We start from the raw sequence: 57,671 nt of genomic DNA on the forward strand, positions 1-57,671 counted from the left end.
GGGCCCGGCCCGCTCCTGGACCGCGTCCTCGCCGACGCCGCTGCAGCCGGCTGGCCGCCGGAGCGGCTGCACCTCGAGCGGTTCGTGCCCGCCGCGCTGGACCCGGGCCGCGAGTTCGTGGCCCGGCTCGCCCGGTCCGGCCGCGACGTCCGCGTCCCCTCCGGCCGGAGCCTGCTCGACGCCCTCCACGAGGCCGGGGTGGCGGTGCCGAACATGTGCCGGCAGGGCGTCTGCGGCGAGTGCAAGGTCCCCGTCCTGGCCGGCACGCCGCTGCACCGCGACGAGTTCCTCGCCGACGACGAGCGCGGCGCGGCGGTGATGTGCTGCGTGTCCCGCAGCAAGACCGAGACCCTGGAGATCGACCTGTGACCCTGTCCGTCAGCCCACGGCTCGCGACCTTCCCGTTCCCCTTCCGCGCCGACAGCTACCGGTACTCGACCAACGTCGAGCCCGCCCGGGTCCCGGTGGAGACCGAGGCCGGGAGCTGGGGCGCGGGAATCCTGCACCTCGACGACGACTACGCCGCCGAACTGGCCGAACGACGGCGGATCCTGGCGGCGGACCCGTCCCGCCTGCAGGTCCTGCCGCACATGCGCCCGGCGGCCTGGGACGCGCTCCTGACCGTGCTGCGCGAACTGCACGCGCAGCACCCCGGATCGATGTCGCTCGAGCAGGACGGCCCGACCTTCGTCTGGCGCAACTCCCTGCTCGGCGTCGAACAACGCTTCACCGAGGGCGCGGACGACAGCCTGCCCGGCGGCCCGCTCGGCTTCCTCGGCAGCCAGATCCAGGACGACGTCGTGCTGCTCGACCAGCGCGAGGGGTCGCTGTGGGCCGACGCGGGCGTCGTCACCTTCGCCGCCGACTGGTCGCTGGGCTTCGACGTCGGCATGCGCTTCCTCGAGGTCCACGGCCCCGTTCCCCGCATCCACGAGGAAGGCATCATCTCGCGGGCCGAGCGCTTCCTCATGCGCCTGCAGCCCGGCGAGGAGTGCCGCCGCACGAACTGGAGCATGTCCGTCGACCGCCGGCTCGACCAGTCGACCGAGGTCTACCCCGAGTGGGGACCGGACCGGCGGGCGATCGTCGACGCCGGGCCCGCCGAGCTCGCGCGGCGCCTGCACCTGCGCGTGGAGGTGCAGCACCTGATCCGGCTCGGCGCCTCCGGCGCGATCATGTTCCTGATCCGCACCTACCTCGTCGCGCTCGACGAGCTCGCCTCGGTACCCGCGTGGCGGGAGCGGCTCGGTCGCGTCCTGGCCGAGCTGCCCGAGGACATGGCCGACTACAAGGGCCTCGTCCGCTACCGCGACGCCGCCGCCCACTGGCTGCTCGACACCTGACGGCGCGTCGCGCCCGCCACATCGGCGGGAGCGTTCGCAGGTCTTCCAAGTTTCCCCAACAGAGACTATGTTTCTCACTGCGACACGACGAAGGGACCACCACGATGGCCTCCGACACCTCCACCCTCCCCCGCACCGAGCCCGCGCCGGCGACGCCGGCGGCCGCAGTGACGACGCCGTCGCTGGCCGAGCGCGCCCAGGCCGACGGGGTGCGGTTCCTGCTGGCGCTGTTCGTCGACCTGACCGGCAAGCCGTGCGCCAAGCTGGTGCCGGTCGAGGCCGCCGACGAGCTGCAGCACGAGGGCGTCGGGTTCGCCGGGTACGCGGTCGGCGCGATCGGGCAGCAGCCCTGCGACCCGGACCTGATCGCGATCCCCGACCTGGACAGCTACACCCCGCTGCCCTGGGTGCGCGAGGGCCTGGCGCTGGTGCACTGCGACCCGCACGTCGAGGGCCGGCCGTGGCACTTCGCCCCGCGGGTCATCCTCAAGAAGCTCCTGGCCGAGGCGAAGGCGCAGGACCTGGAGCTGTTCGCCGGGGCCGAGGTCGAGTACTTCCTCGTCCGTCGCGACGCCGACGGCACCCTCGCCCCCGCCGACAGCAAGGACGTCGAGGCCCGGCCCTGTTACGACGCCCGCGGCCTGACCCGCATGTACGACCACCTCACCGGCATCTCCGCCGCGATGAACGCGCTGGGCTGGGGCAACTACGCCAACGACCACGAGGACGCCAACGGCCAGTTCGAGCAGAACTTCGCCTACGCCGACGCCCTCACCACCGCCGACCGCGTCATCACCGCCCGCTACCTGATCTCGGTGCTGGCCGAGCAGCGCGGGATGACCGCGACGTTCATGCCCAAGCCCTTCGCCGACCGCACCGGCTCCGGCATGCACCTGCACCTGTCGCTGTGGCGCGACGGCGAGCCCCGGTTCCCGGACGCCGACGACGCCCGCGGCTTCGGGCTCTCCGAGCTCGCCTACCGCTTCCTCGGCGGCATCCTCGACCACGCGCCCGGGATGCAGGCGGTGCTCGCGCCCACGGTGAACTCCTACAAGCGCACCGGCGCCACCTCGACCCGCTCCGGCGCGACCTGGTCCCCGCGCCGGGCCACCTACGGCGGCAACGACCGCACCCACTTCGTGCGGATCCCCGACCACCACCGCATCGAGCTGCGTGGCGGCGACGGATCGGCCAACCCCTACCTCGCCCTCGCCGCCGCCCTCGCCGCCGGGCTCGACGGCATCGCGCGGGACGTCGACCCCGGCGCACCGGGTACCGACGGGGTCGTGCGACCCGAGCTGCCGCCGACGCTGCTGCACGCCGTCGAGGCCCTGGGCGCCGACCCGGTCGTCACCGCCGGGCTCGACGCCGCCGGACCCGGGGTCGCGGAGTACTTCGCCGCCCTCAAGCGCGAGGAGTTCTTCGACTGGCACGGCACGGTCGGCTCCTGGGAGCACGACCGCTACCTCACCGCTTTCTGACCCTTCACCCACGAGAGAGGAGACGGCCCGTGTGCGGGATCGTCGGACTCCACCTGCGCGACCCCGAGCTGTACCCGCAGCTCGGCCGCCTGCTGGAGACCATGCTGTGCCAGGTCGTCGAGCGCGGCCCCGACTCGGCCGGCGTCGCCGTCTACGGTGACCGCCGCCGCTGCCCCGAGGGCCACGCCGCGGTGTCGGTCCTGGTCCCCGCAGGCACCGACTTCGGTGTGCTGGGTCTTCCCGAACTGCTCGTCACCGAGGCCGGCGACACCACCGTCCTCGCCGCCCCGGTCTCCCCCGACGCGCTGGTCGCCGCGGTGCGCACCGCGTTGCCGGACGCGACCGTGGTCGGCTCGGGCACCGACCTGACCGTCTACAAAGGGACCGGCCACCCGCGCGCCCTCGCCGAGACCTACGACCTCGCCGCCGCGCAGGGATGGCAGGGCCTGGCGCACACCCGGATGGCCACCGAGTCCGCGGTGACCCCCGAGGGCTGCCACCCGTTCTCGGTCGGCCCGGACCAGTGCCTGGTGCACAACGGGTCCTTCGCCAACCACGCCACGATCCGCCGCGAGCTGATCGCGGCCGGGCACGTGTTCGACTCGGAGAACGACTCCGAGGTCGGCGCCCGGTTCGTCGCCGACCGGCTGGCCCAGGGCGAGGACCTGGACAAGGCGCTGCGCCTGGTCTGCGAGCGGTTCGACGGCTTCTACACCCTGCTCGTGACCAGCGCGGACGGGTTCGCCGTGGTCCGCGACGCCATCGCCTGCAAGCCGGCGATCATCGCCGAGACCGACCGCTGGGTGGCCATGGCCTCGGAGTTCCGGGCACTGGCCGACCTGCCCGGGATCTCCGACGCCCGGATCTACGAGCCCGAGCCCGAGCGCGTCTACCACTGGCAGCGCTCGATTCCACTGCAGGGTCAAGGAGTGACCGCGTGACCAGCACGCTCGAGACGACCGTCGTCGACCTCGCCACCACCTCGGTCCGCGAGCTCAACGCCGAACTGCACGCTCCCAAGGCGACCCACTACGCCGTCGAGCACCCGCAGGGCGCGCACGCCATCGCCGCCGGTGTGGCCACCCCGATCACCGTCGACGTCCGCGGGCACGCCGGCTACTACGCCGCCGGCATGAACGACGGCGGCACGATCACCGTGCACGGCAACGCCGGCACCGGCGTCGCCGAGAACATGATGTCCGGCACCGTGCGGGTCACCGGCGACGCCTCGCAGTCCGCGGGCGCGACCGCCCACGGTGGCCTGCTGGTCGTCGAGGGCTCGGCGTCGATGCGGTGCGGGATCTCGATGAAGGGCGTGGACATCGTCGTCGGCGGTGACATCGGCCCGATGTCGGCGTTCATGGCCCAGGCCGGAAGGCTCGTCGTCTGCGGGAACGCCGGCGCCGACCTCGGCGACTCGATCTACGAGGCCCGCCTCTACGTCCGCGGCACCGTCGGCTCCCTCGGCGCGGACTGCGTCGAGAAGGAGATGCGCGCGGAGCACCTCGCCGAGCTCGCCGAGCTGCTCACCGCCGCCGGGATGGCGCACGACCCGGCCGAGTTCCGCCGCTACGGCTCCGCCCGCCGGCTCTACCACTTCGCCGCGCACAACACGTACTGAGGAAGACGACGCGATGATCGACCCTGCCCAGCCGAACCCGGCACTGCGTGAGTCGGCCACCTTCGACCGCGCCACCATCGCCGGCATCCAGCGCGCCGCCGCGACCGGCGTCTACGACATCCGCGGCTGGGGCGCCAAGCGCGCCCTGCCGCACTTCGACGACCTGCTGTTCCTCGGCGCCTCGATGTCCCGCTACCCGCTGGAGGGCTACCGGGAGCGCTGCGACACCGACGTGGTCCTCGGCGACCGCAACGCCAGGTACCCGCTGCACCTCGCGATCCCGGTGACCATCGCGGGCATGTCCTTCGGCGCCCTGTCTGCGCAGGCCAAGGAGGCGCTCGGGCGGGGCGCGTCGGAGGTCGGCACCTCCACCACCACCGGCGACGGCGGCATGACCCCCGAGGAGCGCGGCCAGTCCAAGCACCTCGTCTACCAGTACCTGCCCTCGCGGTACGGGATGAACCCGACCGACCTGCGCAAGGCCGACGCGATCGAGATCGTCCTCGGCCAGGGCGCCAAGCCCGGCGGCGGTGGGATGCTGCTGGGGCAGAAGATCTCCGACCGGGTCGCCGGGATGCGCACCCTGCCCGCGGGCATCGACCAGCGCTCCGCCTGCCGGCACCCCGACTGGACCGGCCCGGACGACCTCGCCATCAAGATCCTCGAGCTGCGCGAGATCACCGACTGGGAGAAGCCGGTCTACGTCAAGGTCGGCGCCTCCCGCACGTACTACGACGTGAAGCTCGCCGTCGCGGCCGGCGCGGACGTGGTCGTCGTCGACGGGATGCAGGGCGGCACCGCCGCCACCCAGGACGTGTTCATCGAGAACGTCGGCATCCCCACCCTGGCCGCGATCCCGCAGGCCGTGCAGGCCCTGCAGGAGCTGGGGCTGCACCGCAAGGTCCAGCTGATCGTCTCCGGCGGGATCCGCACCGGCGCCGACGTCGCCAAGGCCATGGCCCTCGGGGCCGACGCCGTCGCGATCGGCACCGCCGCCCTGATCGCGCTGGGCGACAACGACCCCAAGTACTCCGAGGAGTACCGCAAGCTCGGCTCGGAGGCCGGCTTCTACGACGACTTCCAGGACGGTCGCGACCCCGCCGGCATCTCCACCCAGGACCCCGAGCTCGCCGCCCGGCTCGACCCGGTCGAGGGCGGCAAGCGGCTCGCGAACTACCTGCGGGTGCTCACCATGGAGGCCCAGACCATCGCCCGCGCCTGCGGCAAGGCGCACCTGCAGCACCTCGAGCCGGAGGACCTCGTCGCGCTGACGATCGAGGCCGCCGCCATGGCCCGCGTCCCGCTGGCCGGGACGAGCTGGATCCCGGGGAGCACCCGTGCCTGAGGTCGTGATCGTCGGCGGCGGGCTGGAGGGCTGCGCGACCGCCTGGGCCCTGACCCAGCGCGGGGTCACCGACGTCGTCATCGTCGAGCGGGACACCGTCGGCTCCGGCGGCACCGGCAAGTCCTCCGGGGTCGTGCGCTGCCACTACGGCGTCTCCTCCCTCGCCGCCATGGCCACCCAGGCCCTGGAGGTGTTCGAGAACGCCGCCGAGCTCCTCGGCGAGGACGTCGGCTTCCACCAGACCGGCTACGTCGTCGGTGTCGGGCCGGAGAACGTCGACGCCCTGCACGCCTCGATGGCCGACCAACGCGCCGTCGGGGTGCACACGGAGGACATCGACAAGGCCGAGGTCCAGAAGCTCTGGCCGGTCGCCGACCTCGACCCGTTCGCCGCCTTCGCCTGGGAGGCGCGCGGCGGCTACGGCGACGCCTACCAGACGGCCCAGGCCTTCGCCGCCGCCGCTCGACGGGCCGGGGTGCAGCTGCGCCAAGGCACCACCGTCACGGAGATCCTCGCCTCCGGCGAGAAGGTCACCGGTGTCCGGCTCGCCGACGGCTCGACGATCGAGACCGGCGCCGTGGTCCTCGCGGCGGGGCCCTGGTCGGTGCCGCTGCTCGCCGCACACGGGATCGACCTCCCGATCACCGTGCACCGCGAGCAGATCGTGCTGATCGACCCGGGCCAGGACCTCGGGCGCGTGCCGGTCTTCTCGGACCTGGTGTCGCTGCAGTACGTCCGGCCCGAGAGCGGCGGGGAGATCCTGTTCGGCAACTCGGACCTCGCCGAGCTCGAGCCCGCCGACCCGGACCACTACTCGAACCAGGCGACCGAGGCCTTCCTCGACCTCACCGTCGACAAGGTCGGCACCCGGTTCCCCGGGCTGGACAACGCCTCGATCGCCTCGACCTATGCCGGCTGCTACGACGTCACCCCGGACTTCAACCCGGCCGTCTCGGAGACCCCGGTCGCCGGGCTGGTCGTCGCCGCCGGGTTCTCCGGGCACGGGTTCAAGATCTCGCCGTCGGTGGGCCGGCTGGTCGCCGACCTCGTCGTCGACGGCAAGAGCAGCCACCCCGACGTCCCCGAGTACGACTTCCGCCTCTCCCGGTTCGCCGAGGGTGCCCTGCTCCGCAGCCCCCACCCCTACGTCGGCGCCGGCGAGATGCGCTGACGACAGAAGGAAGAACGGATGTGCGTGCAGGTGCCGGCCGGGTCGACCGACGCGGTGTCGGTCGACCACGGGCCGGCGACCCGTGAGGTCGTCCGGCCCCGGCCGGTCGAGGGCCGGCTGGAACGCGCGATCGGGGCCGAGGTGCGGCGGATCCGCAGCGCCTCGGGCGCGACGCTGGCGGAGATGTCGATCAGGACCGGCATCTCGAAGCCCATGCTGTCGAAGATCGAGAACGCGCAGACCTCCTGCAGCCTCACCACGCTCGCCCGGCTGGCCGACGCCCTCGAGGTCCCGGTGACCTCGTTCTTCCGCCAGGCGGACACGCCCCGCGAGGCCGTGTTCACGCCGGCGGGTTCGGGCGCCCGGATCGTCGCCCGGGGCACCCGGGTCGGGCACGACTACACCCTGCTCGGGGCGTTGCGCGGCCCGCACAAGCGGATGGAGGCCCACCTCGTCACGCTGACCGAGCGCAGCGAGGAGTTCCCGCTGTTCCAGCACCCCGGCACCGAGCTGCTCTACCTGCTCGAGGGCGAGATGGTCTACGGGCACGGGGACTCCAGCTACACCATGCGCAGCGGCGACGCGCTGCAGCTCGACGGCGAGGGCGCCCACGGACCCCGTGAGCTCCTCGAACTCCCCATCCGGTTCCTGTCCGTGGTGGCCTACGGCGACCTGGGGCCGCAGGCCGACGACTGAGATCGCGCGACACCCGCGCTGTGCGAGGCTGTCGGCATGACCGAGGTGTCGGACGCGAGCCACTCCGGACTGGACGTCAGTGCCGTGTCCCTCACCGACGCGCGGTTGGGCGAGGTCGACGTGAACAGGGCGAGCCTCTGGCGCGTCCGGCTGCGGGGGGCGTGGATCCACGAGGTGGAGATCGACGGCTACGTCGGTGACCTGCGGATCAACGGCGTCGACGTCGGGCCGCTGATCGAGGCCGAGCTCGACCGCCGCCATCCCCACCGTGCCGCGATGCGCCCGGACGACGTCGCCGGTTTCCGCGAGGCCTGGGACATCCTCGAGTCCCTGTGGGCCGGCACGGTGGACCGCGCGCGGGCCCTCCCGCCCGAGCTCCTGCACGAGCAGGTCGACGGCGAGTGGTCCTTCGTCCAGACGCTCCGGCACCTGCTCTTCGCGACCGACATCTGGGTGCGCCGCGCGATCCTCGGCGACCCGGCGCCGTGGCATCCCCTCAGCCTGCCGTTCGACGAGATGGAGCCCGACCCCGGCGTCCCGTGGGACCGCGCGGCCCGGCCGGACCTGGACGAGGTGCTCGCCCTGCGCGCGGACCGCAGGGCCACCGTCCGCCGGGTGATCGAGGGGCTCACCGAGGAAGCCCTGGCAGGGCGGACCGAGCCGGTCGACGGGCCCGGCTACCCGCCGGCCGACAGCTACCCGGTCGCGGAATGCCTGGGCACGGTCCTCACCGAGGAGTGGCAGCACCGCCTCTACGCCGAGCGGGACCTCGACGTCCTCGAAGGACGGCTCACGCGGTAGCACCGCTCGGCCACGCTGCCTCCCCGGCTCTCCGCGACGTCCAGCCCCTGCCCGGACCGAGCCGCTCGTCCGGACAGCCGATTCCCCGGCGTGCAGCAGTCGCGGCAGGGTGGCGGTGGACGGATGCCTCGCCGAGGAGGGGACGCATGACGCTCTACACCGACATCCCGACCCGTGCCGAGATCGACGCGCTCTGGCAGGTCGACGCCCACGCCGCCGCGTCGATCTATCTCGAGACCGCGCCCGAGTCGTCGGGGGAGGCGGAGCGGATCGCCTACAAGAACGGGGTCCGGGAGGCGCTGACGCAGCTGGAGGGCGCGGACAAGGAAGATCTCGCGGGCCTCGCGGAACAGCTGGGCGTCCTGGAGGACGAGGACTCCGACGAGTTCTGGCGGCACCAGGCCCGCAGCCTCGCGGTGTTCGCCACGTCGACCTCGCTGCGCAGCTTCCGGCTGCCCAACCGGCTCACGCCGGTCGCCGTCGGCGGGACCCGGTTCTTCGTCAAGCCGCTGCTGCGCGCCGTGACCTTCCCGCAGACCGCGTTCGTGCTGGCACTCGCCCAGGGTTCGGTCCGGCTGCTCGAGACCGTGCCCGACGCCGCCCCGCGCGAGGTGCGCGTGCCGGACATGCCCACGGACGTGGCGAGCGCCGTCGGCAAGTCGTCGATCAAGGACCGGGCGCCGGTCCGCCGGGTGCAGGGCACGGAGGGGCAGAAGCTGCGGATGGCGCAGTTCTCCCGGCAGGTCGACGGCGCGCTGCGCGAGGTGTTGCCCGGGCACGGCGTGCCGCTGGTGCTCGCCGCCACCGAGCCGCTCGACAGCATCTTCCGCGCCCACTGCCGCTACCCGGACCTGGTGCCGCACAGCGTGGCGGGCAACCCCGAGGGCCGCGGCGACGGCGAGCTGGTCGCCGAGGCCCGCACGGTCCTCGACGGCTGGTACGCCGACCGGCTGGAGGAGGAGAAGCGGACCTTCGCCGACCGCGGCCGGCAGGGCCGCACCTCGACCGACGTCGCCGAGCTGGCCCGCTTCGCCACCCGCGGCGCCGTGGACACGCTGTTCGTCGACATCGACGCGCGCCTTCCCGGGGAGGTCGACGAGCTCGGCGAGGTGACCTTCGCGGACTCGGACTCGGACACGGGCTACTCGGGCGGCGTCGTCGGCGAGATCGCCCGGCGGGCCTGGCTCTCCGGTGCCCGGCTGCTGGCCGTCCGGCACGAGGACGTGCCCGGAGGCGGGGACGTCGCGGGGGTGCTCCGGTACGCCCCGACGTGAGATCGGCAACCCGGTCGCGGTCAGGCCGTCGCGAAGTCGACCAGCAGGAACAGGTTCAGCGCGATGATCAGCGCCGCGACGACGACGGCCGCGGCCGTGGTCAGCCGTCGGTTGACCAGCGGGCCCATGAGGTCGCGGTCGCGGGTGAACAGCACCAGCGGCACCAGCGCGAACGGGATCCCGAACGACAGCACGACCTGGGACCACACCAGGGCCTCGGTGGGCTGCACGCCGATCCCGAGGACCACCAGGGCCGGGGCCAGGGTCAGCGCGCGGCGCAGGAGCAGCGGGATGTGCCGGCGCAGGAAGCCCTGCATGATCACCTGCCCCGCGTAGGTGCCGACACCCGAGGAGGCGAAGCCGGAGGCCAGCAGCGCGATCGCGAAGGCGAGGGCCGCCCATCGGTCGACGGCGACCTCGAGCCCGGAGAAGACGCCGTCGAGGGTGTCCGTCCCGGTGAGCGTCGAGCCGGCGAACACGGCGGCGGCGATGAGCAGCATCGACGCGTTGATCAGCCCGGCGCTGCCCATGCCGATCAGGACGTCGAGCCTCGTGGTGCGCAGGACGAACCGCTGCTGGTCGGGCCCCTCCGTGCGGAGGCGGCGTTGGACGAGCGCCGAGTGCAGGTAGATCACGTGCGGCATCACGGTCGCGCCGAGGATCCCCGTCGCGAGCAGGAGGCTGTCGGTGCCGGCGAACTGCGGCACCAGCCCGTGCGCGGCGTCGGCGCCGTCGACGTCCACCCGGAACAGGGTCGCGAACAGGCCCACGAGCACGACCACGAACAGCACGACGATCGCGCGTTCGAACGGCCGGTGCCCGCGGCTCTGCAGGGCGAGCAGCGCGAACGCGGCCACCCCGGTGATCAGCCCGCCGGTGAACAGCGGGATCCCGAACAGCAGCTGCAGGGCGATCGCCCCGCCGAGCACCTCGGCCAGGTCCGTGGCGACGGCGACCGCCTCCGCCTGGACCCACATGCCCCGGCTCACCGGCCGCGGAAACCGCTCGCGGCAGAGCTCGGCCAGGTTGCGCCCGGTCGCCAACCCGAGCTTGGCCGACAACGTCTGCACGAGCATGGCCAGCAGGTTCGCCCCGACGATCACCCACAGCAGCAGGTAGCCGTACTGCGAGCCGGCCGCGAAGTTCGTCGCGAAGTTGCCGGGGTCGATGTAGGCGATCGCCGCGACGAACGCCGGGCCGGCGATCATCAACCGGGCCCGTGCACCGCCACCCCGCAGACGCTGCGCAGCCGGGTCGCCGGTCAGCCGGGGGACCGACGCGGCGGAGCGGCCGGGTGCAGAGCGCATGACGCGCACGGTAGACAAGGCTACCGACTGGCGGTAGCTGGTGTTCCATCCTGAGACGCCACCCGGCGCCCGGGCCCACCTCGCGCACCGCACTCCTCGCCCGTGGCAGTCTGCGGCCATGGCGATCGATCCCACCGGTGCGGACATGAAGGCGTTCCTCGGCGCGGCCCCGGACGAGCCGGTCACGATGCTCAACCTGCTGCGCTTCGTCGAGGGCGGCCGGGCCCGCTACGACGAGTACATCGCCCACTTCCGGCGCACGTCGGAGCGGTTCGGCGCACAGGTCGTCTACTACGGGTACGGCGGCGCGCCGGTCGTGGCCGAGCAGGGCCAGGACTGGGACGCGGTGCTGCTCGTGCACTACCCGAGCCGCCGCGCCTTCTCGGACATGGTCCGCGACCCCGAGTACCAGCAGGGCACCCACCTGCGCACGGAGGCGCTGGTCGAGGCGGTCCTGCAGCCGACGACCCCCGCCCCCTGACCGGTCCGGTCGCGGCCACCATACGGCCGCCGACTTCCCGGTTGTTCCGGGGACAGCGGGATACCCCGGGCGGGACCACTGGTCTATCGCCAGGAGGAACGCGGATGGGGAAGGGCTGGACGCCGCGGCTGGAGGTGCGGCAGCTGCTGGAGGCGGTCGAGGCGGCCGCGCCGATGGACGCCGTCGACGAGGTCGCCGACCAGCTGGCCGGGTTGTTCCGGGCCCGGCGGGTCGCCTTCCTCATCGCGGACATGAGCGGGCGCGCGGTCGTCCGGCTCACCCGCGACCGGGACGGGAGCGCCGGGACGGACGGCGACGACGCGGAGAAGATCCCGCTCGCGGGCACCGTCTACGACCACGTACTGCAGGCACAGGAGCCCGCGGTCGAGGAGGACGACGGGGACGTCCGCGTCGTCGTGCCGGTGACCGAGCGGGGCGACGCCGTCGGTGTCCTCGAGATGACCCTGCCCGACCGACCCACCCCGGAGATCCTCACCGAGCTCGCCTTCGCCGGCCACGTCCTCGCGTACATCGTCGTGGTCGGCCGGCGCTTCACCGACCTCTACACCTGGGGCCAGCGCACCACCCGCTTCTCCGTCGCCGCCGAGATCCAGCACCGGCTGCTGCCCGACGCCTACACCTGCGAGGCCAGCCAGTTCACCCTCGCCGGCTGGCTGGAGCCGTCGGCGCGGATGGCCGGTGACACCTTCGACTACGTCCTCGACCGGCACAGCCTGCAGCTGTCGATCACCGACGCCGTCGGCCACGGCCTGGAGGCGGCCATGCTCGCCACGCTGGCCGTGAACAGCCTGCGGAACAGCCGCCGTGCCGGCGCGTCGTTCGCCGAGCAGGCCCGCACCCTCAACCACGACCTGGTCCGGCACACCGCGACCGGCGAGCTGGTCACCGGCCAGAGCGTGCGGATCGACCTGGAGACCGAACGCGCGGAGATCATCAACGCCGGTCACCCGCTCCCGGTGCGGCTGCGGCACGGGAGCGCCGAGACCGTGCCGCTCGACGTCGACGTCCCGTTCGGGATCGACCCGAACTGGGAGTACCGCGTCCAGGAGCTCGACCTCGAGCCCGGGGACCGGCTCCTGTTCGTCACCGACGGAATGATCGAGCGCGACGCCGCGGACCTGGAGCTGGGCGACCTGCTGGCCAAGCTGGGCACCGCGCACCCGCGCGAGGTCGTGCAGGCGCTCGGTGCGGCCGTCCTCGCCGCCACGGACGGCGACCTGCGGGACGACGCGACCGTGCTGTGCCTGGACTGGCACGGCGGCCCGCCCCGGCGCCGCGACAGCACCGGCGGCGCCCGATCAGACCCGCCGTAGGCACCAGACGAGCCAGGACCATCCGCCGACGTGACACGCGTCTCCGGTCGTCAAGATCGCGTCAAGATCGGGCGGCGGGGCGTCAAGGTCCTGTTCGGGCCCCTGCCGGCGGCTCCCGCCGGTCCGAGACTCGCCGTCGGCGTCGCCGGAAGGACCGGCGGCCGTGGTGTCGAGGAGTTGTCCGGTGGCCGATGTGCTCTCCGCACTGCTGCTGGTCGGCGGGTTCGCCGTCCTGGTGCTGTGCCTGCGTGGTCTGGAGCGGCTGTGAGTACCGCCGACCTCGTGACGAACGTGGTGGGCGGGGTCGTGGCGCTCGCGCTGCTCGTCCACCTCGTCGTCGCCCTGCTCCGGCCGGAGAGGTTCTGACGTGGACGACACCCTCGCGGGCCTCCTCCAGGTGGCGCTCCTGCTGGTCCTGCTCGCGGCCTGCTACGCCCCGTTCGGGGACTACATGGCTCGGGTCTTCACGAGCGAGCGGGACTGGCGGGTCGAGTCGGCGCTCTACCGGCTGGTCCGGGTCGACGCGACGAGCGGCCAGCGCTGGCCGACCTACGCGGCCGGCGTGCTCGGCTTCTCGTTCGTCTCGATCGTGCTGGTCTACCTGCTGCAGCGGCTCCAGCCGCTGCTGCCGATGTCCTTCGGCCGCGGCGCCGTCGACCCGGCGACGGCGCTCAACACCGCGATCTCGTTCGTGACCAACACGAACTGGCAGTCCTACGTCCCCGAGCAGGTGCTCGGCAACACCGTGCAGATGGCCGGGCTGACCGTGCAGAACGTCGTGTCGGCCGCGGTCGGCCTGGCGGTGGCCGTCGCGCTGGTCCGGGGCCTGGTCCGATCCGGGACGGACCGGCTCGGCAACTTCTGGGTGGACCTGACCCGCGGCGTCGTCCGGATCCTGCTGCCCTTCGCCTTCGTCGCGGCGATCCTGCTGGTCGCCGCGGGCGTGACGATGTCGCTGCGGTCGGGCGTGGACCTCACCGGCGTCGACGGGGCCGCGCACACCGTGCCGATGGCGCCGACGGCCTCGCAGGAGGCGGTCAAGATGCTGGGCACGAACGGCGGCGGGATCTACAACGCCAACTCGGCGCACCCGTTCGAGAACCCCGACGGCCTCTCGAACCTGTTCGAGATATTCCTGATGCTCGTCATCCCCGTCTGCCTGACCCGCACCTTCGGCACGATGGTCGGCAACCGCCGGCAGGGCACCGTGCTGCTCTCGGTGATGGGCGTCCTGTGGGCCGCCGTGCTCGCCGTGGCGTGGTTCGCCGAGACCCACCCGAACGGCCCCGCCGCGCTGGCCGCGGGTGGCGCGCTCGAGGGCAAGGAGGTGCGGTTCGGCATCCCGTCGAGCGTGCTGTTCGGGGTGTCCACGACCGGCACCTCGACCGGTGCGGTGAACTCGCTGCACGACAGCTACACCGGCGGTGGCGGCGGAGTGGTCCTGCTGAACATGCTGTTCGGCGAGGTCGCGCCGGGCGGGGTCGGCGCCGGGCTCTACGGGATCCTGGTGCTGGCGATCGTCGCCGTGTTCCTCGCGGGCCTGATGGTCGGCCGCACCCCGGAGTACCTGGGCAAGAAGCTCGGCCGCCGCGAGGTGACCGCGGCCGTGGTCGCCATCCTGACCATGCCGACGCTCGTGCTCGTCGGCGCCGGTCTGGCGATCGCCCTGCCCGGCACCCTCGACGCCCTGAACAACGACGGCGCGCACGGCTTCTCCGAGGTCCTCTACGCCTACGCCAGCGCCGCCAACAACAACGGCTCCGCGTTCGCCGGTCTGACCGTGACCGGCGACTTCTTCCAGACGACGCTGGGCCTGGCGATGCTGTTCGGCCGGTTCGTGCCGATCCTCGCGGTGCTCGCGCTGGCCGGCTCGCTCGCCCAGCAGCGCCGCGTCGAGGCGGGCGCCGGCACGCTCGCCACGGACGAGCCGCTCTTCGGCGTCCTCGTCGGCGGCACGATCGTGCTGGTCGCCGCCCTCACCTTCTTCCCCGCGCTCGCGTTGGGGCCCCTCGCGGAGGCACTCGCATGACCACCCCCATCCTCGAACGCACCCCGGCGCGGGCCGTCGCCCCCGGCGGACCGGTCAGGGCCGGCGCGTTCAGTCCCGCACAGCTGTGGGCCTCCCTGCCCGACGCGTTGCGCAAGCTCCATCCCCGCGCCCAGCTGCGCAATTCCGTCATGTTCGTCGTCTGGGTCGGCTCCGTGCTGGTCACCGTGGACGCGCTCTGGCAGCCGACGCTGTTCGGCTGGCTGATCGCCGTCTGGCTGTGGTTCACGGTCCTGTTCGCCGGCCTCGCCGAGGCCGTCGCGGAGGGCCGCGGCAAGGCGCAGGCCGCGACGCTGCGGAGGACCAGGCGGGACACCACGGCCCGCCTCGTCGACGGCCGGGTGGTCGCCGCGACCGAGCTCTCGATCGGCGACCGGGTCGTCGTCGGGGCCGGCGAGACGATCCCCGGCGACGGGGACGTCGTCGAGGGCATCGCGACCGTCGACGAGTCGGCGATCACCGGCGAGTCCGCCCCCGTCGTCCGCGAGGCGGGCGGGGACCGGTCCAGCGTCACCGGCGGCACGACGGTGCTGTCCGACCGGATCGTCGTGGAGATCACGACGATGCCGGGCGAGTCCTTCGTCGACCGGATGATCGCGCTGGTCGAGGGCGCCTCCCGACAGAAGACGCCCAACGAGATCGCCCTGACGATCCTGCTGGCCGCCCTGACGATCATCTTCCTCCTCGCCGTCGTGGCCCTGCAGCCGATGAGCGCGTACGCCGGTGGCCCGCAGCCGGTCGTGGTGCTGGTCGCGCTCCTGGTCTGCCTCATCCCGACGACGATCGGGGCCCTGCTCTCGGCGATCGGCATCGCGGGCATGGACCGGCTGGTGCAGCGCAACGTGCTGGCCAGGTCCGGACGGGCCGTCGAGGCCGCGGGCGACATCGACACCCTGCTGCTGGACAAGACCGGCACCATCACCTTCGGCAACCGGCAGGCCACCGAGCTGATCCCGGTCGACAGGGCGTCGACGCAGGAACTGGCGGAGGCGGCGCGGCTCTCCAGCCTCGCCGACCAGACCCCGGAGGGGCGCAGCGTCGTCGACCTGTGCACCCGGGAGTACGGCCTCCCCGGCGAGGCCTCGGCCGACGAGGCACGCGCCGAGTTCGTGCCGTTCACCGCGCAGACCCGGATGTCCGGGCTGGACATCGGCGGACGGCGGATCCGGAAGGGTGCCGCGGCGAGCATGCCCGGGGCCGGCGAGGTGCGGGAGATCGTGGACCGCATCTCGGACGAGGGCGGCACCCCGCTCGTCGTCGCCGACGGAGACCGGGTGCTCGGCGTGATCCGGCTGTCCGACGTGGTCAAGCCCGGCATCGCGGCCCGCTTCGCCGAGCTGCGGGCGATGGGCATCCGGACGGTCATGGTCACGGGTGACAACCCGCGGACGGCCCGCGCGATCGCGGCCGAGGCGGGCGTCGACGATCACATCGCCGAGGCCACGCCCGAGGACAAGATGGCCTACATCCGCACGGAGCAGGAGGGCGGGCGGCTCGTCGCCATGACCGGCGACGGCACCAACGACGCCCCCGCGCTCGCGCAGGCGGACGTCGGTGTCGCGATGAACACGGGGACGGCCGCGGCCAAGGAGGCCGGCAACATGGTCGACCTCGACTCCGACCCGACGAAGCTCCTCGAGATCGTGGAGATCGGCAAGCAGCTGCTGATCACCCGTGGGGCGCTGACCACCTTCTCCGTGGCCAACGACCTGGCGAAGTACTTCGCGATCCTGCCCGCGATGTTCGCCGCGCTGTACCCGTCGCTCGGGCTGCTGAACGTGATGGGGCTGCACTCGCCGCAGTCGGCGATCCTGTCCGCGGTGATCTTCAACGCGCTGGTCATCATCGTGCTGATCCCGCTGGCCCTGCGCGGCGTGCGGTACCGGCCGAGCTCGGCGTCGACCCTGCTGCGCCGCAACCTGCTGATCTACGGTCTCGGCGGCGTCGTCACGCCGTTCGTCGGCATCTTCCTCATCGACCTCGTCGTCCGACTCGTCCCGGGGATGTGACGTGCTCTCCACCCTGCGCAGGCAGACCGGCACCGGACTGCGCCTGCTGATCGTCCTCACCGTCCTGTGCGGGATCGCGTACCCGCTCGCCGTCTGGGGGGTCTCGCGGCTGCCCGGGCTGTCCGGCCATGCCGAGGGCTCCCTGGTCACCCAGGGCGGCACCGTCGCCGGGTCCTCGCTGGTCGGCGTCGACCCCGTGCCGGCGGATCCCGCCGCCGACCCGTACTTCCACACGCGGCCGTCGGCCTCGGCGGAGGGCGTCCTCGGCCCGGCGGACCCCACGACCTCCGGCGGCTCGAACAAGGCCGGGGACTCCGCCGAGCTCCTCGACACGGTGGCGCAGCGCCGTGCGCTGATCGCCGGGCGGGAGGGCGTCGCGACCGAGGCCGTGCCGACCGACGCCGTGACCGCCTCGGCATCCGGGCTCGATCCTGACATCAGCCCGGCCTACGCCGCGCTGCAGGTGGACCGCGTCGCCCGGGTGACCGGCCTGCCGGCCGACCGGGTCCGGGACCTGGTCGCGCGGGCCACGGACGGGCGCATACTCGGGTTCCTGGGCGAGCCGACCGTCAACGTCACCGAGCTCAACCTGGCGGTCGCCGCGCAGCGGTCCGGCGGGTGAGCAGGGTGGGCGGGTCTCGCGAGAACGGGGTGGGGTCATGACCGGCGGGCCGGCGGCAGGAGGAACGGTGCAGCACCGTGGTGAGCTGCGGATCCACCTGGGCGCGGCACCCGGCGTCGGCAAGACCTACGCGATGCTCTGCGAGGCCCACCGCCGCGCCGGACGGGGTACGGACGTCGTCGTCGGGCTCGTGGAGACCCACGGCCGCGCGAGGACCGCCGAGCTCCTCGACGGCCTGGAGGTCCTCCCCCGGCGGCCCACGCGGTTCGGCGGCGAGCTCGACGTGGAGGCGGTGCTCGCCCGCCGGCCGGAGGTCGTGCTGGTCGACGAGCTGGCCCACACCGACGCCCCGGGCTCGCGCAACGGGAAGCGCTGGCAGGACATCGAGGAGATCCTCGCCGCCGGGATCGACGTGCTGTCCACGGTCAACGTCCAGCACCTCGAGTCCCTCAACGACGTCGTCGAGAAGATCACCGGGGTCCGGCAGCGGGAGACCGTGCCCGACGAGTTCGTGCGCCGGGCCGACCAGATCGAGCTGGTCGACATCACCCCCGAGGCGCTGCGTCGGCGGCTCGCCCACGGCAACGTCTACGCCGCCGAGAAGGTCGACGCCGCGCTGGCCAACTACTTCCAGGTCGGCAACCTGATCGCGCTGCGCGAGCTGGCCCTGCTCTGGGTGGCCGACGAGGTCGACACCGCACTGCAGCGCTACCGCACCGAGCAGCGGATCTCCGAGACCTGGGAGACCCGCGAGCGCGTGGTCGTGGCCCTGACCGGCGGGCCGGAGTCGGAGACCGTGCTGCGCCGGGCCACCCGGATCGCCAAACGGGCCGGCCAGGCCGACCTGCTCGCCGTGCACGTCCTCCGCGGCGACGGCCTCTCCGGGGCACCCGTGGGCGCGACGAACGCGCTGCGGACGCTGGCCGACGACGTCGGCGCCAGCTTCCACACCGTGGTCGGCGACAGCGGGGCCGGGGGCGTCACCGACGCCCTCCTCGAGTTCGCCCGCGGGGTGAACGCCACCCAGCTCGTGCTGGGCACCTCGCGGCGCTCGCGCGTGGCCCGGCTGTTCGACGCCGGGATCGGCGCCCGCGTGATCCAGGAGTCGGGCTCGATCGACGTCCACATGGTCACCCATGCCTCCGCCGGAGGCTCGGTGCTGCACGTGCCCCGGCTGCACAGCGCGGTTCCGCTTGACCGGCGCGTCCTCGGCTGGGTGGTGGCGGTGCTCGGGCCGGCTGCCGCGACGCTCGTCGGCGCTTCCCTGTACGAGATCGTCGGGCTGTCGACGGACGTGGTGCTGTTCTTCCTGGCCACCGTCGTCGCCGCACTGATCGGCGGGCTCGGGCCCGCGCTGCTCGCCGCCCTGCTCGGCGGCCTGCTGCTGAACTTCTTCCTCACCCCGCCGCTGTACTCGCTGACCATCTCCGAGCCGGAGAACGCGATCACCGTGGTGGCGATGCTGATCGTCGCGGTGCTGGTCGCGCTGGTCGTGGACCGGGCGGCGCGGCGCGGCGAGCAGGCCGCGCGCGCCCGGACCGAGGCGGCGCTGCTGGCGTCCTTCGCCCGAACCGTGCTGACCCGCGCCGATCCGCTGCCCCGGCTGCTGGAGAAGGTCCGGGAGGCGTTCGGGCTGCGCTGTGTCGCCCTCCTCGAGCACGACGGCGGCGAGTGGCGGCGGGTCGCGACGTCCGGTCCGCCGGAGTGCGGCCGGCCCGAGGACGCCGACGTGGACGTCGCCGTCGAGCCCGGGCTGCACCTGATCGGCACCGGCCGGTCGCTGCCCGCCCACGACCGGCGACTCCTGGAGACCGTCGGCGGGCAGGCCCTGCTCGCGCTGCGCAGCCAGCGCGCCGGGGAGGAGGCGCTGCGGGCGCAGCGGCGCGCCGAGGTCAACGAGACCCGCGGCGCCCTGCTCTCCGCGGTCGGTCACGACCTGCGCAGCCCCCTGACCTCCATCAAGGCCGCGGTGGGCAGCCTGCGCGACCCGCTGCTCCGGCTGTCCGGCACGGACCGGGCCGAGCTGCTCGAGACGGTCGAGGAGTCGGCGGACCGGCTGACCGGCCTCGTCGACAACCTCCTCGACTCCTCCCGGCTCGCCTCCGGTAGGGTCGAACCACTGCTGGAACGCATCGGCTACGACGAGGCCGCGGCCCGGGCCCTGCTCGGCGTGCCCGACGCGGCCCGGGTCCGCCTCGAGATCCCGGGCGACCTGCCCGACGTGACCGCCGACGTCGGGCTGCTGGAACGGGTGGTCGCGAACCTGGTCGACAACGCGCTGCGCCACGGTGGCGGCGCCCCGGTCGTCCTGCGGGCCAGCGCCCACGAGGGCCGCGCGGAGCTGCGGGTGGTCGACTCCGGGCCGGGGGTGCCGAAGAAGCAGCAGGAGAAGCTGTTCGCGCCCTTCCAGCGGCTCGGCGACCGGCGGGCGGCGAACGGGGTGGGGCTCGGGCTGTCCGTGGCGCGCGGGCTGACCGAGGTCATGGGCGGCACCCTCACCGCAGAGGACACCCCCGGCGGCGGGCTCACCGTCGTCGTGTCGCTGCCCGTCGCGGTGCTCGGCCGGGGGCGGCCGGAGCGCCTCTACACCAGGTCCCGGTAGGCCTCGGCGAGCGCCCGCGCCTCCGCGCGCAGGTCGTCCCGGTCCAGGCCCGCGTACTCCGCCACCGCCTCGGCGTACGCAGGCCCCGCCGCGGCCGTGACCACCGCCCGGGTGGCCGCGCCGGACATCGTCGGCTGGTACTCGCGCAGGTAGTGGAACCGCTCGGCGATCGCGACGAGCCACACCCCGCGCACGGTCCGGCCCCGCTCCACCTCGACGAGCCCCAGCGCGAGCAGCAGCGTCCCGCAGATCGGGTCCGGGATGCCGCTCGCGAGCAGCGCGTCGAGCGCGCCGGGCAGGCTCCCGGCGATCTCCCCGACGTCGTCGAGGCGGTGGTGGCGCACGTGCGCGACCACGGCCGTGGCCCGCAACGACCACGCGTAGGGCAGCAGCCAGGACGCGCAGGTGTGCACGTCGAGCACCTCGGTCGCCCGGCGCCACATCGCCAGTCCGGTGTCCGTCTCCCCCTTGGCCAGGGCGAGCTCGGCCCGCGCGGCCAGGTCGAACACCACCGCGTCGGGGGTATCGGCCGGTGGGCCGGCGGCGGCGAGGGCCCGTTCGGCGTCGCCGGTCGCCCCCAGGCCGAGCTGTGCGACGACCATGCCCAGCCGCAGGCCCATCGGGTCCCCCTCGACCCCGAGCGCCGCAAGCGCCTCCCCCACCGCGGCCAGCTCCGCCAGCGCCTCACCGTGCCGCTCCAGCTGCAGGCACAGCTCGGCGAGCCGGCCGTGGACGAACGTGTGCAGCCACGGCATCCGGGCGGGCAGGCGGGCGAACATCTCCCGCGCGGCCGCATACGCGGCCGCCATGTCGCCCTGGGCCTCGCGGACGTAGCCGGCCACCCCGAGCGCGACGAGGGCGACGAGCGGGCGGCGGTCCCGGCACAGGGCGCCCAGCGCGGCCGCGTCGGGCAGCACGGTCAGAACCTCGTGGAGCGCGCCGATCGCGGTGTCCGCCGGACCCGGCGGCAGTCGCCGCAGGATCGCCAGCGGGCGGACCGCGGCCGCCGGATCGAGGAGCAGGCACACCGCCAGGTGCTGCACCACGGCCTGCCGCAGGGCGGCGCGGCCGGCGTCGTCGGTGGGCCGGTACCGCGACAGCGCCGGCAGGGTCTCCTCCCCCGTCGCCAGCAGGCGTTGCGTCCCGGACTCCACCGTCCACAACGCCCCGAGCGCCGCGACGACCGCGGCGAGCGCGGCCCGGTCGTCGTGCTCCCGGGCGAGGCGCAGCACGTGCAGCAGGTTCTCCTGCTCCGCCCGGATCGCGGCGCGCGCGGGCCGCGGATCCGCGCCGAACGGGGCCTCGTGCACGGACTTCGCGAGGCACCGGCCCCAGCCGAGGACCCGGGCGGTGACCAGCGCGTCCTCCCCGGCCTCGGCCCGCCGGACGGCGCAGAACTCGCGGACGGTCTCGAGCATCCGGTAGCGGCCCGCCGCGTCGGGCGGCCGCACCAGGGACTGCCCGACGAGCGCCTCCAGCAGGTCCATCCGGTCGCCGCCGAGCAGGCCCGCGGCGGTGTCGCCCGTGAACCCGCCCGGCAGCGCGGACAGCGTGCGCAACGCGGCCCGGGCCTCGTCGTCGAGCAGGTTCCAGCTCCAGCCGACCACCGCCTCCAGGGTGCGGTGCCGCGGCGGCCGGTCCCGGCCGGTGCCGCGCAGGAGCGCGAACCGGTCGTCGAGCCTGCGGTGGATCTCCTTCACCGGCAGGGCGCGGACGCGCGCCGCCGCCAGCTCCACGGCCAACGGCAGCCCCTCGAGCCGGGCGCACAGCGCCTCCACCTCGGCGGCCGGGAGGTCGACGTCCGGCCGCGCCGCGCGGGCGCGCCGGGTGAACAGCGCGACGGTGACCGCCGGATCGAGCTGTGGCAGCGGGTGGACCGACTCCGAGGACAGGTCCAGCGGCGCCCGGCTCGTGGCCAGCACCCGCAGGTCCCGGGTCCGCGCCACCACCGCGTGCACCAGGTCCGCGGCCGCGTCGAGCACGTGCTCGCAGTTGTCCAGCACCAGCAGGGCCGGCCCCGACCCCAGCGCCTCCGCCACCGCACTCGCCGCGTCCGGGGCCGCCCCGGCCAGCGGTCCGTCGGCCCGGACGGCGGTGGCCACCTCGGCGGCGACGTCGGTCCCCGCCCGGACGCCGGCCAGCGACACCACCTGCACCGTGCGCTGCTCGGCCCGGGCCGCCACCGCGTGCGCGAGCCGGGTCTTCCCGAGACCGCCGGGGCCGAGCACCGTCACCACGCGGGAGGTGCGCAGCAGGGCGAGGACCGCCTCGACGTCACCGTCGCGGCCGAGCAGGGCGTTGGGTTCGGCGAGGATCCCGCGACGCCGGGCCGGCGCCGACTCGGCCAGCAACGCCGCGTGCTGCGCCCGCAGCGCGGCACCCGGGTCGGCGCCGAGCTCCTCGGCGAGGTCACGGCGGTAGTCCTCGTACCGCGCCAGCGCCGCGGCCGGGCCGCGCACCCGCGCCTCGCTGCGCAGCAGCTCCACCAGCAGTTCCTCGTCGCGCGCAGCGCCGGCCGCCAGCTCCTCGAGCGGGCCGAGCGCCTCCGCGGCCCGCCCCAGCCGCGACAACGCCAGTGCTCGGCCCCGCCGCAGCGCCGCGAGGGTCGTCCGGCGCGCGGCCCGCAGCGCGGCGAGCGGGCCCGCCCCCGTCGGGTCCCCGGGGTTCGGCCAGAGCGCCAGCCCGGCCTCCGCCGCGGCGAGCGCGGTCACCGGATCCGTGCCGCGCCCGACCTGGTCGGCGTACCGCAGCAACGCCGACGCGTCCACGTCGGCGGGGTCCACCGCCAGGCGGTAGCCGGTCGGCGTCGTCGCGATCAGGTCCGGCCCGATCCGGGCGCGCACCCGCGAGACGACGACCTGCAGGGCCTTCGCCGGGTCCGCCGGCGGATCGTCCGGCCACAGCTCGGCGACCAGCCGTCCGGTCGAGCACCCGGCGGCGAGGTCCGCGGCCAGCGCGGCGAGCAGGGCGGCGGGCCGCTCGCCCGGCAGCACCGCACCGTCCACGGCGACCTGCGGGAGCAGGGTCAGCCAGGGCACCGCCCCACCGTAGCGACCGGCGCCGGCGGAGCCCCACGGTGCTGCTCCGCAGGGCCGACGACCACCGTCGACGGCTGACCTGGGGAGACACCCTTCGAGGCGGATTGAAGGGCGTTTGGAGCCGGCCCGGGCATCGTGGCACTGCGAGAGCGAGCCGCAGCGCCCGGACGACAGGAGATGACCATGGACACGACCGACGTGGTGCTGGTGGTCGGCGCCGGCCCGGTGGGCCTCACGACCGCCTGCCAGCTGGCCCGCCAGGGCGTGCCGGTCCGCATCGTCGACGCCCTCGAGCAGCCGACCACGGAGTCGCGCGCGGTGGGCGTGCACGCCCGCAGCATGGAGATGCTCGCCGCGCTGGGCGTCCTGCCCCGGCTGGAGGCCCGCGGCCGGCGGATCGACGCCCTCGAGATCCTCGACGGCCGTACCGGCGCGACCCGCACGCGCCTCGACGTCACCGGCGTCCCCAGCCGCCACCCGTACGTCCTCGACGTCCCCCAGCCCGACACCGAGGCCGTCCTGGCCGACCGGGCCGCCGAGCTCGGCGTCGTCGTCGAGCGCGGCGTCACGCTCACCGCCCTGACCCAGGACGCCGACGGGGTCGACGTCACCCTGCGCACCCGCGACGGGGAGGAGACCGTCCGCGTCGGCTGGGTGGTCGGCGCCGACGGCGGCCACAGCTCCACCCGCACCCTCGCCGGCACGAAGCTGGAGGGCGGCTTCCACGGACAGCACTTCGCCATGGCCGACGTCGACGTGGACACCGCGTGGGCCCCCGACACCATCCGCATGTTCGAGCACCCCGACGGCATGGGGATCCTGTTCCCGCTGGCCGGGACGCGCGCCCGGATCATGTTCTTCGTCGACGACCCGGGGTCCGGTGCCCCCGACCCCACGCTGGCCCAGATCCAGGCCCTGGCCGACGCGCGCATGGGCGGCAAGGTGACGGTGCGCGACCCGCGCTGGCTCACCTATTTCGAGGTCCACCACGCCCAGGTCCCCCGGTACCGGCTCGGGCGCGTGCTGCTCGCCGGCGACGCCGCGCACATCCACAGCCCCGCCGGCGCGCAGGGCATGAACACCGGCATCCAGGACGCCGCCAACCTGGCCTGGAAGCTCGCCCTCGTCGCCCGGCACCGGGCGGACGCCGCGCTGCTCGACAGCTACCACGACGAGCGCCACCCGGTCGGCGCCATGGTCGTCCGGACCACCACCACGCTGACGAACGTCGGCACCGCCTCGGGCCCGGAGGCCGCCGTCCGCGACGTCGCGATGGTCGTCGTCGGCCACCTCCCCCGGATCGCCGGCACCGGCGCCGCGACGCTGGCCGAGACGACGATCGGCTACCGCGACAGCGCCCTCGCGGTGCACCGCGGCCACCACCGCCACGGGGCCGCGCGGGCGGGTGAGCACGCCCCGGACCCCGACGGCCTGCTCCGACCCGACGGCACCCCGGTGACCGTCGAGGACCTGCTCGGCCGGCCCGGCATGGTGCTGCTGGTCCGCACCGAGGACACGGCCACGGTCGACGAGCTGCGCGGCGTCCTCGGCGACCTCGGCACGGTGGTCCGCGTCGTGTCCGACGCGGGGGCGTCCGGGGAGTGCGTCGTCGACCCGGACGACGTGCTCGGCAGGGAGTACGGCCTGGGATCCGAGGGCCTCGCCCTGATCCGCCCCGACGGCTACCTCGGCCTCGTCGCGGACCCGGCCGACACCACTGCGTTGCGCGCCTACCTCGCCGACACGCTGCGCATCGGACAGCCGTCGACCGTCTGACGCGGGCTCAGCGCGGTCCGCCCTCCTCGTCGAGGTCGGCCGTGACGACCTCGATCAACGACGGGCCGTCCGCGCTCAGTGCATCCTTCAGGGCCAGGACGAACGCGGCGCCGTCGGACACCGAGCGGGCCGGGACGCCGTAGCCCCGGGCGAGGGCGGTGAAGTCGATGCCCGGCACGTCCATGCCGGGGGTCTCGCCGGTGCCCAGCACCTCGCCGAACCAGCGCAACGCCCCGTACGTGCCGTTCTTCAGCACGAGGATCACCACTGGGATCCGGTGGCGCGCCGCGGTCCAGAGGGCGGTGATGCCGTAGTTCGCCGAGCCGTCGCCGATGACGCCGACGACCTGCCGGTCGGGCCGCCCGAGCTGGGCTCCGACCGCCGCGGGCAGCCCGAAGCCGAGCCCGCCGGACGCGGGGAACAGGTAGCTGCCCGGCTCGCGCAGGTCCATCTGGGACCAGAACGAGGCGGCGGTCGAGGTCGACTCGACCACGTAGAGCGCGTCGTCGGGGGCGTGCTCGCGCAGCAGGGCGAAGAGCTCGTCGGGGTGCACCGAGTGCGGCGACGTGCGGGGCGCGGGGAACGGGGGCAGGGCCGGCAGCGGCGGGCGCGCGGCGACCGAGACCCCGTCGGCGAGCGCGGCCAGTGCCGGCCCGACCGGGGCGACGACGGCGTCGCCGAACGGCGCGCGGGCCGCCTCCTTCGGGTCCTCGGTGATCTGCACCAGCCGCGTGCCCTCCGGCAGGTACCGCCCGGGCAGGTACTGGTGGTAGCGGAACACCGGCGCACCCACGACCAGCACCAGGTCGTGGCCCTCGAAGGCCGTCGAGACCTCGCGGACGGCGGCCGGCAGCACACCCCGGAACGCCGGGTGGCGCGTCGGGAACGGGCAGCGCGGCGCCGACGGGGCGATCCACACCGGGGCGCGCAACGCCTCGGCCAGCCGCACCGCGTCGGCGTTGGCGCCGGCCGCGTCGACCTGCGGGCCGAGGACCAGCAGCGGGTTCTGCGCCCGGTCGAGCAGCGCGACGAGCTCGGTGACCTGCTCCTGGCTCAGCGACGCGCCCCCGCGCACGGTCCGGCCGGGCAGGAGCTCGCTGTCGGGGTCGGCGTCGGCGGCCCAGTCGTCGTAGGGCACCGAGACATAGACCGGGCCGCGGGCCGGCAGCAGGGCGGTGTGCACCGCCTGGTCGATGGTGCGCGGGACGTCCGCGGCGCAGGCGGGCTCGCTGCTCCATTTCACCAGCGGCTGGGGCAGGGCCGTGGCGTCGACGTTGGCCAGCATGACCTCCTGCCCGATCGTCGAGCGGACCTGCTGGCCGGCGGTCAGCACGAGCGGGCTGTGCGAGTAGACCGCGTTGGTCAGCCCGCCCATCGCGTTGCCGGAGCCGGAGGCGGCGTGCAGGTTCACGAACGCGGGGCCGCCCGTGGCGAGGGCGAACCCGTCGGCCATCGACACCACGGCGCCCTCGTGCAGCCCGAGCACGTAGGTGAAGTCCTCGGGCATGTGCGCCAGGAAGGGGAGCTCGTTGGAGCCGGGGTTGCCGAAGATCGTCGTCAGTCCCCGGGCCCGCAGGATCCGGTAGGTCACCTCGGCGACCGTGGCCATGTTCCGCCTGCCTCTCCGCCACCTCCGCCGGTGACGCGACCACGGTAGGAAGACGGCCTCCATGAGGCCAATGAGTCCTGGTGATGGTGACATAGGTCTGGTCTATGCGCGCAGGTCGCGGCGTGGTCGACCTGTCGTTGCTGCGCACCTTCGTCCTGCTCTTCGAGTGCGTGCCGCTGGAGGTCGGGTCGGCCGCCACCGAGCTGCCGCAGTGATCCGCGATGTGCTGGCGCGCTGAGCCGTCCGGCGCGGACACAGGATGTTCACCGCCGACGCGTGTGTCGCTCGCGCCGCCGCGCCGCCGGCCTCCTAGGGTTCTCCTGGTCGTTCTGCTCGGGAGGTCGGATGCTCAGGCGCGCACCGCTGTTCGGCGGCAAGAATCGGGTCACCTTCAGCCTGCCCGCCCACGAGCCTGCGGGGCAGGTCAGCGTGGTGGGCGACTTCAACGCCTGGGAGCCGGGCCGCCACGAGATGGTCCGCCGGCGCAACGGGACCCGCAGCGTGTCGGTCGTGCTCCCGCCCGGCGAGCACCGCTTCCGCTATCTCGCCACGGACGGGGTCTGGCTCGACGACGACACCGCGGACTTCGTCGACGCCGGCGGCAGCTGGGTCCGCGTGCAGCCACGCGAACGTCGGTAGCCGTCCCGGCGCCGCGGAATCAGGCGAGCAGGGCCGCCGCGCGGGCCGCGCCGCTGTAGACCCCGGCCCGGACGCCGTTGCGGGTGGCGCGCATCCGGGCCCGGCCCGCGGCGCCGCTCCGGTGCCAGGCCAGCAGCGCCTGGCCCCAGCGGGTGCGGGCCAGCCGGACGGTGCCGGCGGTCAGCGCGACCTCGGCCCAGCGGCCCGCGATGTCGTCGAAGCCGTCGCGGTAGGCGAAGACCGCGGGCTGGACGTACGCGAGGCCCGAGGGCAGCCGCGTCATCATCGGCGCGTACTCGGCCAGCAAGGTGTCGAGTGCGTCGTAGCGGGCGGTGCGGTTGGAGCTGATGCTGCCGGTCCGCATCAAGCGCATGTCCACGTGGTACCGGCGAATTCCCCAGAACAGCGGGGCCGACGCCCGGGTGCCGATCCGCAGCCACATTTCCTGGTCCACGGCGCTCGTGAGACCCGTGTCGAACAAGCCGACCTCGTCGAAGCAGCTGCGCCGCACGAGCAGTGAACTGCCGTTGTGCGCGGGATTGTTCTCCGCGAGGAAACGGTCCATGTCGCAGGCGCCCGCGGGCTGCCATCGCGGGCCGACCACCCGGCCGCTCTCCAGCATCACGCGGGTGTGGCAGAAGGTCGCGCCGACCCGACCGCCGACGGTCTCCATCACCTGCAGCTGACGCCGCAGGAAATCCGGGTGCCAGCGGTCGTCGCCGTCGAGGAATGCGACGAACGGCGCGGACGTCTCGACGATGCCGAGGTTGCGCGCCGCGCCGGACCCGGCGTTGGCGGTGGAGATCACCCGGATCCGCCGGTCCCGGGCCGCACGGGCACGGACGATCTCCGCGGTGTCGTCGGTGGATCCGTCGTCGATCACGACGTACTCGAACCGACCCTCGGTCTGCCGCCGCACGGAGTCGACGGCCTCCCCGATCCACGGGCCGACGTCGTAGGCGGGCGTGATCACCGAAACCACCGGACCGCGTGACGGGAGCGAAGAGCTCATAACGGCTCCAACGATCCGATACGTCGCGCAACGTTCCCCCGGAGGGTGGAATCGCGGCGGCGGAGAAAGGTGATCACGACACGGAGGTGAACGCCGGTCGGCGGAGAAAGGGCGCGGAATCGAATGCGCGCCGCTCGGCCCGGAGTGGGCCTGCTGGAGCAGCAGTGACTCGTTCTCCCGTAGGCCGACGGCAGCCGTACGGCCCCCTGACCGGGGTCGTCCCCCTCGCAGGATGACGCGGTCTCCTCCCCCGGCGCGCACGATCGATCGCTCGGTGGGCCGTTCCGGGGCGGTGCCGGAGGACGGCCGGTCCGACCGACTGTGGAGGCGACGTGGCGATCGTTCCCGAGACCAAGATCTCCGTCCCCCCACTCCCGGCGGACACCGTGCGCCGGCCGCTGTTGCGCCGCGAGCTCGACGCGGTCCGCGACGTCGGACTGGTGTGCGCGCCGGCCGGGTACGGCAAGACCCTGCTGCTCGCCGAGTGGGCCGAGGCCGGGCGGCCGTCGATCGACACCGCCTGGGTGCACCTCGACGGCGACGACGACGACCCGCGCCTGTTCTGGGGCGCCCTGCTGGCCGCCCTGGCCCGCTGCCCCACCGTGCCGGCGGGCGCGACCGTGCGCACCGGCCCGGACGGCCGGGGCTGGGATCTGTCGGCGGCCGGCCGGCCCGAGTTCGGGGCCTCGGTCGTGGCGGCGCTCGGCGAGCTCGACCGCCCGGTCCGCCTGGTGCTCGACGACGTCCACGAGCTGAGCGCGCCCGAGGTCCTCCACGACGTCGCCCGGCTCCTGCGCCACCGCCCCGGCACGGTGCCGGTGGTCCTGGCCGGCAGGTGGGACCCACCGATCGGGCTGCAGCGCCTCCGGCCCCAGGGCCGCCTGGTCGAGCTCCGGACCGACCGCCTGCGCCTCGACCGGGACGAGGCGGAGGCGCTCCTGCGACGGGTCGGGGTCCAGCTCCACGCCGAGCAGCTCGACCGCCTGTACGGCCAGACGGACGGCTGGCCGGTCGGGCTGCGGTTCGCCGCCACGGCGCTGCAGGCGTCGTCGAACGTCGAGGGCTTCCTGACGAGGTTCTCCGGCGTCGACCGGGTGGTCGCCGACTACCTCGTCGGCGAGGTGCTCAGCGGGCTGCCCGCGTCGTCGGTCGAGCTGCTCCGCCGCACCAGCGTCTCCGACGACGTCCCGGTGGCGCTCGCCGTCGAGCTGTCCGGCCGCGAGGACGCCGGGCACGTCCTCGCCGAGCTCGAGTCCAGGTCCGCCCTGGTCCGCCGGCGCGGCCGGACGCTGGAGACGTACCGGGTGCAACCGCTGATCCGCAGCTACCTGCGCGGCGATCTCCAGCGGCGCAGCCCGCGGATCGCCGGGGACCTGCACTCCGTGGCGGCCCGCTGGTGGCTCGGGCAGGACCACCCGGCGGCGGCCCTGGCGCACGCCGCGGTGGCCGAGGACCCGGCCCTGCTCGTCGAGGTGGTTCGCCGGGTCGCCGTCCCGCTGCTGGTCACCGGCCAGCACCGCGCGCTGCGGCGGGCGCTCCGGAGGGCGGGGGACACCGTCGTGGCCGCCGATCCGTCCTTGTCGGTGGTGGCCGCGCTGGCGGCCCACCAGTCCGGTGATCGCCCCGCCGGCGTCGCGGCCGCGCGGCAGGCCCGCCGACGGTGGCCACCGGAGCCGCCGGCGCAGCTCGCCACCCTGGGCACGATCGCGGACCGGCTCGGCGGGCTGCCCCGGATCGTGGTCCGGGAGGCCCCGCCCGGGGAGGCCGACGGCCTCCCGCTCGACGAGGCGACCGAGCTGTTGTCGCACGTCGCGGACTGTGCGGCCCGGGTGCGTGAGCGGGAGGGCCCCGCGGACGCCCGGCCCGTCCGGCGCACGCTCGACGAGCTGCTGGTCCGGGCCCGCCGGACGGGCCGGGACCACCTCCTCCTGCAGTGCCGCGCGACGGCGGCCGCGGCGGCCGCCGCGGACCGGGACGTGCACGCGATGCGCGAGCACGCCGCGCACGCCGACGCCCTCGCCGGAGCCCGCGGGTGGACGGCCTCGCCCGCGGCGCTCGACGCCCTCGCGCTGCTCGCCCACGCCACGCTCCTCGCCGCCGACCCGGGGCGCGCCCTCCACCTGGTCGTCGACGCCCTGCCCCGCGCCGAGACCGCGGAACCGCGGCTCCGGTTCGCTCTGCAGGCGCTGCAGGGCGCGGCCCTCGCCGACAGCGGTGACCGGCCCGGCGGTCTGGAGACGCTCCAGCACGCCCGGGTCGTGCTCGGGGACCACGACGCCGACCAGGTCGAGATCGCGCTCGCGGCCACGGTGGAGTTCGACATCGCGCTCCGGCTCGGGCACCACGCCGCGGCCTCCGCCGTGCAGGGCTGGCTCGCCGGGCGCTGCGGGACCGTCGGCGAGGCCGTGGTCATGCGCGCCCGGGCCGACGTGCTGGGCGGCCGCGTCGACCAGGCCCGCGCGACCCTGCGCGGCCTCCTCGACGACGGTCCGCCGGCCGTGCTGCCGGCCACCGTGGTGGAGGCCCACCTCCTGTGCAGCGAGCTCGCGATCCGCGCGGAGGACCGGTTCGCCGCGGCCCTGGCCCTGCGGGACGCCGTCGGGCTGGCCGAACCGCACGACCTGCTCCGGCCGTTCGTCCAGGCCCGTCCCGCGGTGCGCCGGCTGCTGGCCCAGCAGTACGGCACCCTGGAGGTCGCGCACACCCTGCCGGGCCGGGCGCTGGTGCTCGCGCCCCCGGACGGCGAGCGACTCGACGCCGCGCTCAGCGTCCGCGAGCAGGCCGTGCTCGAACTGCTGCCGTCCCTCGAGTCGCTCGAGGAGATCGCCGCCGACCTCACCGTCTCGGTCAACACGCTGAAGACGCACGTCCGGTCGATCTACGGCAAGCTCGGCGTCGGCAACCGCCGCGACGCCGTCGTCGTGGGCTACGAGCACGGCCTGATCCATCGCACCGTCTCCCCGCCGCGGCGGGGGACGGCACGCACGGGGCGGCACGTCCCCGGCCGCGCGGGAGGAGCGACGAGGAGGACCGGATGAGGACCGCGCCCTGCCGAGATCCACAGAAACGACACTGAGGACTTTCGCCACTTCGCCCCCGACCGTCGAGCTGCGAGGGTGCCCTGACGTGCCCGGACACCCTTCGTGGGACCGGACCCGCCCCGACGCGGACGACCGCCGTCGGCAGGGGACCGGGCAGGTGGACGCGAGGGGCGCATGACGCGGCACCGGTCGGTCAGGCTGAGGAGGGCGAGCGGGCACCGGGCGGAGCCCGACCGCTCGATCCTGCCGGTGCCCGTCGCCGGGGGTCTCGTGCGCCGTCCCCGGCTGCACGACCTGCTCGACGACGGCGCGGCGGCCCCGGCGACCCTCGTGGCCGCGGCTGCCGGGTGGGGCAAGACCGTGCTGCTCGGCTCGTGGATCGAGGCCGGCGCCGGCGGCCGGGCCGTGGCGTGGGTGACCCTCGACGCCGACCAGGACGCGCCGCAGCCCTTCTGGCGAGCCGTCGCGGCGGCGCTCGTCGAGGCGACGGGCGGGGACACGGCCGACACCCTCCGCCCGGTCGTCGCCGGCGGCGTGGAGACGGAGTACCTGCCGGCCGCCGTCGCGGACGCGCTCCGGGACGTGCCGACCCCCGTCGTCCTGGTCCTGGACAACTACCACGAGATCGGCTCGGCCGAGGTGCACGCGGGGCTCCTCCGCCTCGTCGAGCGGCCGGTCCCGAACCTGTCGATCGTGATCGCCACTCGCAGGGACCCGCCCTGGCCGCTGCAACGGCTGCGCGTGGCCGACCTGCTCCGCGACGTCCGTGCCACCGACCTCGCGTTCCGTTCGGACGAGGCCACGGAGCTGTTCGCCCGCCTCGGCGTGGACCTCACCGCCGTCCAGGTCGAGCGGCTCCTGGACCGGACCGAGGGCTGGGCGGCGGGGCTGCGGCTGGCCGCCCTGCACCTGCACGACCGGTCGGACGTCGACGGCGCGGTCGACGCCTTCTCCGGCGACGACCACAGCGTCGCGGGGTACCTGCTGACCGAGGTGCTCGACCAGCAGGCACCCGAGCTGATGACCTTCCTGACCGCGGTCAGCGTCGTCGACCTCGTGTGCGCGGATCTCGCCCGCGTGCTCACCGGCCGCTCCGAGGCGGGCCGGGTCCTGGCCGATCTCGCGGCGTCCCACCTCTTCGTGCGCGAGGCGGACCGTCCGGGGCGCTGGTTCCGGCTGCACCGGCTCGTCCTCGACATCCTCCGCGCGCGCACGATCCCCGCACGCGAGCGCCGGGACCTGCACCGCCGGGCGACGGAGTGGTTCCGCGGCCACGACATGCCGCTCGAGGCCATCCGCTCGGCCGTCACCGGCGGACTGTGGCGGCTGGCGGCCGACCTCACGGGCGTCCACGCGGTGGCGCTCGTGATGGGGGGCGACGGCGCGCTGCTCGAACACGTGCTGGCACGGGTCCCGAGCGCCGTCGCGGGGGCGTACCCGGAGCTCGCGGCGGGGCTGGCCGGGGCCCGCATCGCCCAGGGCAGCGGGCTCGACGTGGCCCGGCTCCTCGAGGCGGCCGGCACCGCACCGGACGGGCTGCCGGACGACCGCCGACGGCGTGCCGAGGTGCTCCGGCAGATGAGCGCCGGCGGCCTCGGACGGCTCCTCGGCGACTGGGCCGCCGTGCAGGAGGCCTACCGCCGGGTGCCGCACGAGTCCGGTGCGCTCGCGTCGCTCGGGATGGCCGGCGCGGAGATCGTGCCGGTGGTGGCCCACAACAACCTCGGCACGGCCGCCCTCTGGACCGGCGACCTCGACGCCGCCGAACGCCATCTGAGCGCGGCCACCGACGCGGCGGTACCCGGCGTCGTCCTGGCACAGTTGAACGCCGCGTCCTACCGGGCCCTCCTGCGGGCCGGGCGCGGCGAGCTCGACGCCGCCGAGGCGGAGGCGCACAAGACCCTCGCCGCCGCGGCCACCGCCGGCCTGGAGCTCGCGGTGCAGGTCGTCGCGGCCCACCTCGCCCTCGTGCGGGTGGCGCTGGACCGGGGCGATCCGGCGGCCGCCGACGAGCAGCTGGCCCGGCTGCCGGAGTCCGAGAACATGAGCGCCGAGCCGCACGTCCGGCTCGCGACCGCGCTCCTGGCCGCGGAACGGCGCGCGACCTCCGGGGACCACGAGTCCGCGTTGGCGGTGCTCCGGACGGCACTCGACGCGGAGGCCGCCCGCGCCCCGCGGATCCTGCGCGAACGGGCCGAGCTCCTGGAGGCCTCGCTCGTCGCGCACACGGGCGACCCGGAGCGCACCCTCGCCCTGCTCGACCGGACCGGCCCGCCGACGACGCCCGAGGGCCTGGTGGCCGCGGCGCTGCTCCGGCTGCGGCTCGGGGACGTCCGCACCGCCCAGCGGTACCGCGCCGGGCTGGGCGACCCCTCGACGGTCCGGCTCCGCGTCCAGGGCCTCCTCCTCGACGCCCTGCTGGCCGCGGCGGCCGACGACCAGGACCGCGCCCGGGACCGGTGCGAGGACGCCCTGGTCATCGCCTTCCCCTGCGGGTTGCGCGGTCCGTTCCTCGCCGAGGGGACCGATCTGCGCCCCGTACTGCAGGCGTGTCTCGAGCGCGGGACGGCGGCTCCGGGGTTCGTGCTCGACCTGCTCGGACGCCTCGCCGCGGGACCGGAGGACACCGGAGCGGTCCGGCCGCTCGCGGACCCGCCGACCGAACGCGAGCGGACGGTCCTGCGCTATCTCAGCAGCAGCCTGAGCAACGCCGAGATCGCCGCCGAACTCTACGTCTCGGTCAGCACGGTGAAGACCCACCAGCGCGCCCTGTACCGCAAGCTCGGGGCGACGGGCAGGCGCGACGCGGTCCGCCGGGCCCGGCTGCTGGGGCTGCTCTGAGAAGTCGGCCGGCCCGGGGGGCGCGCTCATCCCGTGCGGATGGTGTGCCGTCCCGCCGGCACCGGCATCGTCGACCCGTCGACCGCTGGAGGAGGTCACAGTGAGCTGCGAGTACTCGGTGCGCGTGCGGGGACGTCTCAGCCCGGCCCTCCTGGCCGCGCTGGACCCGCTCCGCCCGGCCCATCCCACGGAGACCGAGCTGCGCGCGCGGGTGGACGACCAGGCGGAGCTGCAGGAACTGCTCGCGCGGCTGCAGGATCTGGGGATCGAGCTGGTCGGGCTGCAGCGGATCCCGGCCGGCCCGCAGCGCGACCCACGGCGCCAGGAACAGCCCTGACCACGCGCTGACCAGGGCGGTTCCCGCGGCCCGACGGGCCACGACCACCCGTCCAGGATGACCACTCGCCTCCTCGGCGCCCCGACACTCGTCCGTGTCGGCAGGGTTCAGGGGAGTCGGAGGCGTCATGGTGCACATGCTCGGCGGGCCGGCGGCACATCCGGGCCGGGTCGCCCTCCGCGTCGCGGCGGCCGCCCTCGGCATCGCGGCCGTCGCAGGATGTTCGGCGCAGCCGCCCGCGCCGCCGTCGGCCCCACCCGCGGCGCCCGCGACGACCTCGGCGCCCGCGACGACGGGGTACTCGCCCGCACTCTGCACGGCCGCCGCGGAGTTCCAGACCGCGGCCAACGCGATCGTCGGGCTCGACGCGACGAAGGTCGGCACCGAGGGCGTCAAGGCCGCGCTGCAGGACCTCGCCGACGCGGGGCGGAACCTGGCCACCGCGGCGGACGCGCAGTTCGGTCCCCAGGTCGACGCCCTCGAGCAGGCGCTCGCCGCGCTCGGGACGACCATCGCCGGCATCGGGGACCAGGCGAGCCTGTCGTCGAAGCTGGGGGCGCTCGCCGCGTCCGTCGCCCAGGTCGAGGCCGCGGCGGCCCCGATCGTCGAGAGCGTCCGGGCGGGCTGTCCGGCGATCCCGACGGTCGAGACCCCTCCGACGTCGTGACGCGCACGGCGGGCCGTCCCCGCGACGGCCCGCCGTGCCGCGTCACCCGGCCCGGCCGTCCCGCTCCGCGGCCCCGACGACGAGCCCGTGCCCGTCGCCGCGGGTGGCCGCGTGCGGTCCGTCCGAGCGGGGACGACGCCCAGGACCCGGACGCAGCAGACCCAGGCCGTGGAGCCGTTCGAGCCGCCGGACCGTGTACGGGTGGGAGCGCGGCAGCTGCGCGAGTCCGACCCAGAATCCCCGCAGCTCCTGGCCCTGCCGGAGCAGCGCGGAGATGTCGACGTGCCGCTCGGTGTGGTGCGGCCGGGCCCTCGGACCTCACCTGCGCCGCACCACGCCGGCGCCGCCGCCGGTCAGTGCGCCGGCTCACCGAGCGACCGGCCGAGGGCCTTCGCCTTCAGGGAGTCGTACTCGGTCTGGGTGATCGCGCCCTGGTCGAGCAGGCGCTTCGCCTCGGAGATCTGCGCGGTGGGCCCGCCGGCGTCGCCGTTCGCGGTCGCGATCCGGCGCACGTCGCGCTCGTAGGCGGCGCGGACCGCGGCGGCGTCCGCCTGCCGGCGGTCGCCCATCTTCCGGCCCTCCGCGATCAGGTACACGAGCGAGCCGAGGATCGGCAGGACGATGATCAGCACCGTCCAGCCGGCCTTGCCCCAGCCGCCGATGTCGTCGCGCCGGAAGATGTCGCCGAAGATCACGAACATCAACCAGAACCACAGGACGAAGCCGAAGAACACGAGCATCGTCCAGAACAGGTCGAGCAACGGGTAGGCGGTCTGTGCGAGGAGCATGTCCAACCCCTTCTTCCTGGTCGGCCGTCCGGGCGTACCGGGTCAGGGGCCGGAGTCGCTCCGGCCGGTGGTCCGCGGCGCCGGCGCGGCGTTCGTCACCGGTGTCGTGCCTCAGGAAGGACGATCGACCGTGATCGGCGCCGGTGTGCCATCCCGGACGGGTGATTGCGGGTCGGCGAGGACGTCCGGGGTGGGCGGCGCCGGGGGTTCCCGGTCGGGCCGGCGGGGCTGATCGAGGAACTGCACGACCCCGAGCAGGACCAGCAGCGCGACGACGACCCACAGGACGTCCCAGCCCGACGGCCGGTCGATCAGCACGAGCACGAGCGCGGCGAGGACCACCAGGCCCGTCCGCAGCAGGGTGAGGTGGGCGTGCACCCACGGCCCGACCGGGCCCTCGGCGAGCCACCGGCCGACCGCGCCGCGCCGCAGCGACGCGACGCCCCCGGCGAGCGCGCCCCGGAGCCGGACCGCGGCGGGCGAGGGACCCGTGACCCACGCCCCCAGCGCGACCACCAGGCCGACCACGAACAGCGTGCGCAACGCGGCGCGGACGAAGCGCATCACGATGTCGAAGGCCGAGGACACGGCCGCGGCCGACGACTCGGCGACGGCGCCGACGACGAGGCCCCGCACCGCGAACAGGGCCAGGGCGAGCACGAACATCGTCGCCATCACCCCGATGCCCACGACCATGGTCGCCCGCCGTCGGCGGCGCGCCAGCAGGACCCCGCCGATCAACAGGGCCAGGGTGACCCAGGGCAGCCACGTGGCCGTGATGTCGAGCAGGTGGTAGAGCGTCTGGGCGCGGATCAGGGTGCTGGCCGGGAAGAGGTCGATCGTGGGATGGATCGCGGGGATGCGCGCCGCGAGCTCGAACCCCGACGCGACGAGCTTCTGCTTCGCGGCCTCGATGAACGGGTAGAGGTCGAGGACGACCTTCCCGCCCTGAATGCCGATCGCCGAGGACTGTCCCTCCAGCACCGCGACCATCTGCTGGTGCGAGAGCGTGAGCGCCTGCTGCGCCGCGGCGACGAAGGCGGGGCTGGACACCAGCTCCTGCACCTTGCCCCCGACGAAGCTGCGGGTGCCGTCGGCCAGCGGGCCGGTGAGCCCGTGCAACCGCTCGGCGATCGGGGCGGGCAGCCCCTGGGCGGCCAGCGCGTCCACCGCCTGGTTCGCGAGCTGTTGCACGTCGACCTGGGTGAAGATCTCGGCGGTGACCCGGTCGGACACCACCGTCTGCACCGCCGGGTCCTGGAGGACCGGCCCCACGGTTGCCACGAACCGGTCGGTGTCGGAAAGCTGGTTGTGCGTCCACACCGCCAGCACCGACACGGGGACCAGCACCAGGCCCAGGACCAGCAGCACCGCGGAGGCGATCGAGGCCCACCGGATCGGCCGGCGCCGGCGCGCGGCCGGCGGCGGTGCAGGCGGTGCGGCACGCAGCGCGGCCAGCTCGGCACGCAGCCGTTCCAGCTCCGCCCGCTCCTCGGCGGTCAACGGCGCCGCGTCCGGTGCGACGGTGGCGGTCGCTCCCGTCGGATCCGGGGGAACGGGCTGGTCGGGTCGGTCGACGACGGACATCGTGGCCCTCCTCGCCTGCGGCGCCCGGACCAGCGCACCTTCTGACGGAAGGCCCCGGGCGGCATCACCTGGTCCGGGCGAGCGCGATGCGTCGCCGTGCGCTCACGGAAGCGGATCGGGCAGGACCGAGACGAGCGTGAGCCCGAGGGCATCGAGCTGGGCGATGATCCCGTGCAGGTGCGAGTCGTCCAGCACCTCGCCGTCGATCACCGTCTGCGGCGGAAGCTCCGTGATGCGCATGTCGCCGAGGGCGGCACGCGCCTCCTCGGACAGGACGCCGTCGACGCGGAACTCGTAGTGCATGGGCCAAGCTCCGTTCTCGTCGGCGGCGCGGTCAGCCGGAAGCGAGGCTGCCCGGCGCCGCGGGGCCGGTCCTCATCCGTGACGAGTGAACGGGCCGTGCGGCCCGGCCGCTGCGGTCACCGCGGGTCGGAGCCCGCCACCAACGGGAACCCCCGCAGGATCTGCTGCAGGTGCATGACCTGCCGGGGGAAGAACTCGGCGATGGTGAACCCGACGACGTCCACGACCCGCTCGAGGTCCGCCACGATCCGCCTGGCCTGGGCGCTGGTGAGCCCACCCGGCTCGGCGCCCAGTCCCAGCACGATCTCGTCGCTGTCGATCGTGTCCACGTCGAAGTGGACCGCGACCTTCGAACAGCCCGTCTCCGCGATCCAGTCCAGCAGCGGGGCGGACGACTCCCGCAGCCGGTCGGGGCCGAACGTCCGGATCCCCCACTCGGCGACGTTCGGGAAGTCGTCGTCCGTCCAGGCGTGCAGGCCGGCGAGGGCGACCCGGTCCGCCGACACCGTGGCCGGGAGCAGCGCCTGGACCTCGGGGTCGCCGTGGCCGGTGAGGGCGGACACGGCCATCGCGTGGTAGCCCGGGTACGCGCTGCGGCCCGTGCCGATGTCGGGGTGCGAGTCGATCCACACCACGGCCAGGTCGTCCCCGTAGCGCTCGGCGAGCACCGAGAACGGCGCGACGCTGACCGCGCACTCCCCACCCAGGGTCGCGATCCGCGCCGGCGCCTGCTCCCGGATGAGCTCCAGCGCGCGGGCCAGCTGCGTGACGACGACCGTCTTCGCCTCGATCCCGTCCCGCTCCTCGAGACCCTTGTCGGTCAGGCTGACCGGTGCGGTGACCGTCGGGCCGTCGTGCGGGGGCAGGACCGCCTCCAGCACCGCGGCGCCGACGGCGTAGCCGCGGCGGGCGACGTCGAACGGGAACTCCGGCGCCAGCGCCGTGACGCTGGAGGTCCCGGCACCCTGCCACTGGGGCCAGATCAGCCGCAGGTTCACCTCGGCCGGGGTCGACGGTCCGGAGCTCATGACCGGCCCTCCTCTCGCGGTCCGGTCAGCCTGCCACCGCGCGGTAGCGGCCGGGCTCCACCTCCGCGACGACGCCCGTGCGGACGAGCCGGGCGATGTGCTGCTCGGCGGTGCGCGCCTCGACGCTCTCGACGTGCGGGGCCTCGACGTGCGGCCGGTAGACGAACCGGTGGTCGACGACGTCGGCGAGGGTCCGCGGCTCGGCGAGGAACTCCGTCAGCGCCTCGTCCCGCCGCCCGATCACCTCCCGGTACGCCCGCAGCCGGCGGCGGAACTCGTCCGCCCCCTCGACCACGCCCTTCTGGTGGAAGGTGCCGAACCACCGCGCGTCGACGGACCCGCAGATCTCGATCGACCGCTCGAAGCCCTCGAGGCTGCTCACCCGGTCCCCGTAGTACGGCCCGAACGAGGTGAGGTCGATGTCGGCGATGTAGAGGAAGCCGTCCGGCTCGACCAGCAGCCCGCAGTGCCCCGCCGTGTGCCCGGGCAGGTGCACGACGGTCGCCGTGCGGTCGCCGAGGTCGAACCGGTGGCCGTCCGGCACACCCACGGCGTCCGGGCGGCTGCGGACCCGGAACTCGGCGGCCAGGGAGTCCGCGAGCTCCGCCGTGGCGTCCGCGGGCAGGCCGTACCCGGCGAGCAGCTCCTGCGTGTCGCGGACCGCGGGCAGGTCGGCGGTGTGCACGTGGACCGGGGCGTCGAACGCGTCGATCGCCACCAGGTGGTCCTCGTGGGCGTGGCTGACGACGACCGCGTCGGCCGCCGGGAGGGTGTCCTGCTCGACCAACGCGAGCGACGGGTCCACGAGGAGCGTGCCCGCGCTGCCCCGGACCAGCAGCGAGTTCCCGTACGGGTAGCCGCCGCCGTTCGCCGCCCGCAGCAGCGTCACCTGCCCGTACTCCTCGGGTGTCCAGCCCGTCGTCCCCATCGACGCCTCCCGTCGTGCACCATCGCCTCCCGGTAGTTCTGCCCTGCGGCCACGGCCCGCGTCAAACGGTCTGCACTAACCTCGGGGCGTGGATCGGGGGAACCTGCGCATCTCGGACGCCGACCGCGAGGCTGCCGCGCAGAGGCTGCACCTCGCGATGTCCGAGGGCCGCATCACGCTGGCCGAGCTCGAGGAGCGCCTGGGCGCCGTCTACGCGGCCAGGACCTACGCCGAGCTGGAACCGCCGTTCGCGGACCTGCCCGCGCCGTCCGGTCCGCCCGCGGCACCGCAGGCACAGGTCCCCGCCGTCCGCGAGGACGTGCACCTGAACACCGAGATGGGGTCGATCAAGCGGACGGGCGACTGGCCCGTCCCGCCGAAGCTCCGGCTGACGACCAGCATGGGCTCGATCCACCTCGACCTGACCGGGACCGCGACGCCGCCGCGGATCGCCGTCGACGTCGCCACCGGGATGGGGTCGATCACGATCGTCCTGCCGCCCGGCGGGTCGGCGGACGTCGACGGCGTCAAGACCTCCTGGGGATCCGTGTCGACCAAGGTCCCGCACACGCCCTCCGGGTCCGGGCCGCACCTCGTGGTGACGGGCAGCGCGGGGATGGGCAGCCTGACGATCCGGCACGCCCGCAAGGGGTTGAAGGACTGGTTCGGCGCCTGATCAGCCGAGCGTCGTCTCCGCGGCACCCGACGGTTCGGGGTCCGGGAGCCGCCGCATCCGCAGGGAGTTGGCGACCCCGAGCGCGGCGGCGAGCAGCGGTACGAGCAGCCCGATCTGCAGCGCGAACGGGCGGGCCTCGGTGTTGATCCGGATGATCTCCTGCCGGATCGCCTCCGGCTGCGTGGCCAGCAGCTCCGCGAGCCGGGTGTTGCTCATCAGCTCGGCGTCCTCCTCCAGCACCTGCGCGACCTGCTGTTTCTCGGCGGGCGGCAGCACCGTGCTCGCCTCGGTCTCCGCCGTGAAGGTGTAGGCCAGGGCGGCCAGCATGATCGCGCCGGCGAACGCGAGGCCGAAGGAGAGCCCGAACGACCCGGCCGCCGAGTTCACCCCGGCCGCCTCGCTCACCCGCTCCTCCGGGACCGGGGACAGCGTGTAGTTGTTCAGCTGCGACACCAGCAGGCCCAGCCCCGCACCGGCGATCACGAGCGGGCCCACGAGCACCCAGCCCGAGTCGGCGCGCGGCACGAGCGGCAGCAGGACGAGGATCCCGATCACCACCAGCCCGAAGCCGACGCCCACCACGGTGGCCGGTCGGCGCCTCCCGCTGCGCTTCCCGGCCAGGATCGCCAGCCCGAACATGCTCAGCGACAGCGGCGCGATCGTGAGGCCGGCCTCCATGGCGTCGTACTCGAGGACCATCTGCAGGAAGATCGGGAGCACGATCATGGTGCCGCCCAGCGCGATCTGCTGCAGCAGCTGCTGGGAGACGCCGACCCGGAAGTGCGCCGAGGAGAACAGCCCGGGGTCCAGCAGGGCGGGCTCCGCCCGGCGTGCCCGGTGCCGCAGCCAGAACACCAGACCCACGAGCCCGAGGACGCCGATCGCCAGGACGAGGCCGACCCGCTCCCCGCCCTCCTGCCACACCAGGATGCCGAGGACGAGGCCGCCCATCCCGACGACCGAGAGGGCCGCGCCGACGACGTCGACGCCCCGGGGTCCGGTGTAGGGGACGTCGCGCACGAGCTTCGCGCCCCCGAGCACCACGGCGATCACCACGACCTCGAGCACGAACCCGACCCGCCAGGACAGGTAGGTCGTGATGAAGCCGCCGAGCAGCGGGCCCACGGCGGCCGCGATCGCCGCCGCGGCCCCGACCAGGGCGTACACCTGTTTGCGTGCCGCGCCGTCGAAGTTGCCGTGGATCAGCGACTGCATCGCGGGCAGCAGCAGCGACGCGCCGATCCCGCCGATCACCGCCCAGAACACGATCACCGCGGTCAGGCCCTGGGCGAAGGCCATCGCCGTCGCGCCCACCGCGTAGCCGAGCAGCCCGAGCACGTAGGCACGCTTGCGCCCGATGAGGTCGCCGACCTTGCCGCCGATCAGGATGAACGCGGCGGACACCAGCGCCTCGAGCGCGATCGCCGACTGCACCCCGCTGACCGTCGTCCCCAGGTCGCGGACCACGGCGGAGATCGACACGTTCATCAGCGACGTGTCGACCACCAGCACGAACATCGCCATCGCGAGCAGGAGCCCGAGGAGACGGCTGCCTCCCGCGCCCTCCGCCGCCCGCGGGTCGTCCTCGCCGCTGCTCACGCCCCGGTCCCGGCCGCGCCGTCAGGCCTTCTCGCCGCGGTACGGGACGAGCGCCCAGATCACGATCACGTTCAGCGCGATGAGCATCAGGCCCCAGATCGGGAAGTGCGGGAGGAACGCGAAGTGCGCCACGATGTTCAGCGCGGCCGCCGTGATGCCGAGCGCCCGCGCCCAGGACGCGCCCCACAGCACGCCGGCGCCCGCCGCGCCGAGCAGCACGGCCAGCACCAGGTGGATCCAGCCCCAGGTGGTCAGGTCGAGCATGTAGGTGTACTGCGGCGTCCGCACCACGACCTGGTCCTGGACGATCGACGCGATGCCGGTCAGGACGCCGCAGGCCCCCGCGAGCAGCATCAGGACGGCGGCGAACAGGGCGAAGGTGGTCGTGTACTCCGTCCGGCCCCCGGGTGTCGCCGCTCCGCCGGGCTCGGCGCGGTGCGGCGTGGCGTGCGTGCTCATCGTGGACTCCCTTCGGCGGTCCAGGTGTCGAGCGTCACGCTGACCCCTCGGCACCGCCGCGGCCCCATCCCGGAGGGGTGAATCGACATCGGCCGGCGGGCCTGAGACTCCGGTCCGGATGGACGACGGCGACGGGGGAGGCGCGGTGGGTGCGGAGAGCGAGCGGGTGCGGGGGTTCGCGAGCCTCGACGAGGGGCTGCGGTCGGGGGACCCGTGGTACCGCTGGGGCCCCTACCTGAGCGAACGGCAGTGGGGGACGGTCCGCGAGGACTACAGCCCGGACGGCGAGGCCTGGTCCTACCTGCCGCACGACCGGGCCCGCTCCCAGGCCTACCGCTGGGGCGAGGACGGCCTGGCCGGGTTCTCCGACGTCGAGCAGCGGCTCTGCCTCGGCCTGGCGCTGTGGAACGGGCGCGACCCGATCCTCAAGGAACGGATCTTCGGGCTGACCGGCCCGGAGGGGAACCACGGCGAGGACGCCAAGGAGTACTGGTGGTACCTCGACGCCGTCCCGTCCCACGCCTGGAACCGCTGGCGGTACCACTACCCCCAGGGCGCCTTCCCCTACGAGGACCTGGTGGCGACCAACGGGGCGCGCGGCCGGCACGACCCGGAGTACGAGCTGCTCGATACCGGCGTCTTCGACGACGACCGCTACTGGGTCGTCGAGGTCCACTACGCGAAGGCGGACCCGGACGACCTGCTGGTCACCGTCGAGGTCACGAACGCCGGCCCCGAACGGGCCGAGCTGCACGTCCTGCCGACGCTCTGGTTCCGCAACACCTGGTCCTGGGAGCCGGACGCCACGCCGCCGGCGATGCGGGCGACCGGGCCCGCGACGGTCGCCGTGCCGCACCCCTTCCTCGGCGGCCTGGAGCTGGCCGCCGGCCCGGCCCCCGACGGCGCCGGGCCCGATTTGTTGTTCTGCGACAACGAGACCAACCTGCGGCGGCTCTACGGGACACCCGGGCCGGAGTACCCGAAGGACGGGATCAACGACCACGTCGTGCGCGGCGCGGCCACGGTGAACCCGGAGGGCGCCGGGACCAAGTGCGCGGTCCGGTACCGGCTGGCGGTCGACCCCGGCGGGACCGTGGAGCTACGGCTGCGGCTGCGCCCGGCGGACCGGCCGGGCGACCTGGGCGAGGAGTTCACGCGGGTCCGCGACCGGCGGCGCGCGGAGGCGGACGAGTTCTACGCCGAGCTGACGCCCGCGGCGGCCTCCGCCGACGAGGCGAACGTGATGCGGCAGGCCTTCGCCGGGCTGCTGTGGAGCAAGCAGTTCTACCACTACGACGTGGCCCGCTGGCTCGACGGCGATCCGGGCCAGCCTCGGCCGCCCGCCTCCCGGGAGCACGGGCGCAACGCCCGGTGGCGGACCTTCAACTCCTTCGACGTCATGTCCATGCCGGACAAGTGGGAGTACCCCTGGTTCGCCTCCTGGGACCTCGCCTTCCACTGCGTCGCGCTGGCGCACGTCGACCCGGGCTTCGCCAAGTACCAGCTGATCCTGGTGTGCCGGGAATGGTTCCAGCACCCCGACGGCGCCCTGCCCGCCTACGAGTGGGACTTCGGCGACATCAACCCGCCGGTGCAGGCCTGGGCCGCGCTCGAGGTGTTCGCCCTGGACGGCGCCCGCGACGTCGACTTCCTCTCCCGGGTCTTCGACAAGCTCCTGGTCAACTTCACCTGGTGGGTCAACCTGCAGGACTCCGACGGCTCGAACGTCTTCGAGGGCGGCTTCCTCGGCCTGGACAACATCGGCCCCATCGACCGCTCGCACCTGCCCCCGGGGTTCGTGCTGGAGCAGTCCGACGCGACCGGCTGGATGGCCGCCTACGCGCTGGCCATGGGCGTCATGGCGGCCGTGCTGCGGGCCGCCGGCCAGCGGCCCGCCGACGACCTGGTGCGCAAGTTCCTCGAGCACCTCGCCGCCATCCGCGGCGCCGTCGAGGCGGAGGGTCTGTGGGACCCCGAGACCGGCCTGTTCGCCGACCGGCTCCTCGCCCCCGACGGCACGGTCGTGCCCGTCGCCGTGCGCTCGATGGTCGGCGTGATCCCGATGCTCGCCGCCGGGGTCGCGGACGAGACGACGCTGCGGCGCGCGGCCGCCGCGGGCAAGCACGTCTCCCGGCTCCTGGACCGCAAGGGCCTCGACGACGAGGCGGACCTCGCCGCGCGCGGGCTGCTGCGCGGCGGGCCGGGGAACCGGCAGCTGCTGCTCGGCGTGGTCGGCGTCGACAAGCTCGAGAGCCTCTTCACCCAGCTCTTCGACCCGGCGGAGTTCCTCTCGCCGCACGGCCTGCGCTCGGTGTCCGCCTACCACCGCGAGCACCCGTACGTGCTCGACGCGCCCGGCCTGCACGCCGAGATCGACTACGAGCCCGCCGAGTCGACCGTCGCGATGTTCGGCGGCAACTCCAACTGGCGCGGGCCGGTGTGGTTCCCCGTCAACCACCTCGTGGTGACCTCACTGGAGCGCTACCACCGCTTCTTCGGCGACGACCACACCGTCGAGTACCCCACCGGCTCCGGCAAGCGGCTGCGCCTGGACGAGGTCGTGGCGGACCTGTGGGAGCGGCTGGTGTCGCTGTTCCTGGTCGGCGACGGCGGCCGGCGGCCCTGCTTCGGCGGGGTCGAGCGGCTGCAGCGCGATCCCCGCTGGAAGGACAACCTGCTGTTCAACGAGTACTTCCACGGCGACGACGGCGCGGGGCTCGGCGCGTCGCACCAGACCGGCTGGACCGGGCTGGTCGCCGACGTGATCCGCCGCCGGCACGGCGCGGTCGACCCGGTCGGGGACGTGCTGCGCACGCTGCGGGAGCGGGGGCCGGACCGGTGAGCGGGTCCCCCGTGCTGCCCGGGGCCGTCGCCCCGTTGGGTGCCACCGTGCGCGCGGGCGGCACGAACTTCGCCGTGGCCTCGCGGGCCGACGCGGTCGAGCTCTGCCTGTTCGACGGGGCGGACGAGCGCCGGCTCGTCCTGCCCGAGTACGACGCCGGGGTCTGGCACGGCTTCGTCCCCGGCGTCGGCCCCGGTCAGGCCTACGGCTTCCGCGCCCACGGGCCCTACGACCCCGCCCGCGGCCTGCGCTACAACCCGGCCAAGCTGCTGCTCGACCCGTACGCGCGGGCGGTGAGCGGCGAGGTCCGCTTCGGCCCGGAGGTGCTCGGGCACGACCCGGACGATCCCGAACGGCCGAGCATGCTGGACTCGGCCGCGCACGTCCCGCGCAGCCTGGTCGTCGGCCGTCCGGCGACGACCTCCGAGCCGGCGCCGCTGTACTCCTACGCCGACACCGTCGTCTACGAGGTGCACGTCAAGGGGTTCACCGCGACCCACCCCGGTGTGCCGCCCGCCCTGCGCGGCACCTACGCCGGGCTGGGGCACGACGCCGCCGTGGCCCACCTCGTCGGTCTGGGCGTGACCACGGTGGAGCTGCTCCCGGTGCACCACCACGTGTCCGAGGCGTTCCTCCCGGCGCGGGGGCTCACGAACTACTGGGGCTACAACACGATCGGCTACCTCGCCCCGCACCCCGGGTACTCCGCCGAGGTCCGGCGCGGGCGGCCCGGCGGGGAGGTCGCCGAGTTCCGGGCGATGGTCGAGGCGCTGCACCGGGCGGGCCTGGAGGTCGTGCTCGACGTCGTGTTCAACCACACCGGGGAGGGCGACCCGCACGGCCCGACGCTGTGCCACCGCGGCCTCGACAACGCCGGCTACTACCGGCTCGACCCCGCCGACCCGCGCCGCTACCTCGACACCACCGGCTGCGGCAACTCCCTCAACACCGCCGATCCGTTCACGTTGCAGCTGGTCATGGACTCGTTGCGGTACTGGCTGACCGTGATGGGCGTCGACGGCTTCCGCTTCGACCTGGCTCCCACCCTCGCCCGCGACGACGGCGGGTTCGACCGCCTCGCCGCGTTCTTCGACCTCGTCTCCCAGGACCCCGTGGTGTCGCGGGCCAAGCTGATCGCCGAGCCGTGGGACGTCGGGCGGGCGGACAGCTACGACCTCGGCCGGTTCCCGCCGCTGTGGCGGGAGTGGAACGGCCGCTACCGCGACACGGTCCGTGACTTCTGGCGCAGCCACGACGGTCTGCTCGGCGAGTTCGCGACCCGCTTCGCCGGCTCCGCCGACCTCTACGGCGGCCGCGGCCGCCGGCCCACCGCCTCGGTCAACTTCGTCACCGCGCACGACGGGTTCACCCTCGCCGACCTCGTGACCTACGACCGCAAGCACAACGAGGCCAACGGCGACGACAACCGGGACGGGTCGGACGACGACCGCTCGTGGAACTGCGGCCAGGAGGGCCCGACCGACGACCCCGAGGTGCGGGCGCTGCGGGCCCGGCAGCAGCGGGCGCTGCTCACCACGCTGCTGCTCTCGTTCGGGGTCCCGATGCTGCTGGGCGGCGACGAGCTCGGCCGCACCCAGCGCGGCAACAACAACGCCTACTGCCACGACGACGAGCTGACCTGGTTCGACTGGGCCCACGTCGACGACGAGCTGCTCGCCTTCACCCGCACGCTGATCGCCCTGCGGCGGTCCCATCCCGTGTTCCGCCGGCGCCGGTTCCTGTCCGGCGTCGACTGGCGGAACCTGCGCTGGTACAGCCCCGCCGGCACGATCCTGACGGCCGCCGAGTGGGCGGACCCGTCCGCCCACTGCGTCGCGACGTACCTCGACGGCCGGGACTCCCCCGACCAGGACGCCGAGGGTCGCGCGCTGCTCGACGACGACTTCCTCGTCCTGGTCAACGCCTGGTGGGGGCCCGTCGGGTTCACCGTGCCGGCGCTGCGCACCGGCCAGGTGTGGGAGCCGGAGATCGACACCTTCGACCCCGCCGCGCCGGGCGCCCACGGCAAGCCCACGGCCGGCGACGTCGTGACCGTGGGGCCGCGCGCGGTCGTCGTCCTGCGGGCCCCCGCCGACTGAGGTGCCGCGAGCCGCTCGGGACGGGCGGCGTGCGGCCCGCGTAACCCCGGTGTGATCGGGTGCGACCTTGGCCGCATGACGGTCATCGAGCGCGTCCGTTCGGCCGACGGCACCGAGATCGCCCTCGAGCAGGTGACCGACGGGCCCCGGCACCTGCTGCTGGTCCCGGGCGGTCCCGCCGGCCGGCGCCGCTGGGCCCGCACCGCGGCCCTGCTCGACGGCCACTACGCCTGCTGGCTGATGGACCGCCGCGGCAAGGGCGACTCCGGCGACACGCTGCCCTACGCGTTCGCCCGCGAGTTCGAGGACCTCCGGGCCGCGACCGGGCGCCTGGCGAGCCAGGGGCCGCTGAGCGTGGGCGCGAACTCCAGCGGCGCCTCCGTGGTCCTCGGTGCCGCGGTGCGCGGCCTCCCGGTCTCCGAGCTGTTCCTCTACGAGCCGCCGTGGCCGGTCGACGGCCCGCTGACGCCGCCTGCGACCATCGACGCCCTCGACGTGATGATCACCGACGGCGACCGGGCGGGGGCGGTGACGCGGGCCCTGACCGAGGTCGTCGGCGTGCCGGCCGCCGCCGTGCGCGGCCTGCGGACGCTGCCCACCTGGGCCGAACGCGTCGCGCTGGTGCACACGTGGACCCGCGAGATGCGGGAGGTCGACCGGCTCCCCGGGATCGACGCCCTGGCCGCGGTCGACGTGCCCGTGGTGCTGCTGCTCGGCGACCGCAGCCCGGACCACCTGCGGCGGGCCACGACGGCGATCGCCGCCGTGCTCCCGCGCGCGACGGTCGTCCCGCTCCCGGGCCAGGGCCACGGCGCGCTCGACGAGGCACCGGCGGTCGTCGCCGAGGCCCTGCTCGCCCGGGTCACCCCGAGCTGACGCGACCCTCGATCAGCGCGGCCCGGCCAGCCCCGCGGCGGTGTCGTCGAGGGAGACCGCTGCGCGGCCCGCCTCGAGTCGGGCCACCGGGACCCGGAACGGGCTGCAGGAGACGTAGTCGAGCCCGACGTGGTGGAAGAAGTGCACCGAGTCGGGGTCGCCGCCGTGCTCGCCGCACACCCCCATCTTCAGCCCGGGCCGGGTCCGCCTGCCCTCCTCGACGGCGAGCCGGACGAGCCGGCCGACGCCGATCTCGTCGAGGGTCTCGAAGGGCGACACCGTGAACACGCCCTTGTCCAGGTACAGGGCGAAGAACGCGGCCTCGACGTCGTCGCGGGAGAAGCCCCACGCCGTCTGGGTCAGGTCGTTGGTGCCGAACGAGAAGAAGTCGGCGGCCTCGGCGATCCGCGCGGCGGTGAGCGCGGCCCGCGGCAGCTCGATCATCGTCCCGACCGGGATGTCGAGCGCGACGCCCTCGCGATCGGCGATCTCGGCGAGGATCCCGTCTGTCTCGTCGCGGATCAGGTGCAGCTCCATCACCGACCCGACGAGCGGCACCATGATCTCCACCTGGGGGCGGCCGCCGGCCTTGATCCGCTCCGCGGCGGCCTCGGCGGCGGCCCGCACCTGCATCGCGAACAGCCCGGGCACCACGAGGCCGAGCCGCACGCCGCGCAGCCCCAGCATGGGGTTCGACTCGTGCAGCCGTTCGACCGCGGCGAGCAGCGCCTCGTCCGCGGCGGGGTCCTCCCCGCGTTCGCGGGCCACGGCCACGCGGACCGCCAGCTCGGTGCGGTCGGGCAGGAACTCGTGCAGCGGCGGGTCCAGCAGCCGCACCGTCACCGGCAGGCCGTCCATCGCCGCGAACAGGTCGGCGAAGTCGCCGCGCTGCAACGGCCGCAACGCGTCGAGCGCGGCGGCGCGGGCCTTCGCCGAGCCGGCGAGGACGAGCCGCTCGATCAGTGCCCGCCGCTCCCCGAGGAACATGTGCTCGGTGCGGCACAGGCCGATGCCCTGGGCCCCGAGCCGGCGGGCCCGGGCGGCGTCCTCCGCCGTGTCGGCGTTGGCGCGCACACGCAGCCGCCGGGTGGCGTCGGCGTGGGACAGGATGCGGTGCACCGCGACCACCAGCTCGGCCGTCTCCTCGTCCGCGCTGTCCAGCACCGCGTCGAGACCCTCCTCGAGGTAGCGGGCCACGGGCGACGGGATCACGGGGACGTCGCCGAGGAAGACCTCGCCGGTGGAGCCGTCGATCGCGACCATGTCGCCCTCGCGCACCACGACCTCGCCGACCCGGGCCGTGCGGGCCGCCGCGTCGACGTCGATCGCCTCGGCGCCGCACACGCAGGTGCGGCCCATCCCCCGCGCGACGACGGCGGCGTGCGAGGTCTTGCCGCCGCGGCTGGTCAGCACCCCGGCCGCGGCGATCATGCCCTCGAGGTCGTCCGGGTTGGTCTCGCGGCGGACCAGGATCACGTGCTCGCCCGCCGCGTGCCGCGCGACGGCGGCGGCCGAGTCGAACACCGCCGCCCCGACCGCGGCGCCCGGCGACGCGGCCAGGCCCGTCGCCAGTCTCCTCCGCTCGGCGGACGGGTCGAACTGCGGGAACATCAGCCGCGCGAGCTGCTCGCCGGTGACCCGGTGCAACGCCTCGTCCAGGGTGATCAGCTGCTCGTCGACGAGCTGGGCCGCGATCCGGAACGCCGCGGCGGCGGTCCGCTTGCCGACCCGGGTCTGCAGCATCCAGAGCGTGCCGCGCTCGATGGTGAACTCGATGTCGCAGAGGTCGCGGTAGTGCGTCTCCAGCCGGCGCATCACGGAGTAGAGCTGGTCCGCCGACGCCCGGTCCCGCTGGGCGAGGTCGGCGAGCGTGAGCGTGTTGCGGATGCCGGCGACCACGTCCTCGCCCTGCGCGTTGGGCAGGTAGTCGCCGTAGACGCCCTGCTTGCCGGTGGCGGGGTCGCGGGTGAAGCACACCCCGGTGCCGGAGTCCGCACCGAGGTTGCCGAACACCATGGTGCAGACGTTCACCGCGGTGCCGAGGTCGTGCGGGATGCGCTCCCGGCGACGGTAGAGCCGGGCCCGCTCGGTGTTCCAGGAGTCGAACACCGCCTTGATCGCCAGGTCGAGCTGCTCGCGCGGGTGCTGCGGGAAGGGCCGGCCGGTCTCCTGCTGCACCACCTTCTTGTAGGCCTCGACCAGCTCCTCGAGATCGCCCGCGGTGAGGTCGACGTCCTGGCTCACCCCGCGCTCGCCCTTCATCGCGTCCATAGCGTCGGCGAACAGCTCGCCGTCGATGTCGAGCACGGTCTTGCCGAACATCGCGATCAGCCGCCGGTAGGAGTCCCAGGCGAACCGCTCGTCCCCGGCGACCGCGGCCAGCCCGCGCACCGACGCGTCGTTGAGCCCGATGTTGAGGACCGTCTCCATCATCCCGGGCATCGAGAACTTGGCGCCCGACCGCACCGAGACGAGCAGCGGGTCCTCGGGGTCGCCGAGCTGGCGGCCGATCCGGTCCTCCAGGGCCCGCAGCGCCCGGGTCACCTGCACCCGCAGCTCGGCCGGCACCACGCCGTCGGTCAGGTAGCGCCGGCACGCCTCGGTGGTCACCGTGAAGCCCGGCGGCACCGGCAGCCCCAGCCGGGTCATCTCCGCGAGGTTGGCGCCCTTGCCGCCCAGCAGGTCCTTCTGGTCCTTGCCGCCCTCGGTGAACTCGTAGACGTACTTCTGCATCGGCCACCTCACACGTCGTCGGGCAGAGGTCCTCGCCCCGCAGTCGAGCCGGGGATCCGATGCTGCCGCGCCGCGGGCCCGGGGGCCAGACCCGGACGCCGGATCACCGCGGCCGCGAGCGCGAGCGGCCCGCCTCCCCCGGCGGGGGGAGGCGGGCCACGCGCGGCGATGGACCCGTACGGGCACCGCGGTGGGAGCGGACCGGCGAACACGGACGGGCCGGGGTGGGTCGCGCACCACCCCGGCGCCGGGTCCGGCACTCCGACATCGGCCCGGTCCGCGTCCCGCACCTGGGGGGCGGGTGTGGGCTGCACGCACCGGGTCGACCTGGTTCCAGCGTGCGGTGGCGCGGGCCGCGGGGCAACGGCCGAACCTGCGCATTCGAACCTGCCGTCTCGCTGCGCCCGGGGCCGGGGAGGCGCACCCTGATCCCGTGCCAGTCGCCGCACCGGACCGCACGGATCGTCCGTTGACGATCCAGCAGGTCAGCGCGCTGCTCGCGGTGCCGGTCTCCACGCTGCGCACGTGGGAGCACCGCTACTCGGTGCCCGGCGTCGTCCGCACCCAGGGCGGGCACCGCCGCTACCCGGCGCAGGTGATCGACGAGCTGCGGATCATCCGGGACGAGATCGCCCGCGGCCGGCGCGCCGGCGACGCCGCGACGACCGCCCGCCTGCTGGTGGACTCCGACGAACCCGGCCGCGACCTGGTGGACCGCTTCCTGGAGGCGGCGCGCGCCATGGACCAGGGCGGGGTCCGCGCCTGTCTCGACGAGGCCGCCGGGCGGCTGGGCCTGGGCGCCACGGTCGACCTCGTGCTCGTGCCCGCGATGCGCCGGATCGGGCACTGGTGGGAGATCGGGAGCTGCGACGTCGGCCACGAGCACCTGGCCACCGAGGCCGCGCGCACCTGGCTGTCGCGGATCGTGGCCTTCGCGCCAGAGCCGCGCCCGGGCGGGTGCGTCCTGCTGGCCTGCGGCCCGCGTGACCTGCACTCGCTGGGGCTGGAGGCGTTCGGCATGCTCCTCGCCTCGGACGGACGGTCCTGCCGCGTCCTCGGTGCGCGGACCCCCGTCCCGACCCTGACGATCGCGGCGGAGACGCTGGACGCGGCCGCCGTCGTGGTGGTCTCCCACCTGGCCGTCGGCCGGCGGCCGGCGGTCGCCGCCCTGTCCGCCATGGCGGCCCAGGGCAGGCCGGCCTTCTACGCCGGCAACGCCTTCCTCACCCGGCCGTCCCGCCGCCGGGTCCCCGGCCGCTACCTGGGCGAGAGCCACCGCGAGGCGGTCCACCTGCTCGAGGAGGCCCTGGTCGGACCGGCGCTCGACGAGCCGGGCTGATTGCCGGGCGGGCCGGACGACCGCGCGCCCCTCGCCGTTCACCCTCCCGTCGCCCACATGGGTGAGGCTGGCGCCATGGACGACGAACACGGCGCCGGGCCCGAGGTGCCGGGGACGCTCGCGCTCCCGGGCCCGCGGTACGAGGTGGACGACTCCGACGACGACGACCCGGTGCTGCTCGAGGCCGGCGGCGTCCCCGTCGACACCTGGCGCGAGGGCTACCCGTACCCCGAGCGGCTCTCCCGGGACGAGTACGAGCAGGTCAAGCGCCTGCTCCAGATCGAGCTGCTGAAGCTGCAGAGCTGGGTCAAGGAGACCGGCGCGCGGATCGTGGTGCTGTTCGAGGGCCGCGACGCCGCGGGCAAGGGCGGCACGATCAAGCGCTTCATGGAGCACCTCAACCCGCGGGGCGCCCGGGTGGTGGCGCTGGAGAAGCCGACCGAGCGCGAGGCCGGCCAGTGGTACTTCCAGCGGTACGTCGCGCACCTGCCCGGGGCCGGCGAGATCGTGCTGTTCGACCGCAGCTGGTACAACCGCGCCGGCGTCGAGCGCGTCATGGGGTTCACCGAGCCGCGCGACTACATGGAGTTCCTGCGGGCCGCCCCGGAGCTCGAGCGGATGCTCGTCCGCTCCGGGATCCACCTGGTCAAACTGTGGTTCTCGGTGTCGCAGAACGAGCAGCGCACCCGCTTCCTCATCCGCCAGGTCGACCCGGTGCGGCAGTGGAAGCTCTCCCCGATGGACCTCGCCTCCCTGGACCGCTGGGAGGACTACACCGAGGCCAAGGAGGCCATGTTCTTCTACACCGACACCGCGGACGCCCCGTGGACGGTGATCAAGAGCAACGACAAGAAGCGCGCCCGGCTGGAGGCGATCCGGCACGTGCTGGGGCTGTTCGACTACCCCGGCAAGGACCCGAGCGTCGCGACCCCGCCGGACCCGCTGATCGTCGGGCCCGCCGCGTCCGTCTTCGAGGCGGGCGAGGGCCGCGCGGTGTTCCCGCCGCTGGCCGGCCACCCGCCGCGCTGACGCCGGTCCGCCCGGCGGGACGACCTCTCCCGCACCTTCAGGGCGGCTCGGTCCCGCAGCTCGTCGAGCCCCTTGATCGCCGTCTGGACGAACGGGATCAGGTCGCGGATCACGTCCGTCACCGCCGCGACGGCATGGCGTCGCCCGGTCGACGAGATCCACGTGCTCGGCACGAGTGCCACGGTGTCCACCCCTTCGCTTCGGCCCCTCGGATGACGGTGGAGCCGTAGTCAACCCCGGATGGAGCAGCGGCGCCACGGCTGAGGGCCCTCCTGGCCACCTGTTCATCGACAGGTCAGGTCGAGGCCACCTCGACCCGCCGATCGGCGCCTACCCTCCGTACCAGGGGCTCGTCCCGGCACACACGCCCGGGCCCGCGCGGAGGGAGGCCGACGTGACCGTCCGGGGATCCGGCGTCGGTCTGCGCCTGGTCCGAGCGTGGGCCCGGCTCGTCGGCGCCGTGTTCGTCGGCGGCCTGACGGCCGCGGTGGCGGTCGCGTGGGCCGGCGCCGAGCTCGGCCGGGCGGTGCGTGGCGAGCGCCGGCGGAGCACGCCGGGCCGGCGGCGCAGCTGCGTCTGGTGCGGGTACCGGCACACCCGCCATCCCGTGCGAGTCCACGCGGACGACCTGGCCGTCCGGCTCTACGAGCGCGTCACGGCGTAGCCGCCGCGCCGCGGCGCAGCCGGGCCCCGGGTCCGTCGAGCACGATCGCGAGCCCGCCCGCGACCACCCGGAACGGATGACGAGGCCAGGGGCACCGGCCGTCGACACTTCCGTCGGATGCCCGACGACCCGCCCGGGCCCGCGACCGATCCCGATCGGAGACGACGATGTCCGACGTCGAGGTGACCTACAAGGAGCCCGTGACGCGGGAGCAGACCGCCCGCACCCTGTCCGCGCTGGCCGAGGCCCTCGCCGACACCGGGAAGGTCGAGCTCACGCTGGGCACCACGAGCATGACCGTGCGCGTTCCCGGCGAGGTGCAGTGCAAGGTCGAGGTGGAGATCGACGAGGACGAGGTGGAGTTCGAGGTGGAGCTCCGCTGGTCGACGGCGAAGCGCCGGCACCCCGACCTCGCCGAGCCCCCGACCGAGGCGAACGAGGACGGCGGGCGGACCGAACCCTCCGCGGACGCCGCCGACTCCGCCGACGCCACCGGATCCGGCGACTCGGGTGACTCGGGCGACTCGGGCGACTCCGGCGATTCCGCGAAGCCCGAGGCGACCGGGCACGACGGCGGGGAGGAGACCCCCGCACCCGCCAAGCGCCCGGGGCACCGCCGCAAGGCCGGGGCGCGCTGAGCCGGGCGGCCGACCCGGTCCGGCCGGCCGCCCGAACCCTTTCGTCAGCTTCCCGTCGCGGTATCCCACCCCGGCTCCGGCCGCTCTGAGGCAGCACGGAACTCCGGCGGTGGGAGGGCGGCATGAGCACGGGCACGACGACGGGCACCGGACGCGGGGAGTACCTGCTCGACAATCGCGAAGTGGGGGCGGCGGCCCGGTTCGCCGCGCTCTCCGCGCTGTTCGACCGGACGACCTTCCAGCACGTGGACGCGCTCGGGCTCGCGCCCGGCGCCCGCGTCTGGGAGGTGGGGGCGGGCGGCCCCTCCGTCCCGCGCGGCCTCGCCGAGCGCGTGGGGCCGGACGGGCTGGTGGTGGCCAGCGACATCGCGCCCGAGGCGTTGACGGCGGTGGAGGCGCCCGGCGTGCGCGTGCTGCAGCACGACGTGACCGCCGACGACCCGCCCGGCACCTTCGACCTGGTGCACGCCCGGCTGGTCCTCACGCACCTGCCGGACCGCGGAGAGGCGTTGCGGCGCATGGTGTCGGCCGTCGGTCCGGGCGGGTACCTGCTCGTGGAGGACTTCGACGTCGACCTGCAGTCCGCGCCGTGCCTCACCCGCTCGACCGGCCCGGACGATCTCGTGCAGGACCGGGCGCGCCGGGTCCGGAAGGCGTTCCTCGCCCTGCTCCTCGGCCGGGGCGCGGACCTGAGCTACGGCCGGGAGCTCCCGGGGCTCCTCCGCGAGGCGGGACTCCGGGAGGTCGGCGCCGACGCCGTGCTGCCCCTGCCGTCGCCGGCGGGCGCGATCCTCGAGGCCGCCAACGTCACGCAGCTGCGCGCGCGGCTGCCCCGCACCGGGCTCGTCACCGACGCCGACGTCGCCGCCCATATCGAGGCGCTGACCAGCGGGACGCTGCCGGTCGCCGTCCCGCCGCTCGTCTCGGCGTGGGGGCGGCGCTGAGCGACACCGGCGGCTCGGGGCGCGTCAGGTCGGGACGCGGTGGTGCGCCAGCCGCGCGTGGTGGGCGTGGCCCTCGGGTCCGTGCGGGCTCACGTGCAGGGTGGCGTCGGCCAGCTTCGGGACCTCGTGCAGCAGGCGGTGCTCGGCCTCGGCGGCGATCGCGTGCGCATCGACCATCGACAGGCTGCTGTCGACCTCGAGGCCGACCTCGGCGCGCACGCGGTGCCCGACCCAGCGCAGCCGCAGCTGCTCGATCCCGCGCACCCCGGGCACCGCACGCAGGGCCGCGTCCGCCCGGTCGACGAGCTCCGGGTCCACGGCGTCCATGAGCCGCCGGTAGATGTCCCGTGCCGCGCCGCGCAGGACGACGAGGATCGCGACCGTGATCAGGATGCCGACGATCGGGTCGGCAAGCGGGAACCCGGCCAGCACCCCGAGCGCCCCCAGGACCACGGCGAGTGAGGTGAACCCGTCGGTACGGGCGTGCAGCCCGTCGGCCACCAGCGCGGCCGAGCCGATGCGCCGGCCCACCCGGATCCGGTGGACCGCGACGAGCTCGTTGCCCACGAACCCGATCAGGCCGGCCGCGACGAGCACGCCGAGGTCGGCGATCGGCTGCGGGTCGACCAGGCGGCGGACGGACTCGTACCCGGCGACGACGGCCGACAGGGCGATCATCGCCACGATGAACACGCCGGCCAGGTCCTCGGCGCGGCCGTAGCCGTAGGTGTAGCGCCGGGTGGGCCGGCGACGGCCCAGTACGAACGCGATCCACAGCGGGACGGCGGTCAGCGCGTCGGAGAAGTTGTGGACCGTGTCGGCCAGCAGCGCCACCGACCCGGTCAGCACCACCACGCCGGCCTGCGCCAGCGCCGTCACCAGCAGCGCCGCCAGGCTGATCTTGAGGGCGCGGATGCCGTCGGCGCTGGCCTCCAGCGCGGAGTCGACGGAGTCCGCCGCGTCGTGGCTGTGCGGCGTGACGACCGAGCGGAGGAGCCGGAGCAGCCCGCCGGATCCGTGGTCCCCGTGCCCGTGCCCGTGCCCGTGGCCGTGACCGTGCTGTCGAGCAACGCCTCGCACCTCCGTCATGGTTGGCAGGATGCCCAGCTCAGAGGCATCATGCAACCATGCGCGCGCACAAGGACATCGCAGCTGCCAGTCCCGTGCGGGAGCCACTGGATGCCGAGGTGGTGGCCCTCGCCGCCGATGTCCTGCGGCAGTTGGGCGACGCGACCCGGTTCCACCTGCTCGGCCTGCTCGCCGAGGGCCCGCAGGACGTGACCACGCTCACCGCGCGGGTGGCCGCGTCACGGTCCTCGGTGTCGCAGCACCTCGGCCGGTTGCGCCTGGCCGGGCTGGTCGGCGCCCGCCGCGAGGGGCGGCGGATGGTCTACCGGCTCACCAGCGACCACGTGCGGAGGCTGGTGGAGGAGACGTACGCGTTCGCCGAGCACGTCGGCCACCGCATCCCCCACCACGACTCGGAGTGACGGCGGCACCCCCGCCCGTGCGTGACCCCGATGCCGTATTGCTCCGGACCGGTGCCGCTGATCTGATGGCGCTCCCGGAGGCGCCCGTCCTCCGGTCGTGGTCCAGGGCCCGGTCAAGCAGTCGGCCGTCTTCTTCCTCGTGCAGGAGGTGGCGATGCCGGATGTGTGCGCGGACGCGCCGGACGGGGGCGGTGCCGGAACCGGCGATCCGTTCGTCCCCCACCTGACCACCGCTGCCGAAGCGCGCGGCGACGCGGTCGTGGTCCACGTGACCGGGGAGATCGACGCGGAGACCGCCGCGGAGTTCCGGGACGCCGTGACGCGGGTCCTCGACGGACGGCTGGTGGTCGTGGTCCTGATCGGCGTGGCCTTCCTGGGCTCCGCCGGGTTGGCCGCGCTCCTCGGGATCCGGGACCGGGCCGTCGCGTCGGGGGCCGTCGTCCGGTTCGTGGTGGGCGGCAACCGGGTGGTGATCCGGCCGCTGGCGATCACCGGCGTGGCCCGCGAGCTCGAGCTGTACGACGAGCTCGGGCCGGCCCTCCGGGACCCCGCACC

47 protein-coding genes (2 of these 47 cut by a window edge) are annotated in these 57,671 nt (G+C 74.5%); 34 read left to right on the forward strand and 13 right to left on the reverse strand.

Annotated features, from left to right (window positions below; translation table 11 throughout):
• From PKE99_RS18605 to PKE99_RS18650, 10 genes are all read left to right on the forward strand, one after another.
• A protein-coding gene (locus tag PKE99_RS18605; protein ID WP_037047699.1) for a PDR/VanB family oxidoreductase crosses the window boundary here: on the forward strand, positions 1–369 show its 3' end. The gene continues 564 nt to the left of window position 1, outside the view; 369 of the gene's 933 nt are visible here — the last part of the coding sequence; the start codon falls outside the window, past its left edge; the stop codon is at positions 367–369.
• Positions 366–1,343, forward strand: coding sequence for a heme-dependent oxidative N-demethylase family protein (locus tag PKE99_RS18610; RefSeq protein WP_063739790.1), 978 nt, complete (start codon positions 366–368; stop codon positions 1,341–1,343). Before PKE99_RS18605 ends, PKE99_RS18610 begins: the two co-directional genes overlap by 4 nt.
• A 104-nt stretch (positions 1,344–1,447) precedes the next feature.
• Positions 1,448–2,824 (forward strand): type III glutamate--ammonia ligase, encoded by a 1,377-nt coding sequence (gene glnT / locus PKE99_RS18615; RefSeq protein ID WP_037047701.1) that lies wholly within the window; start codon positions 1,448–1,450, stop codon positions 2,822–2,824.
• A 29-nt stretch (positions 2,825–2,853) separates the two neighbouring features.
• Entirely contained in the window at positions 2,854–3,765 is a 912-nt protein-coding gene (locus PKE99_RS18620) for a class II glutamine amidotransferase (RefSeq protein ID WP_051737663.1), read from the forward strand.
• Positions 3,762–4,445 carry a GltB/FmdC/FwdC-like GXGXG domain-containing protein gene (locus PKE99_RS18625; RefSeq protein WP_037047703.1) on the forward strand — a complete coding sequence of 228 codons (684 nt, stop codon included), beginning with the start codon at positions 3,762–3,764 and terminating at the stop codon, positions 4,443–4,445. The genes PKE99_RS18620 and PKE99_RS18625 overlap by 4 nt, the downstream gene beginning before the upstream one ends.
• Positions 4,446–4,458: 13 nt before the next feature.
• Positions 4,459–5,790, forward strand: coding sequence for an FMN-binding glutamate synthase family protein (locus PKE99_RS18630; RefSeq protein WP_037047705.1), 1,332 nt, complete (start codon positions 4,459–4,461; stop codon positions 5,788–5,790).
• Positions 5,783–6,961, forward strand: coding sequence for an NAD(P)/FAD-dependent oxidoreductase (locus PKE99_RS18635; RefSeq protein WP_037047709.1), 1,179 nt, complete (start codon positions 5,783–5,785; stop codon positions 6,959–6,961). The genes PKE99_RS18630 and PKE99_RS18635 overlap by 8 nt, the downstream gene beginning before the upstream one ends.
• Positions 6,962–6,979: 18 nt before the next feature.
• Complete coding sequence (locus PKE99_RS18640; RefSeq protein ID WP_081924276.1) at positions 6,980–7,657, forward strand: helix-turn-helix domain-containing protein; 678 nt, start codon at positions 6,980–6,982, stop codon at positions 7,655–7,657.
• 36 nt (positions 7,658–7,693) lie between these two features.
• Positions 7,694–8,458: a DinB family protein gene (locus PKE99_RS18645; RefSeq protein WP_037047712.1), complete on the forward strand. Its 765-nt coding sequence runs from the start codon at positions 7,694–7,696 to the stop codon at positions 8,456–8,458.
• Positions 8,459–8,604: 146 nt separating this feature from the next.
• Positions 8,605–9,732: a baeRF11 domain-containing protein gene (locus tag PKE99_RS18650; RefSeq protein ID WP_037047713.1), complete on the forward strand. Its 1,128-nt coding sequence runs from the start codon at positions 8,605–8,607 to the stop codon at positions 9,730–9,732.
• A 20-nt stretch (positions 9,733–9,752) separates the two neighbouring features.
• On the opposite strand, the gene PKE99_RS18655 is transcribed toward PKE99_RS18650, so the two are convergent.
• Positions 9,753–11,039, reverse strand: coding sequence for an Nramp family divalent metal transporter (locus PKE99_RS18655; RefSeq protein ID WP_037047715.1), 1,287 nt, complete (start codon positions 11,037–11,039; stop codon positions 9,753–9,755).
• A gap of 118 nt (positions 11,040–11,157) precedes the next feature.
• On the opposite strand from PKE99_RS18655, the gene PKE99_RS18660 reads away from it, so the two are divergent.
• The 7 genes from PKE99_RS18660 (at position 11,158) to PKE99_RS18690 (ending at position 20,134) form a co-directional block, all read left to right on the forward strand.
• A complete protein-coding gene (locus tag PKE99_RS18660; RefSeq protein ID WP_037047718.1) occupies positions 11,158–11,520 on the forward strand; it encodes a DUF1330 domain-containing protein in 363 nt (120 codons plus the stop codon).
• Between the two features lie 104 nt (positions 11,521–11,624).
• A complete protein-coding gene (locus PKE99_RS18665) occupies positions 11,625–12,854 on the forward strand; it encodes a PP2C family protein-serine/threonine phosphatase (protein WP_051737664.1) in 1,230 nt (409 codons plus the stop codon).
• A gap of 264 nt (positions 12,855–13,118) precedes the next feature.
• Positions 13,119–13,220, forward strand: a complete 102-nt coding sequence (gene kdpF, locus PKE99_RS18670; protein ID WP_037047721.1) for a K(+)-transporting ATPase subunit F — start codon at positions 13,119–13,121, stop codon at positions 13,218–13,220.
• A gap of 1 nt (position 13,221) precedes the next feature.
• A complete protein-coding gene (gene kdpA, locus PKE99_RS18675) occupies positions 13,222–14,883 on the forward strand; it encodes a potassium-transporting ATPase subunit KdpA (protein WP_037047724.1) in 1,662 nt (553 codons plus the stop codon).
• Positions 14,880–16,910 (forward strand): potassium-transporting ATPase subunit KdpB, encoded by a 2,031-nt coding sequence (gene kdpB, locus PKE99_RS18680; RefSeq protein WP_051737665.1) that lies wholly within the window; start codon positions 14,880–14,882, stop codon positions 16,908–16,910. Before kdpA ends, kdpB begins: the two co-directional genes overlap by 4 nt.
• A gap of 1 nt (position 16,911) precedes the next feature.
• Positions 16,912–17,532, forward strand: a complete 621-nt coding sequence (kdpC, locus tag PKE99_RS18685; protein ID WP_037047727.1) for a K(+)-transporting ATPase subunit C — start codon at positions 16,912–16,914, stop codon at positions 17,530–17,532.
• Between the two features lie 37 nt (positions 17,533–17,569).
• The gene (locus PKE99_RS18690; protein ID WP_051737666.1) at positions 17,570–20,134 is read left to right on the forward strand and encodes a DUF4118 domain-containing protein; all 2,565 of its coding nucleotides are present in this window, start codon (positions 17,570–17,572) and stop codon (positions 20,132–20,134) included.
• Here PKE99_RS18690 and PKE99_RS18695 read toward each other — a convergent pair.
• Positions 20,116–23,172, reverse strand: a complete 3,057-nt coding sequence (locus PKE99_RS18695; protein ID WP_037047730.1) for an ATP-binding protein — start codon at positions 23,170–23,172, stop codon at positions 20,116–20,118. The genes PKE99_RS18690 and PKE99_RS18695 overlap by 19 nt on opposite strands.
• A 183-nt stretch (positions 23,173–23,355) precedes the next feature.
• Between PKE99_RS18695 and PKE99_RS18700 the strand changes: the two genes are divergently transcribed.
• Positions 23,356–24,948: an FAD-dependent monooxygenase gene (locus tag PKE99_RS18700; protein ID WP_197040702.1), complete on the forward strand. Its 1,593-nt coding sequence runs from the start codon at positions 23,356–23,358 to the stop codon at positions 24,946–24,948.
• Positions 24,949–24,955: 7 nt separating this feature from the next.
• Here PKE99_RS18700 and mdlC read toward each other — a convergent pair whose 3' ends face one another.
• The gene (gene mdlC / locus PKE99_RS18705) at positions 24,956–26,557 is read right to left on the reverse strand and encodes a benzoylformate decarboxylase (RefSeq protein WP_037047734.1); all 1,602 of its coding nucleotides are present in this window, start codon (positions 26,555–26,557) and stop codon (positions 24,956–24,958) included.
• A 345-nt stretch (positions 26,558–26,902) separates the two neighbouring features.
• Here mdlC and PKE99_RS18710 point away from each other — a divergent pair, with 345 nt between their 5' ends.
• Positions 26,903–27,196: an isoamylase early set domain-containing protein gene (locus PKE99_RS18710; RefSeq protein ID WP_037047736.1), complete on the forward strand. Its 294-nt coding sequence runs from the start codon at positions 26,903–26,905 to the stop codon at positions 27,194–27,196.
• A gap of 19 nt (positions 27,197–27,215) precedes the next feature.
• On the opposite strand, the gene PKE99_RS18715 is transcribed toward PKE99_RS18710, so the two are convergent.
• Positions 27,216–28,169, reverse strand: coding sequence for a glycosyltransferase family 2 protein (locus PKE99_RS18715; protein WP_051737667.1), 954 nt, complete (start codon positions 28,167–28,169; stop codon positions 27,216–27,218).
• A gap of 371 nt (positions 28,170–28,540) precedes the next feature.
• On the opposite strand from PKE99_RS18715, the gene PKE99_RS18720 reads away from it, so the two are divergent.
• The 4 genes from PKE99_RS18720 to PKE99_RS18735 all read left to right on the forward strand — a co-directional run bounded on the left by PKE99_RS18720 (position 28,541) and on the right by PKE99_RS18735 (position 35,094).
• On the forward strand, positions 28,541–31,246 hold the full coding sequence (locus PKE99_RS18720) for a helix-turn-helix transcriptional regulator (protein WP_037047739.1): 2,706 nt from the start codon (positions 28,541–28,543) through the stop codon (positions 31,244–31,246).
• Positions 31,247–31,423: 177 nt separating this feature from the next.
• Positions 31,424–34,090, forward strand: coding sequence for a winged helix-turn-helix domain-containing protein (locus PKE99_RS18725; protein WP_037047755.1), 2,667 nt, complete (start codon positions 31,424–31,426; stop codon positions 34,088–34,090).
• A gap of 100 nt (positions 34,091–34,190) precedes the next feature.
• Positions 34,191–34,427 (forward strand): DUF8691 family protein, encoded by a 237-nt coding sequence (locus PKE99_RS18730; protein ID WP_037047757.1) that lies wholly within the window; start codon positions 34,191–34,193, stop codon positions 34,425–34,427.
• Positions 34,428–34,554: 127 nt separating this feature from the next.
• Positions 34,555–35,094, forward strand: a complete 540-nt coding sequence (locus PKE99_RS18735; RefSeq protein WP_037047759.1) for a hypothetical protein — start codon at positions 34,555–34,557, stop codon at positions 35,092–35,094.
• 353 nt (positions 35,095–35,447) lie between these two features.
• Here the strand turns inward: PKE99_RS18735 and PKE99_RS18740 are convergent, their stop codons facing one another.
• The 5 genes from PKE99_RS18740 to PKE99_RS18760 form a co-directional block, all read right to left on the reverse strand.
• Complete coding sequence (locus PKE99_RS18740; RefSeq protein WP_037047762.1) at positions 35,448–35,882, reverse strand: SHOCT domain-containing protein; 435 nt, start codon at positions 35,880–35,882, stop codon at positions 35,448–35,450.
• A gap of 111 nt (positions 35,883–35,993) precedes the next feature.
• The gene (locus tag PKE99_RS18745; RefSeq protein ID WP_081924282.1) at positions 35,994–37,469 is read right to left on the reverse strand and encodes an LPXTG cell wall anchor domain-containing protein; all 1,476 of its coding nucleotides are present in this window, start codon (positions 37,467–37,469) and stop codon (positions 35,994–35,996) included.
• A 102-nt stretch (positions 37,470–37,571) separates the two neighbouring features.
• Positions 37,572–37,772, reverse strand: a complete 201-nt coding sequence (locus tag PKE99_RS18750; RefSeq protein WP_037047765.1) for a DUF8691 family protein — start codon at positions 37,770–37,772, stop codon at positions 37,572–37,574.
• A gap of 116 nt (positions 37,773–37,888) precedes the next feature.
• Positions 37,889–38,800 carry an arginase family protein gene (locus PKE99_RS18755; protein WP_051737668.1) on the reverse strand — a complete coding sequence of 304 codons (912 nt, stop codon included), beginning with the start codon at positions 38,798–38,800 and terminating at the stop codon, positions 37,889–37,891.
• 25 nt (positions 38,801–38,825) lie between these two features.
• Positions 38,826–39,728 (reverse strand): MBL fold metallo-hydrolase, encoded by a 903-nt coding sequence (locus PKE99_RS18760; RefSeq protein ID WP_037047768.1) that lies wholly within the window; start codon positions 39,726–39,728, stop codon positions 38,826–38,828.
• Between the two features lie 88 nt (positions 39,729–39,816).
• Between PKE99_RS18760 and PKE99_RS18765 the strand changes: the two genes are divergently transcribed.
• Positions 39,817–40,404 (forward strand): DUF1707 SHOCT-like domain-containing protein, encoded by a 588-nt coding sequence (locus tag PKE99_RS18765; protein WP_051737669.1) that lies wholly within the window; start codon positions 39,817–39,819, stop codon positions 40,402–40,404.
• Here PKE99_RS18765 and PKE99_RS18770 read toward each other — a convergent pair whose 3' ends face one another.
• Together PKE99_RS18770 and PKE99_RS18775 are read right to left on the reverse strand one after the other, a co-directional pair.
• Positions 40,405–42,003 carry an MFS transporter gene (locus PKE99_RS18770; protein WP_037047771.1) on the reverse strand — a complete coding sequence of 533 codons (1,599 nt, stop codon included), beginning with the start codon at positions 42,001–42,003 and terminating at the stop codon, positions 40,405–40,407. It abuts the gene before it with no gap.
• A gap of 21 nt (positions 42,004–42,024) precedes the next feature.
• Entirely contained in the window at positions 42,025–42,462 is a 438-nt protein-coding gene (locus PKE99_RS18775; RefSeq protein WP_037047774.1) for a DUF7144 family membrane protein, read from the reverse strand.
• Between the two features lie 145 nt (positions 42,463–42,607).
• Between PKE99_RS18775 and PKE99_RS18780 the strand changes: the two genes are divergently transcribed.
• The 3 genes from PKE99_RS18780 (at position 42,608) to PKE99_RS18790 (ending at position 48,279) form a co-directional block, all read left to right on the forward strand.
• A complete protein-coding gene (locus tag PKE99_RS18780; protein WP_231498274.1) occupies positions 42,608–45,304 on the forward strand; it encodes an MGH1-like glycoside hydrolase domain-containing protein in 2,697 nt (898 codons plus the stop codon).
• The gene (gene glgX, locus PKE99_RS18785; protein WP_037047777.1) at positions 45,301–47,403 is read left to right on the forward strand and encodes a glycogen debranching protein GlgX; all 2,103 of its coding nucleotides are present in this window, start codon (positions 45,301–45,303) and stop codon (positions 47,401–47,403) included. The genes PKE99_RS18780 and glgX overlap by 4 nt, the downstream gene beginning before the upstream one ends.
• 75 nt (positions 47,404–47,478) lie before the next feature.
• Complete coding sequence (locus tag PKE99_RS18790) at positions 47,479–48,279, forward strand: alpha/beta fold hydrolase (protein WP_051737671.1); 801 nt, start codon at positions 47,479–47,481, stop codon at positions 48,277–48,279.
• A 12-nt stretch (positions 48,280–48,291) separates the two neighbouring features.
• On the opposite strand, the gene ppdK is transcribed toward PKE99_RS18790, so the two are convergent.
• On the reverse strand, positions 48,292–51,012 hold the full coding sequence (gene ppdK / locus PKE99_RS18795; RefSeq protein ID WP_037047779.1) for a pyruvate, phosphate dikinase: 2,721 nt from the start codon (positions 51,010–51,012) through the stop codon (positions 48,292–48,294).
• A gap of 433 nt (positions 51,013–51,445) precedes the next feature.
• Between ppdK and PKE99_RS18800 the strand changes: the two genes are divergently transcribed.
• From PKE99_RS18800 to PKE99_RS18820, 5 genes are all read left to right on the forward strand, one after another.
• Positions 51,446–52,351, forward strand: a complete 906-nt coding sequence (locus PKE99_RS18800; protein WP_156067706.1) for a MerR family transcriptional regulator — start codon at positions 51,446–51,448, stop codon at positions 52,349–52,351.
• A 75-nt stretch (positions 52,352–52,426) separates the two neighbouring features.
• Entirely contained in the window at positions 52,427–53,380 is a 954-nt protein-coding gene (gene ppk2 / locus PKE99_RS18805; RefSeq protein ID WP_037047782.1) for a polyphosphate kinase 2, read from the forward strand.
• 394 nt (positions 53,381–53,774) lie between these two features.
• A complete protein-coding gene (locus tag PKE99_RS18810) occupies positions 53,775–54,044 on the forward strand; it encodes a hypothetical protein (RefSeq protein ID WP_037047785.1) in 270 nt (89 codons plus the stop codon).
• A gap of 167 nt (positions 54,045–54,211) precedes the next feature.
• Positions 54,212–54,682: an amphi-Trp domain-containing protein gene (locus PKE99_RS18815; RefSeq protein WP_051737672.1), complete on the forward strand. Its 471-nt coding sequence runs from the start codon at positions 54,212–54,214 to the stop codon at positions 54,680–54,682.
• 122 nt (positions 54,683–54,804) lie between these two features.
• The gene (locus PKE99_RS18820) at positions 54,805–55,626 is read left to right on the forward strand and encodes a methyltransferase domain-containing protein (RefSeq protein ID WP_037047786.1); all 822 of its coding nucleotides are present in this window, start codon (positions 54,805–54,807) and stop codon (positions 55,624–55,626) included.
• 24 nt (positions 55,627–55,650) lie between these two features.
• Here the strand turns inward: PKE99_RS18820 and PKE99_RS18825 are convergent, their stop codons facing one another.
• Entirely contained in the window at positions 55,651–56,715 is a 1,065-nt protein-coding gene (locus PKE99_RS18825) for a cation diffusion facilitator family transporter (RefSeq protein WP_051737673.1), read from the reverse strand.
• A gap of 38 nt (positions 56,716–56,753) precedes the next feature.
• On the opposite strand from PKE99_RS18825, the gene PKE99_RS18830 reads away from it, so the two are divergent.
• Both PKE99_RS18830 and PKE99_RS18835 read left to right on the forward strand, forming a co-directional pair.
• Positions 56,754–57,116: an ArsR/SmtB family transcription factor gene (locus PKE99_RS18830; RefSeq protein WP_037047787.1), complete on the forward strand. Its 363-nt coding sequence runs from the start codon at positions 56,754–56,756 to the stop codon at positions 57,114–57,116.
• Positions 57,117–57,213: 97 nt separating this feature from the next.
• On the forward strand, positions 57,214–57,671 hold the 5' portion of the coding sequence (locus tag PKE99_RS18835; RefSeq protein ID WP_051737674.1) for an STAS domain-containing protein. The gene runs 13 nt beyond the window's last position; 458 of the gene's 471 nt are visible here — the first part of the coding sequence; its start codon is at positions 57,214–57,216; its stop codon lies off the right edge, out of view.

It is taken from the genome of Pseudonocardia halophobica (assembly GCF_027922425.1).
Lineage (GTDB): Bacteria > Actinomycetota > Actinomycetes > Mycobacteriales > Pseudonocardiaceae > Pseudonocardia > Pseudonocardia halophobica.

Excerpts from the sequence above, each read along its gene's own strand:
- glnT (WP_037047701.1), top strand. The coding sequence starts at position 1,448 with ATGGCCTCCGACACCTCCACCCTCCCCCGCACCGAGCCCGCGCCGGCG.
- PKE99_RS18630 (WP_037047705.1), top strand. The coding sequence starts at position 4,459 with ATGATCGACCCTGCCCAGCCGAACCCGGCACTGCGTGAGTCGGCCACC.
- PKE99_RS18640 (WP_081924276.1), top strand. The coding sequence starts at position 6,980 with ATGTGCGTGCAGGTGCCGGCCGGGTCGACCGACGCGGTGTCGGTCGAC.
- PKE99_RS18645 (WP_037047712.1), top strand. The coding sequence starts at position 7,694 with ATGACCGAGGTGTCGGACGCGAGCCACTCCGGACTGGACGTCAGTGCC.
- PKE99_RS18650 (WP_037047713.1), top strand. The coding sequence starts at position 8,605 with ATGACGCTCTACACCGACATCCCGACCCGTGCCGAGATCGACGCGCTC.
- PKE99_RS18655 (WP_037047715.1), bottom strand. The coding sequence starts at position 11,039 with ATGCGCTCTGCACCCGGCCGCTCCGCCGCGTCGGTCCCCCGGCTGACC.
- PKE99_RS18660 (WP_037047718.1), top strand. The coding sequence starts at position 11,158 with ATGGCGATCGATCCCACCGGTGCGGACATGAAGGCGTTCCTCGGCGCG.
- PKE99_RS18665 (WP_051737664.1), top strand. The coding sequence starts at position 11,625 with ATGGGGAAGGGCTGGACGCCGCGGCTGGAGGTGCGGCAGCTGCTGGAG.
- kdpB (WP_051737665.1), top strand. The coding sequence starts at position 14,880 with ATGACCACCCCCATCCTCGAACGCACCCCGGCGCGGGCCGTCGCCCCC.
- PKE99_RS18690 (WP_051737666.1), top strand. The coding sequence starts at position 17,570 with ATGACCGGCGGGCCGGCGGCAGGAGGAACGGTGCAGCACCGTGGTGAG.
- PKE99_RS18700 (WP_197040702.1), top strand. The coding sequence starts at position 23,356 with ATGGACACGACCGACGTGGTGCTGGTGGTCGGCGCCGGCCCGGTGGGC.
- mdlC (WP_037047734.1), bottom strand. The coding sequence starts at position 26,557 with ATGGCCACGGTCGCCGAGGTGACCTACCGGATCCTGCGGGCCCGGGGA.
- PKE99_RS18710 (WP_037047736.1), top strand. The coding sequence starts at position 26,903 with ATGCTCAGGCGCGCACCGCTGTTCGGCGGCAAGAATCGGGTCACCTTC.
- PKE99_RS18725 (WP_037047755.1), top strand. The coding sequence starts at position 31,424 with ATGACGCGGCACCGGTCGGTCAGGCTGAGGAGGGCGAGCGGGCACCGG.
- PKE99_RS18735 (WP_037047759.1), top strand. The coding sequence starts at position 34,555 with ATGGTGCACATGCTCGGCGGGCCGGCGGCACATCCGGGCCGGGTCGCC.
- PKE99_RS18740 (WP_037047762.1), bottom strand. The coding sequence starts at position 35,882 with ATGCTCCTCGCACAGACCGCCTACCCGTTGCTCGACCTGTTCTGGACG.
- PKE99_RS18745 (WP_081924282.1), bottom strand. The coding sequence starts at position 37,469 with ATGTCCGTCGTCGACCGACCCGACCAGCCCGTTCCCCCGGATCCGACG.
- PKE99_RS18750 (WP_037047765.1), bottom strand. The coding sequence starts at position 37,772 with ATGCACTACGAGTTCCGCGTCGACGGCGTCCTGTCCGAGGAGGCGCGT.
- PKE99_RS18755 (WP_051737668.1), bottom strand. The coding sequence starts at position 38,800 with ATGAGCTCCGGACCGTCGACCCCGGCCGAGGTGAACCTGCGGCTGATC.
- PKE99_RS18760 (WP_037047768.1), bottom strand. The coding sequence starts at position 39,728 with ATGGGGACGACGGGCTGGACACCCGAGGAGTACGGGCAGGTGACGCTG.
- PKE99_RS18775 (WP_037047774.1), bottom strand. The coding sequence starts at position 42,462 with ATGAGCACGCACGCCACGCCGCACCGCGCCGAGCCCGGCGGAGCGGCG.
- PKE99_RS18790 (WP_051737671.1), top strand. The coding sequence starts at position 47,479 with ATGACGGTCATCGAGCGCGTCCGTTCGGCCGACGGCACCGAGATCGCC.
- ppdK (WP_037047779.1), bottom strand. The coding sequence starts at position 51,012 with ATGCAGAAGTACGTCTACGAGTTCACCGAGGGCGGCAAGGACCAGAAG.
- ppk2 (WP_037047782.1), top strand. The coding sequence starts at position 52,427 with ATGGACGACGAACACGGCGCCGGGCCCGAGGTGCCGGGGACGCTCGCG.
- PKE99_RS18815 (WP_051737672.1), top strand. The coding sequence starts at position 54,212 with ATGTCCGACGTCGAGGTGACCTACAAGGAGCCCGTGACGCGGGAGCAG.
- PKE99_RS18820 (WP_037047786.1), top strand. The coding sequence starts at position 54,805 with ATGAGCACGGGCACGACGACGGGCACCGGACGCGGGGAGTACCTGCTC.
- PKE99_RS18825 (WP_051737673.1), bottom strand. The coding sequence starts at position 56,715 with ATGACGGAGGTGCGAGGCGTTGCTCGACAGCACGGTCACGGCCACGGG.
- PKE99_RS18830 (WP_037047787.1), top strand. The coding sequence starts at position 56,754 with ATGCGCGCGCACAAGGACATCGCAGCTGCCAGTCCCGTGCGGGAGCCA.